General features: G+C 55.5%; 54 protein-coding genes and 1 pseudogene (1 of these 55 running past the window's edge). 19 read left to right on the top strand and 36 right to left on the bottom strand.

Going from position 1 to position 57,236, the window contains the following annotated elements; all coding sequences use genetic code 11:
* Window positions 1-694, top strand: the 3' end of a protein-coding gene (locus INF68_RS04435; RefSeq protein WP_126786944.1) for an NAD-dependent malic enzyme. The gene continues 992 nt to the left of window position 1, outside the view; 694 of the gene's 1,686 nt are visible here — the last part of the coding sequence; its start codon lies off the left edge, out of view; the stop codon is at window positions 692-694.
* A gap of 44 nt (window positions 695-738) precedes the next feature.
* Here the strand turns inward: INF68_RS04435 and INF68_RS04430 are convergent, their stop codons facing one another.
* From INF68_RS04430 to INF68_RS04375, 11 genes and pseudogenes are all read right to left on the bottom strand, one after another.
* The gene (locus tag INF68_RS04430) at window positions 739-1,740 is read right to left on the bottom strand and encodes a Kdo(2)-lipid IV(A) acyltransferase (protein WP_126786945.1); all 1,002 of its coding nucleotides are present in this window, start codon (window positions 1,738-1,740) and stop codon (window positions 739-741) included.
* 184 nt (window positions 1,741-1,924) lie between these two features.
* The gene (pptA, locus tag INF68_RS04425) at window positions 1,925-2,155 is read right to left on the bottom strand and encodes a tautomerase PptA (RefSeq protein ID WP_008501760.1); all 231 of its coding nucleotides are present in this window, start codon (window positions 2,153-2,155) and stop codon (window positions 1,925-1,927) included.
* A 37-nt stretch (window positions 2,156-2,192) separates the two neighbouring features.
* Entirely contained in the window at window positions 2,193-2,810 is a 618-nt protein-coding gene (locus tag INF68_RS04420) for a glutathione S-transferase family protein (RefSeq protein ID WP_126786946.1), read from the bottom strand.
* Window positions 2,811-3,043: 233 nt separating this feature from the next.
* Complete coding sequence (locus INF68_RS04415) at window positions 3,044-3,931, bottom strand: ABC transporter substrate-binding protein (protein WP_185874198.1); 888 nt, start codon at window positions 3,929-3,931, stop codon at window positions 3,044-3,046.
* A gap of 9 nt (window positions 3,932-3,940) precedes the next feature.
* Window positions 3,941-4,714 carry an amino acid ABC transporter ATP-binding protein gene (locus INF68_RS04410; RefSeq protein ID WP_024909602.1) on the bottom strand — a complete coding sequence of 258 codons (774 nt, stop codon included), beginning with the start codon at window positions 4,712-4,714 and terminating at the stop codon, window positions 3,941-3,943.
* Window positions 4,698-5,624 (bottom strand): amino acid ABC transporter permease, encoded by a 927-nt coding sequence (locus tag INF68_RS04405; protein WP_126786947.1) that lies wholly within the window; start codon window positions 5,622-5,624, stop codon window positions 4,698-4,700. The genes INF68_RS04410 and INF68_RS04405 overlap by 17 nt, the downstream gene beginning before the upstream one ends.
* A 9-nt stretch (window positions 5,625-5,633) precedes the next feature.
* Window positions 5,634-6,143 carry a GNAT family N-acetyltransferase gene (locus INF68_RS04400; protein ID WP_126786948.1) on the bottom strand — a complete coding sequence of 170 codons (510 nt, stop codon included), beginning with the start codon at window positions 6,141-6,143 and terminating at the stop codon, window positions 5,634-5,636.
* Window positions 6,144-6,152: 9 nt separating this feature from the next.
* Window positions 6,153-8,416 (bottom strand): annotated as a pseudogene (locus INF68_RS23185) (NtaA/DmoA family FMN-dependent monooxygenase).
* A gap of 16 nt (window positions 8,417-8,432) precedes the next feature.
* Window positions 8,433-9,554: an amidohydrolase gene (locus INF68_RS04385; protein ID WP_126786951.1), complete on the bottom strand. Its 1,122-nt coding sequence runs from the start codon at window positions 9,552-9,554 to the stop codon at window positions 8,433-8,435.
* Window positions 9,551-10,552: an LLM class flavin-dependent oxidoreductase gene (locus INF68_RS04380; RefSeq protein ID WP_126786952.1), complete on the bottom strand. Its 1,002-nt coding sequence runs from the start codon at window positions 10,550-10,552 to the stop codon at window positions 9,551-9,553. The genes INF68_RS04385 and INF68_RS04380 overlap by 4 nt, the downstream gene beginning before the upstream one ends.
* A 110-nt stretch (window positions 10,553-10,662) precedes the next feature.
* Complete coding sequence (locus INF68_RS04375) at window positions 10,663-11,202, bottom strand: AAA family ATPase (protein WP_126786953.1); 540 nt, start codon at window positions 11,200-11,202, stop codon at window positions 10,663-10,665.
* Window positions 11,203-11,543: 341 nt separating this feature from the next.
* Here INF68_RS04375 and INF68_RS04370 point away from each other — a divergent pair, with 341 nt between their 5' ends.
* On the top strand, window positions 11,544-13,079 hold the full coding sequence (locus tag INF68_RS04370; protein ID WP_193525268.1) for a methyl-accepting chemotaxis protein: 1,536 nt from the start codon (window positions 11,544-11,546) through the stop codon (window positions 13,077-13,079).
* On the opposite strand, the gene INF68_RS04365 is transcribed toward INF68_RS04370, so the two are convergent.
* The gene (locus INF68_RS04365) at window positions 13,076-13,474 is read right to left on the bottom strand and encodes a cupin domain-containing protein (RefSeq protein WP_023311976.1); all 399 of its coding nucleotides are present in this window, start codon (window positions 13,472-13,474) and stop codon (window positions 13,076-13,078) included. The genes INF68_RS04370 and INF68_RS04365 overlap by 4 nt on opposite strands.
* 112 nt (window positions 13,475-13,586) lie before the next feature.
* Here INF68_RS04365 and INF68_RS04360 point away from each other — a divergent pair, with 112 nt between their 5' ends.
* Both INF68_RS04360 and ansP read left to right on the top strand, forming a co-directional pair.
* Window positions 13,587-14,501 carry a LysR family transcriptional regulator gene (locus tag INF68_RS04360; RefSeq protein ID WP_126786955.1) on the top strand — a complete coding sequence of 305 codons (915 nt, stop codon included), beginning with the start codon at window positions 13,587-13,589 and terminating at the stop codon, window positions 14,499-14,501.
* Window positions 14,502-14,805: 304 nt separating this feature from the next.
* Complete coding sequence (ansP, locus tag INF68_RS04355; RefSeq protein WP_023311978.1) at window positions 14,806-16,302, top strand: L-asparagine permease; 1,497 nt, start codon at window positions 14,806-14,808, stop codon at window positions 16,300-16,302.
* A gap of 51 nt (window positions 16,303-16,353) precedes the next feature.
* On the opposite strand, the gene INF68_RS04350 is transcribed toward ansP, so the two are convergent.
* Window positions 16,354-17,415, bottom strand: coding sequence for a YncE family protein (locus tag INF68_RS04350; protein ID WP_023311979.1), 1,062 nt, complete (start codon window positions 17,413-17,415; stop codon window positions 16,354-16,356).
* A 242-nt stretch (window positions 17,416-17,657) separates the two neighbouring features.
* Between INF68_RS04350 and pqqU the strand changes: the two genes are divergently transcribed.
* The gene (pqqU, locus tag INF68_RS04345) at window positions 17,658-19,772 is read left to right on the top strand and encodes a TonB-dependent receptor PqqU (RefSeq protein WP_126786956.1); all 2,115 of its coding nucleotides are present in this window, start codon (window positions 17,658-17,660) and stop codon (window positions 19,770-19,772) included.
* Between the two features lie 119 nt (window positions 19,773-19,891).
* Here pqqU and INF68_RS04340 read toward each other — a convergent pair whose 3' ends face one another.
* From INF68_RS04340 to INF68_RS04330, 3 genes are all read right to left on the bottom strand, one after another.
* A complete protein-coding gene (locus tag INF68_RS04340) occupies window positions 19,892-20,560 on the bottom strand; it encodes a GntR family transcriptional regulator (protein WP_023311981.1) in 669 nt (222 codons plus the stop codon).
* A 254-nt stretch (window positions 20,561-20,814) separates the two neighbouring features.
* Window positions 20,815-21,855: an NADP-dependent oxidoreductase gene (locus INF68_RS04335; RefSeq protein WP_047741953.1), complete on the bottom strand. Its 1,041-nt coding sequence runs from the start codon at window positions 21,853-21,855 to the stop codon at window positions 20,815-20,817.
* Between the two features lie 65 nt (window positions 21,856-21,920).
* Window positions 21,921-22,496 carry a helix-turn-helix domain-containing protein gene (locus INF68_RS04330; RefSeq protein WP_023311983.1) on the bottom strand — a complete coding sequence of 192 codons (576 nt, stop codon included), beginning with the start codon at window positions 22,494-22,496 and terminating at the stop codon, window positions 21,921-21,923.
* Window positions 22,497-22,644: 148 nt separating this feature from the next.
* Between INF68_RS04330 and INF68_RS04325 the strand changes: the two genes are divergently transcribed.
* Both INF68_RS04325 and INF68_RS04320 read left to right on the top strand, forming a co-directional pair.
* Complete coding sequence (locus tag INF68_RS04325) at window positions 22,645-23,163, top strand: GNAT family N-acetyltransferase (RefSeq protein WP_045354167.1); 519 nt, start codon at window positions 22,645-22,647, stop codon at window positions 23,161-23,163.
* Complete coding sequence (locus tag INF68_RS04320) at window positions 23,160-23,609, top strand: DMT family transporter (RefSeq protein WP_109844070.1); 450 nt, start codon at window positions 23,160-23,162, stop codon at window positions 23,607-23,609. Before INF68_RS04325 ends, INF68_RS04320 begins: the two co-directional genes overlap by 4 nt.
* A gap of 3 nt (window positions 23,610-23,612) precedes the next feature.
* Here the strand turns inward: INF68_RS04320 and INF68_RS04315 are convergent, their stop codons facing one another.
* Both INF68_RS04315 and INF68_RS04310 read right to left on the bottom strand, forming a co-directional pair.
* Window positions 23,613-23,846 (bottom strand): YdcY family protein, encoded by a 234-nt coding sequence (locus INF68_RS04315; protein WP_047647612.1) that lies wholly within the window; start codon window positions 23,844-23,846, stop codon window positions 23,613-23,615.
* 95 nt (window positions 23,847-23,941) lie between these two features.
* On the bottom strand, window positions 23,942-25,540 hold the full coding sequence (locus INF68_RS04310; RefSeq protein WP_023311987.1) for an ABC transporter substrate-binding protein: 1,599 nt from the start codon (window positions 25,538-25,540) through the stop codon (window positions 23,942-23,944).
* Window positions 25,541-25,823: 283 nt separating this feature from the next.
* Between INF68_RS04310 and INF68_RS04305 the strand changes: the two genes are divergently transcribed.
* Genes INF68_RS04305 through INF68_RS04295 form a run of 3 tightly spaced genes read left to right on the top strand, consistent with a single transcriptional unit; the run spans window position 25,824 to window position 32,333 of the window.
* The gene (locus INF68_RS04305; RefSeq protein WP_126786957.1) at window positions 25,824-27,173 is read left to right on the top strand and encodes an SrfA family protein; all 1,350 of its coding nucleotides are present in this window, start codon (window positions 25,824-25,826) and stop codon (window positions 27,171-27,173) included.
* Between the two features lie 4 nt (window positions 27,174-27,177).
* Window positions 27,178-30,159 (top strand): virulence factor SrfB, encoded by a 2,982-nt coding sequence (locus tag INF68_RS04300; protein ID WP_193525267.1) that lies wholly within the window; start codon window positions 27,178-27,180, stop codon window positions 30,157-30,159.
* On the top strand, window positions 30,156-32,333 hold the full coding sequence (locus tag INF68_RS04295; protein ID WP_193525266.1) for a virulence factor SrfC family protein: 2,178 nt from the start codon (window positions 30,156-30,158) through the stop codon (window positions 32,331-32,333). The genes INF68_RS04300 and INF68_RS04295 overlap by 4 nt, the downstream gene beginning before the upstream one ends.
* 30 nt (window positions 32,334-32,363) lie before the next feature.
* On the opposite strand, the gene INF68_RS04290 is transcribed toward INF68_RS04295, so the two are convergent.
* The 9 genes from INF68_RS04290 to INF68_RS04250 form a co-directional block, all read right to left on the bottom strand.
* A complete protein-coding gene (locus tag INF68_RS04290) occupies window positions 32,364-33,119 on the bottom strand; it encodes an alpha/beta fold hydrolase (protein WP_126786960.1) in 756 nt (251 codons plus the stop codon).
* Window positions 33,120-33,205: 86 nt separating this feature from the next.
* Window positions 33,206-33,379: a GhoT/OrtT family toxin gene (locus tag INF68_RS04285; protein ID WP_013096478.1), complete on the bottom strand. Its 174-nt coding sequence runs from the start codon at window positions 33,377-33,379 to the stop codon at window positions 33,206-33,208.
* 183 nt (window positions 33,380-33,562) lie between these two features.
* Window positions 33,563-34,987: an aminobutyraldehyde dehydrogenase gene (gene patD / locus INF68_RS04280; RefSeq protein WP_126786961.1), complete on the bottom strand. Its 1,425-nt coding sequence runs from the start codon at window positions 34,985-34,987 to the stop codon at window positions 33,563-33,565.
* A 24-nt stretch (window positions 34,988-35,011) separates the two neighbouring features.
* Entirely contained in the window at window positions 35,012-35,818 is an 807-nt protein-coding gene (locus tag INF68_RS04275) for an ABC transporter permease (RefSeq protein WP_008501291.1), read from the bottom strand.
* Window positions 35,808-36,752 carry an ABC transporter permease gene (locus INF68_RS04270; RefSeq protein WP_126786962.1) on the bottom strand — a complete coding sequence of 315 codons (945 nt, stop codon included), beginning with the start codon at window positions 36,750-36,752 and terminating at the stop codon, window positions 35,808-35,810. The genes INF68_RS04275 and INF68_RS04270 overlap by 11 nt, the downstream gene beginning before the upstream one ends.
* A 1-nt stretch (window position 36,753) precedes the next feature.
* Window positions 36,754-37,767 carry an ABC transporter ATP-binding protein gene (locus INF68_RS04265; protein WP_045354186.1) on the bottom strand — a complete coding sequence of 338 codons (1,014 nt, stop codon included), beginning with the start codon at window positions 37,765-37,767 and terminating at the stop codon, window positions 36,754-36,756.
* A 17-nt stretch (window positions 37,768-37,784) separates the two neighbouring features.
* Window positions 37,785-38,930 (bottom strand): putative ABC transporter substrate-binding protein YdcS, encoded by a 1,146-nt coding sequence (gene ydcS / locus INF68_RS04260; protein ID WP_109844060.1) that lies wholly within the window; start codon window positions 38,928-38,930, stop codon window positions 37,785-37,787.
* Between the two features lie 270 nt (window positions 38,931-39,200).
* Complete coding sequence (locus INF68_RS04255) at window positions 39,201-40,610, bottom strand: PLP-dependent aminotransferase family protein (protein ID WP_033145692.1); 1,410 nt, start codon at window positions 40,608-40,610, stop codon at window positions 39,201-39,203.
* An 82-nt stretch (window positions 40,611-40,692) separates the two neighbouring features.
* Entirely contained in the window at window positions 40,693-40,881 is a 189-nt protein-coding gene (locus INF68_RS04250; protein ID WP_193525265.1) for a cold-shock protein, read from the bottom strand.
* Window positions 40,882-41,271: 390 nt separating this feature from the next.
* Between INF68_RS04250 and INF68_RS04245 the strand changes: the two genes are divergently transcribed.
* From INF68_RS04245 to hslJ, 4 genes are all read left to right on the top strand, one after another.
* A complete protein-coding gene (locus tag INF68_RS04245; protein ID WP_126786963.1) occupies window positions 41,272-42,672 on the top strand; it encodes a cytochrome ubiquinol oxidase subunit I in 1,401 nt (466 codons plus the stop codon).
* Window positions 42,672-43,682, top strand: a complete 1,011-nt coding sequence (gene cydB / locus INF68_RS04240) for a cytochrome d ubiquinol oxidase subunit II (RefSeq protein ID WP_033145694.1) — start codon at window positions 42,672-42,674, stop codon at window positions 43,680-43,682. Before INF68_RS04245 ends, cydB begins: the two co-directional genes overlap by 1 nt.
* On the top strand, window positions 43,682-43,810 hold the full coding sequence (locus INF68_RS04235) for a DUF2474 domain-containing protein (RefSeq protein WP_008501283.1): 129 nt from the start codon (window positions 43,682-43,684) through the stop codon (window positions 43,808-43,810). The genes cydB and INF68_RS04235 overlap by 1 nt, the downstream gene beginning before the upstream one ends.
* 126 nt (window positions 43,811-43,936) lie before the next feature.
* Window positions 43,937-44,374, top strand: coding sequence for a heat shock protein HslJ (hslJ, locus tag INF68_RS04230; RefSeq protein WP_109843997.1), 438 nt, complete (start codon window positions 43,937-43,939; stop codon window positions 44,372-44,374).
* Here hslJ and INF68_RS04225 read toward each other — a convergent pair whose 3' ends face one another.
* Complete coding sequence (locus INF68_RS04225; protein ID WP_023312003.1) at window positions 44,375-44,641, bottom strand: DUF333 domain-containing protein; 267 nt, start codon at window positions 44,639-44,641, stop codon at window positions 44,375-44,377.
* 271 nt (window positions 44,642-44,912) lie between these two features.
* On the opposite strand from INF68_RS04225, the gene nifJ reads away from it, so the two are divergent.
* From nifJ to INF68_RS23415, 3 genes are all read left to right on the top strand, one after another.
* On the top strand, window positions 44,913-48,437 hold the full coding sequence (gene nifJ, locus INF68_RS04220) for a pyruvate:ferredoxin (flavodoxin) oxidoreductase (RefSeq protein WP_126786964.1): 3,525 nt from the start codon (window positions 44,913-44,915) through the stop codon (window positions 48,435-48,437).
* 388 nt (window positions 48,438-48,825) lie between these two features.
* Window positions 48,826-49,935, top strand: a complete 1,110-nt coding sequence (ompC, locus tag INF68_RS04215) for a porin OmpC (protein ID WP_109843995.1) — start codon at window positions 48,826-48,828, stop codon at window positions 49,933-49,935.
* A 148-nt stretch (window positions 49,936-50,083) separates the two neighbouring features.
* On the top strand, window positions 50,084-50,209 hold the full coding sequence (locus INF68_RS23415; protein ID WP_255319991.1) for a hypothetical protein: 126 nt from the start codon (window positions 50,084-50,086) through the stop codon (window positions 50,207-50,209).
* A 210-nt stretch (window positions 50,210-50,419) separates the two neighbouring features.
* On the opposite strand, the gene INF68_RS04210 is transcribed toward INF68_RS23415, so the two are convergent.
* From INF68_RS04210 to INF68_RS04185, 7 genes are all read right to left on the bottom strand, one after another.
* Window positions 50,420-50,842, bottom strand: coding sequence for a GFA family protein (locus INF68_RS04210; protein WP_047651071.1), 423 nt, complete (start codon window positions 50,840-50,842; stop codon window positions 50,420-50,422).
* A 3-nt stretch (window positions 50,843-50,845) separates the two neighbouring features.
* Window positions 50,846-51,043 (bottom strand): hypothetical protein, encoded by a 198-nt coding sequence (locus INF68_RS04205; protein ID WP_023312007.1) that lies wholly within the window; start codon window positions 51,041-51,043, stop codon window positions 50,846-50,848.
* A gap of 90 nt (window positions 51,044-51,133) precedes the next feature.
* Window positions 51,134-51,682: a methyltransferase gene (locus INF68_RS23470; protein ID WP_320205346.1), complete on the bottom strand. Its 549-nt coding sequence runs from the start codon at window positions 51,680-51,682 to the stop codon at window positions 51,134-51,136.
* Entirely contained in the window at window positions 51,670-52,164 is a 495-nt protein-coding gene (locus INF68_RS23465; protein WP_320205347.1) for a hypothetical protein, read from the bottom strand. Before INF68_RS23465 ends, INF68_RS23470 begins: the two co-directional genes overlap by 13 nt.
* Before the next feature lie 261 nt (window positions 52,165-52,425).
* Window positions 52,426-52,875: a hypothetical protein gene (locus INF68_RS04195; RefSeq protein WP_023312009.1), complete on the bottom strand. Its 450-nt coding sequence runs from the start codon at window positions 52,873-52,875 to the stop codon at window positions 52,426-52,428.
* A gap of 143 nt (window positions 52,876-53,018) precedes the next feature.
* Window positions 53,019-53,363 (bottom strand): DUF1294 domain-containing protein, encoded by a 345-nt coding sequence (locus INF68_RS04190; RefSeq protein ID WP_126786965.1) that lies wholly within the window; start codon window positions 53,361-53,363, stop codon window positions 53,019-53,021.
* Window positions 53,364-53,858: 495 nt separating this feature from the next.
* The gene (locus INF68_RS04185) at window positions 53,859-55,382 is read right to left on the bottom strand and encodes a cyclic diguanylate phosphodiesterase (RefSeq protein WP_126786966.1); all 1,524 of its coding nucleotides are present in this window, start codon (window positions 55,380-55,382) and stop codon (window positions 53,859-53,861) included.
* 787 nt (window positions 55,383-56,169) lie between these two features.
* On the opposite strand from INF68_RS04185, the gene INF68_RS04180 reads away from it, so the two are divergent.
* Window positions 56,170-56,427 (top strand): cold shock domain-containing protein, encoded by a 258-nt coding sequence (locus INF68_RS04180; RefSeq protein WP_126786967.1) that lies wholly within the window; start codon window positions 56,170-56,172, stop codon window positions 56,425-56,427.
* Between the two features lie 147 nt (window positions 56,428-56,574).
* Here INF68_RS04180 and INF68_RS23180 read toward each other — a convergent pair whose 3' ends face one another.
* Window positions 56,575-56,739, bottom strand: a complete 165-nt coding sequence (locus tag INF68_RS23180; protein ID WP_216786936.1) for a YnfU family zinc-binding protein — start codon at window positions 56,737-56,739, stop codon at window positions 56,575-56,577.
* A 96-nt stretch (window positions 56,740-56,835) separates the two neighbouring features.
* Between INF68_RS23180 and INF68_RS04175 the strand changes: the two genes are divergently transcribed.
* Window positions 56,836-57,063: a hypothetical protein gene (locus tag INF68_RS04175; protein WP_126786968.1), complete on the top strand. Its 228-nt coding sequence runs from the start codon at window positions 56,836-56,838 to the stop codon at window positions 57,061-57,063.
* Window positions 57,064-57,236 lie beyond the last annotated feature (173 nt).

Genomic DNA, 57,236 nt, shown 5'->3' with positions numbered 1-57,236 from the left:
CGATCGCTTCGGCCTGCTGACCGACGACATGACCAATGTGCTCGATTTCCAGAAAAACCTGCTTACCGCGCGCGACGCCGTTTGCAGCTGGCAGGTAGACTCGCAAAATATTTCCCTGCTGGACGTGGTGAAGAACGCGCATCCCACGGTGATGATCGGCGTTTCAGGCCAGCCGGGGCTGTTCAGCGAAGAGATTGTCAAAGAGATGCATCGCCACTGTCCGCGCCCAATCATCATGCCGCTCTCGAACCCGACCTCGCGGGCGGAAGCCCAGCCGCAGGATCTTATCGCCTGGACCCAGGGTGCCGCCCTGGTGGCCACCGGCAGCCCGTTTGCCCCGGTATTCTGGGAGAATGAACACTACGAGATCGCCCAGTGTAACAACGCCTATATTTTCCCGGGCCTGGGGCTGGGCGTGCTGGCCTGCAACGCGCGCCGGGTGACGGAAGAGATGCTGATGGCAGCAAGCCGCAGCCTGGCCGCGCAGTCTCCGCTGGTCACCACGGAAAAAGGCGGATTGCTGCCGCCGGTAGATCAGATTGAAACGGTTTCACGCCAGATTGCCGTCGCCGTCGCCCGGGCCGCGATTGAACAGAGCGTGGCTCCGGCGATAGATGATGAGACGCTGATGGCGCGTATTGAGAAGACCTGGTGGCAGGCGGACTATGCGCCGTACCGCAGGTCTGCGCTGTAGCGCCAGTCATGCCCTCACCGCAGGGTGAGGGCATCGCTGTGGTTTTAATGCTGTATGCCTGAGCGGTCAGAAAAATCGCTGGCGGAGAGACTATCACCCCGAGTTGCCGCCTGTTTCAGACGGGCATACCGGTCAGGTACCCCTTCAGGACGCGTTTTGAAGCGACGATGCAGCCACATATACTGCTCTGGCGCCATGCGTACGGCCTGCTCAATTGCCCTGTTCATCTGCGTCGCTACAAATTCTTTATCTCCCCCCTGCAGTGCCTCGCTGATATCCTCCAGAATAATCAGCTCGTAACCGGTGCCATCCGCCCTGCGCCGCGGCACAAAGGGAATGACGGCAGGCTTAGCGCTTTTGACCAGCATATAGCTTCCAGCGGTCGTGGCGGCATCCGGAACCGCAAAGAACGGCACAAAGACGCTATTGGTTTTGCCGTAGTCATGATCCGGGGCGTACCACAAAATCTCATTCTGCTTCAGCGAGCGGATCATGCCCTTTAAATCATGACGATCGAGCATGGTTTTATTGGAGCGCAGGCGTCCGCGCGTCTGAAGCCAGTCCAGCAGCGCGTTATTATTCGGACGATACACCCCAATGCCGGGATTAAGCATGCCAAAGATCCGCGCGCCCAGCTCAAGGGTGAGAAAATGCATGCCAACGAGCACCACGCCATTGCCCTTTGCCCGCGCCTTTTCCATGTGCTCATACCCCTGCACGGTAAAGCATTTCTTCACCCGCCACGCAGGCCAGAACCATGCCATCCCGGTTTCGATTACCCCCATTCCTACCGATTCAAAATTACGCTGCAGCAGTGACTCGCGTTCATCCTTTTTCATCTCCGGAAAACAGAGCTCCAGGTTTCGGCGGGCAATCTCAACGCGGCGCGGAAGCAGGCGCATCGCCAGCCGACCAAGGCCATGACCGATTCTGAACAGAAGCGGATAAGGGAGCAGCATGATGAGCCACAGAGCCGCAATGCCGGCCCAGCTTAGCCAGTAACGGGGGTGAAGAAAGGCGAGTGAAAAACGGGGTAATTTTGTCATGAGAAAATTATCCTTTAACGTGTCTGTCCTTAATTGATTCTGTTGAAGATCTTTCCTAAGGATGAATAAAAAGTCAGCCAGAAACGTTAAGTGTAGCGGATAAGACAAAACGCATTTTTATCGATTTTTGCGAAAAACGGGAAAACAAGCCGGGGAGGATTTATTCGCTCCCCGGCAGAAGATATTACATCGAATACCCGGGCTTCTTAATAAGCTCCTCCAGCTTCGGTCCAATTTCGGTATCCCAGACCTGCGCCTTCCAGTCTTCAGGCGCGATCTGCTTCAACGCCACCGACACGGAACTGTCTTTGCTGTTGAAATGGCGAATAATCACGTCGGCAATATCTGCCGCCAGGGCAGCTTTTTGTTCGTCGTTCAAATCACGGGGAAAACATTTGATATCTACGTGTGGCATGTACAGGCTTCCGGTTGTGAATGAGGGTTCCACGTTATCAGATAATATTGTTTGCCTTTAACACCTTGTGCAGTTCCGGTCGCTGACATACGGCGTCCGCAATCGCCGTGAATTTAGGGGTATTTTCGGCAAACCAGGCGTGACGGGGCCCCCAGGTTCGCGCCACCGCGATATACGCATCCAGCAGCGTCAGCCGTTCACCCAGCGCAAACGGGGCGGCCTTGAGCTGAGTTTCGAACCACAAATAGAGGGACTTCCGGTATTCGATGCAGTTTTTCTGCAGCTGTTCAGGCGCATCCGGCGCCCAGCGTTCGGGATAGTCTGCATACGTAAACGTGGGATAGACGTTGGCCACAAACCAGATCAGCAGACGCTGAAACTGCTGGCGTTCGGCCTGCCCCACGGGCGGCGCGAGATCGGGGCATCTGTCGAGCACCATCAGGGCGATCGCCGCCGTTTCGGTCATAATGGCGCCATTTTCCAGCTCCAGCGTGGGCACCTGACACAGCGGGTTGAGCTTTTGCAGCAGCTCGCGCTGCGGGCCGGGCTGGTCAAACCCGTCCACGTTGATAAATTGATAGGGGATATCGGCCAGGGTTAGCATCACTTCACCGATCGCCGAGCCCCAGCCGGGTACGCCATAGAGTTTAATCATGTTGCCTCCTCAGGGATGAAAACCCTAAGTGTATACCCGTCATACTTCAAGTTGCAGGTGCGTTGGCTGCACTCACTCACCCCAGTCACGTACTAGTGTACGCTCCCGGGGATTCGTTCCCTTGCCGCGTTACTCGGCCTGTAGCCTCGCCCCTTCGGGGCCAGCGCAAGCGCTGTTCAAAACGGCAAGCCGTTTTGTCCTGCAACTCGAATTATTTTGGGTATCGAGCACCATTAGTAGGTTATCCCTGGCGGGTTGACCTCCGACTGCGCCACCGCTTCGCCCTGCTCGCCCCAGCGCGCCAGCACCTTCTGGTAATCACCTCGCTTAATCGCGCCGTCCAGCGCGGCCTGCAGCGCGTACACCAGCTCATTGCCCTTTTTGGTGGTGGTCGCGACATAGGCTTTTTTCGGCCCTAAACCGACCACGCGGGTTTTGCCCGTGAGCGCAGCCTTATAGGCCGATACCGACTGCGGACCAAAGAACACGTCCGCCCTGCCGGACTGAATATAGAGATTGCCCGAGGCATCGTCGTGGAGATAGACCGGCAGCGCAGGCGCCCTTCCCGCCTTTTTGTTCTCTTCGTTCCAGCCCAAAAGGATGCGTTCCTGATTGGTACCGGAGCCGACAATCACCTTCTTCCCGGCCAGATCTTCCGCGCTTTTGATTGACTGGATCTCGCTGGTGGATTTCACCGAAAACGCCAGCGAATCGACGCGGTAGCTCGCAAAATCAAATTTCTCTTTACGCTGTTCGGTCACCGCAATATTGACCAGCGCCACGTCGTAGCGCCCGGAGGCGATCCCCAGCGGCCAGTCCTCCCACGCCGTCGGCACCAGCTTTAGCTTCAGCCCCAGGCTGCCCGCCAGCAGGCGGGCGATATCCGGGTCGCTGCCGATCCGCGTGCGGTTATCGCTGGCCAGCAGCGCCAGCGGCGGAGAATTCAGCGCCGAAACGGCGACCGTGAGCGTACCCGGCTCAACGAATTTGTAATTGGCGGGGATCTTCGCCACGGCCTGGGGATCGACCGTCACCGGCAGAGGCTGCTCGTTGGCTTTCAAATTAATGCTGGCGTGGCTCACCGTCGTGAAGATCAGCCCCGCCAGAAGTCCATATTTCATTGGCGCTCCTTACAGCACTTTTGACAAGAACTGGCGCGTTCTGGCATGTGACGGACGGTTTAATACCTCGTCACTGCTTCCCTGCTCGACGATTTTTCCGTCGACCATAAACACCACCTGATCCGCTACCTCGCGGGCAAAGCCGATCTCGTGAGTGACCACCACCAGCGTAGTCCCGGACCGGGCCAGTTTTTTGATTACGTCCAGCACCTCTCCCACCAACTCCGGATCCAGCGCCGAGGTGGGCTCATCAAACAGCATCACGCGGGGACGCAGCGCCAGCGCGCGGGCAATCGCGATACGCTGCTGCTGACCGCCGGAAAGATGGCGCGACCAGGCATCGGCTTTATCACGCAGCCCGACCACGTCCAGCAGGCTGTACGCCCTTTCCACCGCCTCTTTTTTGCTGAGCTTTTTATGCGCGATTGGCGCCTCAATCAGATTTTCCAGCACCGTGAGGTGCGGAAAGAGATTGAAGTTCTGGAACACGTAGCCCACGTTGACGCGCTGTTTGAGGATTTCCTTCTCCTTCAGCTCATAGAGCCTGTCGCCCTGACGGCGATAGCCAATGTAGTCCCCGTCGATCTGAATAAAGCCTTCATCGACGCGCTCCAGGTGGTTAATAGTGCGCAGCAGCGTCGATTTACCGGAGCCGGATGGCCCGAGGATCACCGTCACGGACCCGGGCGGGATCTCCAGCGAAACGTTGTCGAGCGCCTTATGGCGACCAAAAAACTTGCTGACGCCGGTAATCGAAATGTGCCCTTCAGGAGAGGCTTGCATGGACGGGCTCCTGTGCTGGCGTGGAGGTGACAGAACGGGTGCGACGGGCGGCACGGTTCTGATTAACGGCAGAGCGGCGTTCGCTGCGGGCAAGCGCGCGTTCGACGCCATACTGGATAGCGGACAGGACGGTGGTGATCGCCAGGTACCACGCGGCACCGACCATCAGCAGCGGGATCACCTCCTGCGTGCGGTTGTAGATCATCTGGATGGTATAAAACAGCTCCGGCATCGCCAGGACGTACACCATCGCCGTGCCCTTGGCGAGGCTGATGATTTCATTGAACCCCGACGGCAGAATGGTGCGCAGCGCCTGAGGCAAAATGATGCGCACCGTGCGTCTCCAGGCCGGCAGGCCGAGCGCGGCGGCGGCCTCATACTGGCCGTGATCGACCCCGAGGAATCCGCCGCGAACGATCTCGGCGGTATAGGCGCTCTGCACCAGGGTGAGCCCCACCACGGCGGTAGAAAACTGCCCCAGCACGTTGATGGTTTCAAAGCTGCCCCATGTGATGCCGGTGAACGGCACGCCGAGCGAGAGCGTGTCGTAGAGATAGGAAAAGTTGTAGAGAATGATCAGCACCACGATCAGCGGCAGCGACCGAAACAGCCAGATATAGGCCCACGCCAGGCTGCTCAGCAGCCAGGATGAAGAGAGTCTCGCCAGCGCCAGCATGCCGCCAAACACCACGCTCAGCGCGGTGCCGATCAGCGTCAGCAGCAGGGTCTGCCCGACACCTTCAAGGATCACCGGGTCAAAGAACCAGCGGGCAAACACCGCCCACTCCCAGCGCGGGTTAAAGGCCACGGACTGAATCACGACCGCCAGGACAAACAGCGCCACCGCGGCGCCGACGGCCCGCAGCGGATAACGCGCCGGGACCACCTTAATGGTTTCAACGTTGCTCATCGTCGTTCCTCATGCGGTTTTACTGAACGCTTCGCGTACCAGCGTTTTGGTGAAGCGCAGCCGACCGTCAAACGGCGGCTGGCTGTACTCTTCCGGATCGCGGTTCAGATCGAACTGCGCCTGATAGCCCTGGCTGAGATAGAGCCGTACCGCTTCCGGCTGGCGAAAGCCGGTTGTCAGATAAATTTGGCTGTATCCTGCCAGCACCGCCCTGCGCTCGAGCTCCTGCACCACGCGCCCGGCAAGCCCCTGCTGACGCAGGGTTTTGTCCGTCCAGATGCGTTTGATTTCCGCGGTGCGTTCTTCGAAAGGTTTGTACGCGCCGGTGGCGATAATCTTCCCGTCGCGCTCCAGAACGATAAACAGCCCCTGCGGCGCTAAATACCATTCGGTGAGCTCAACCTCCGCGTCTTTGGAGAAGTAGTCCCCGTAGCGGGCGGCATATTCACCGAACAGCCCTTCGATAATGGGCTGAAGCTCGGCGTCTTCCGGTGAAACATCACGAAATCGTTCGCTCATCACGCCTCCTTAATCGCCCAGGCCAGCCGGGTTCACTTCTGACTGAGGAATACGCTCAACGCCTTCCCCCCAGCGGTTTAGCACTTTGTCGTAGTCGCCGTTTTTGATGACGCCGTTCAGCGCGGTTTGCACCGGCTCAACCAGCCCGCTGCCTTTCTTCAGCGTGACCGCGATGTGCGCCGCCTTCGGCCAGCCGCCGTCGACGCTACCCACCAGTTTGGTTTTCCCGTTCAGCGCCGCTTTCCAGGCGCCAATCACGTTCGGACCAAAGTAGGCATCCGCGCGCCCGGACTGCAGCGCCAGCGTTTGTGCCGCATCGTCTTTGGTGTAGATCGGGGTAAAGGGCTTCAGGCCTTTCTTCAGGTTTTCGGCATTCCAGGCCAGCAGGATGGCCTCCTGGTTGGTGCCGGAGCCGACGATAATCCGCAGCCCGGCGATGTCTTCCGCCTTCTGCAGCGACTTGATCGGGCTGGTTGATTTCACGTAGAACCCGAGGGAATCTTTGCGGTATGTGGCAAAGTCAAATTTCTCTTTACGCTCTTTGGTGACGGTAATGTTGCTGATGGCGGCATCATATTTCCCGGAGGCCACGCCCAGCGGCCAGTCTTCCCAGGAGGTCGGCACCACGTTTAGCTCCAGCCCCAGGCTGTCAGCGACCAGACGGGCGACGTCAACCTCGCTTCCCAGCAGCGTTTTGTTGTCGTCGGAGAAAACCGTCAGCGGCGGTTGATTGAGGCCCGCCACCGCCACGGTAAATTTCCCCGGCACGGCAAAGCGATAGTCTTTCGGCAGCTGTGCCACCGCATCGTTGTTTTTAGCGGTATTAACCGGCGTTTTATTGGCCTCGATGCTCACGCCGGTGCCGTTAATATTCACATTCTCTGCCCAGACGGCAGGGATAAAGGCCAGCGCGAGCGCCAGAATAAGCGTTGTTTTCTGCATAGCGGGGTTCTCTTTTATTGTTGTGTGTATTGGTTTTTAGGTTCGTCTAAACCCAGACTTTCGCGCAGCGTGGTGCCCGGGTAGTCGGTACGGAACAGGCCGCGTGCCTGTAAAACAGGCACCACCTGGTCAACAAAGCGCGGGAAGGTGTCCGGCGTGCCGCCCTGAATGATGAAGCCGTCTGCGGCATAGCCTTCAAACCAGGCCTGCAGGCCGTCGGCCACCTCTTCTGGCGTACCGGAAAAGCGCGGGCGAGGCGAAGCGGCCTCAAGCGCCACCTGACGCAGGGTTAAGCTGCGCTCGCGGGCGTTACGCTTGATTTCATCGGTGGTGCTGCGGAAGCTGTTTTTGCCTAAGTCGCCGATATCCGGGAACGGCTCGTCGAGCGGATACTGGCTGAAATCGTGATGCTCGAAATAGCGTCCGAGGTAGTTGAGGGCATCGTTAATCGACACCAGCGCCGCCGTGGTTTGATACTGGTTTTCCACGTCATCGGCGTCTTTACCCACAATCACGCTGACGCCCTGGAAAATATGTAAATCCGACGCGCGGCGTCCGTTACTTTCCAGCTGCTGCTTCACGTCGCGGTAAAAGGCTTTCGCTTCGTCGAGCGTTTCGTGATGGGTAAAAATGGCGTCGGCATGTTTCGCCGCCAGCTTTTTCCCGTCGTCCGACGCGCCTGCCTGAAAGACAATCGGCCGCCCCTGTGGCGTTCGCCCAATATTCAGCGGACCGGCGACCTGGAAGAAATCACCGTGGTGGTCCAGGGTATGCAATTTTGCCGGGTCAAAAAACTGACCGCTCTCTTTATTGCGCACAAAGGCGTCGCCTTCCCAGGAATCCCACAGCCCTTTCACCACGTCGAGATACTCATCCGCAATGCGATAGCGCAGCGCGTGCTCGGGGTGTTTTTCCCGAGAGAAGTTCTTTGCTGATCCTTCCAGCGGGGAAGTCACCACGTTCCAGCCCGCGCGCCCGTTGCTCAGGTGATCGAGGCTGGCGAACTGGCGCGCCGTAGTGAAAGGCTCGCTGTAGGAGGTGGATAAGGTTCCCACCAGCCCCAGGCGCGAGGTGATGCTGGCGAGAGCGGATAACACCGTCAGCGGTTCAAAGCGATTTAAAAAATGCGGGATCGATTTCTCGTTGATATAGAGACCGTCGGCAACGAATAATAAATCGAGTTTGCCCTCCTCCGCCTTTAACGCCGTCGCTTTGACGAAATCAAAATTGATGCTGGCATCGGCGACGGCCTCAGGGTGACGCCAGGCGGACATATTTCCGGATGCACCATGCAAAATGGTCCCCAGCCGCAGTTGACGATGTGCAGACATATTCACCTCTTAAGAATTAAACGTGTTGCAGGGCTTTTTCCGCAAGCTGTGCAAAATAGCGGGCAGCGGGCTCAATTAATGCTTCATCCGGATTGAATGCCGGATGGTGTAAACCGTAAGGGCTGTTGCTGCCGATGCTGACAAATGCCCCCGGGATCTGCTGCAGATAGACCGCGAAATCTTCCCCGCCCATATGCAGCTCGGCGTGCCGGGTTTCGTAGCCTGCTTCTCTGGCGACCGAGGTGGCGAAATCGGCCCAGCGCTCGTCGTTCACCAGCGCGGTGGGCCCGGCATACCAGGTGATGTCAATCTGCGCGCTAAAGGCGCTGGCAAACCCGGCGGCGATTTCGCCCACGCGGGCCTTCACATTCTGCTGCACTTCCGTGCGGTGGGTGCGCAGCGTGCCTTCCAGCTCGACGCTTTCCGGCAGCACGTTCCAGGTGTTACCGCCTGCAATGCGCGTCACGCTCAGCACCACCGAATCCAGCGTATTGACGTTGCGGCTGGCGACGCTTTGCAGCGCCGTTACCAGCTGGCTCGCCAGCACAATCGCGTCGTTGCCTTCGTGCGGACGTGCGGCGTGCGCGCCCTTACCGGTAATGCGGATCACGAAGCGATCGACGTTGGCATAAAACGGCCCGCCGCGGGTAGCGAACTCACCGACCGGCAGGCCGGGCTCGTTGTGCATGCCGAAGATAGCGCTGACGTCACGCAGGGCACCGGCCCGCACCATGCTCTTCGCACCGCCAAAGTTCTCTTCGGCAGGCTGAAACAGGATCCGCACCCGGCCGTTTAGCGAGGCTTCCCGCTCTTTCAGCTTTAACGCGGCGCCGAGGATGACGCTGGTGTGGATATCGTGTCCGCAGGCGTGCATCACCCCTGCACGCTGCGAGCTGAACGGCACGCCGCTGCGCTCTTCTATCGGCAGGGCGTCGATATCTGCCCGCAGCGCAACCAGCCTGCTGCCCGTCCCGATTTCCGCCACCAGCCCGGTCGACAGGTCGTAAGGCTGCGGGGTAATCCCGGCGTTCGTCAGCCACTGGCGCAGACGCGCGGTGGTATCGACCTCCTGGCCGGACAGCTCAGGGTTCTGGTGCAGTTCGCGACGCCAGGCAATCAGCTGTTCGCCAAAGCTCATACGGTGACCTCCTTGTTAAGACGCGCCTCGGCAAGCAGGCGCAGCGACGCGACGCGCGTTGCCCCCTCCGCTACCGGCGTGTCGATGATAAATTCGTCAATGCCCCACTTTTCATGCAGGGCATTAAGCTGTTCGAGCACCGACTCAGCCGTACCCGCCAGCAGCGACTGCGCCCGACGTGCAATGCGCACCGGCTCGCTGCCCGCCTGGCGCGCAAAGGCGTAGGCCTGCTCTTCGCTGGCCACGGTGACACGCTGGCCGTTTGCCAGCTCAACGCCCCACACTTCGACCTTCTGCGCCAGGGCTTCCGCCTCTGCCTGCGTCGGCGCGACAATCGCCTGTACCGCCACAATCACGTCCCGCGCGCTGTTCTTACGCCAGGTCGAGACCACCTCGCGCAGCAGCTCAGGGTCACCGTTCAGATGCGCGGCAAACACAAAGTGCCAGCCGAGCCCGGCGGCCAGCAGCGCGCTATCGATACTCGCGCCCAGCAGGAAACCCTCTGCAGGCAGCGGCGGCAGCGGCGTGGCGCGAACGGCCTCATCATTAGACTGATGCTCAGGACGGATCCAGCGATCGAGCTGGGCCAGCTGTTCGGCGAAGCTGCCCTTTTCCAGTTGATTCAGACCCTGCTGAAGCGCGCGGGTTGAGAGCGGCAGCCCGCCGGGGGCTTTTCCGACGCCGAGATCCACGCGGCCGGGCGCCAGCGCGGCCAGCACGTTGAAATTCTCGGCAACTTTATAAGGGCTGTAGTGCTGGAGCATCACGCCGCCGGATCCGACGCGGAGGCGCGTGGTTTGCCCGAGGATCCAGGCAATCAGCAGCTCCGGCGAGGGGCTGGCAAGGTGGGGTGTGTTGTGATGTTCGGCAATCCAGAAGCGGTGATAGCCCAGATTTTCTGCCTGCTGCGCCAGCGCCAGGGTACGCGCCAGCGCATCGGCAGCCGTTTCGTTTTCAGCGATGGGGCTTTTATCCAGAATGCTGATTCGCCATGACATGTTGCGTTCTCGTTTGACTTAACATGTCGACATTATTAAAGGCGCATTTCACCACTGAGAAACAATTAATTTACATTTAGTTTGCCGGAAATCAGATATATAAAACCATGCTAAGGATAAGACTTTAGGGTGGCGATCAGCGTTTCCACCTGCTCCCGACGGGTAATACGGACGAAGCGAATATGGCTGTATTGAGGGTTTTGCAGATCGGCTTCATAGCGCGTGCGGTTATTACGCCATGTTTTGATCGTCCAGATGATAATAGATTCTCTGCTGAAGAACGCGCGCCGGAAACTCTCTTTATTCCCCGTTCCCGGCCAGAGCTCGTGCTTATGCCAGGCCCGCTTCATTGCTCGCGTGACGGCCTGCCAGAGGGTGCGGGTAAACCCGTAATCCACCCACACCACCACATCGACATCGCGCCATTTCACAGGCCGCGTGCGGTTGTAGTTACCGTCCAGCACCCAGTCTGGCGAAGCCTGGAGCGCCTGCTCCAGCTTTTCCTGAAACACATCGTCCGACGTTCCCTGCCAGTCAGGCCGCCAGTAGAGTCTGTCCATCTCGATATAGGGAATAGCCAGTTCGGTCGCAATCTGCTTCGCCAGCGTGCTTTTTCCGCTCCCGCTGGTCCCGATGACGTTAATTTTCACCTCAGCCTCACTGTAATAACGAAAAGTGGCCAAATCATAGCGTTTTCATCCTGTTAACGAAACGCTATTTCAGCATGACAATTTTTCCAGGGAGACGATCTCCCTCTTGCAGTTTGGCTTATGTCATTTATTTAAATCGATTCAAAATAACACCCACCAAAATATTTTCAATTTTATTACATTCGAAAAGATTAACACATTAAAAATAATGAATGCCGGGTGTTTCGGAGAATCTCAATTTCAGCGAGAATATGCGCAGACCGTTATTAAAATAATCACTCTTATCTTGCCGGAGCGCTTTCCGGACTTTTTTATTCTTGCACATCATCATGGAGTTACTCATGAGGCGTAACAGTCCCGTTACACAAAACGAGTATTTACTTAACGATGGTTCGACGTTAATGTCGACCACCGATACCAAAAGCCATATTACCTATGCTAATTCCGCTTTTATTGAAGCCAGCGGATATAAAGAAGAACATCTTCTGGGTGAGCCGCATAACCTCATCCGCCATCCCGACATGCCTGCCGAAGCGTTTGGCGACATGTGGTATACCCTGCAGCAAGGTGAGACCTGGACGGGGCTGGTGAAGAACCGTCGTCATAATGGCGACCACTACTGGGTGCGGGCTAACGAGACACCGGTCTGGCAGAGTGGATCCCTGACGGGCTATATTTCCGTGCGAAATATACCCGCACGGGAAGAGATTGCGGCCAGTGAAAAACTGTATGCAAAAGTGCGTAATAACGAATTAAAACATTACCGCTTTTATAAAGGGTTACTGGTTCGGCGCGGTTTATTTTCGTTTATGTCGCTCTTTAAATGTCTCAGCACCAGTAAACGCATCCATCTGGGTATTGCGACGACGGCGTTACTCTCCTGCCTGGCGGTGTATTTATTCCCTGATAAACTTGTGCAGTCGGGAAGTCTGGCGCTGCTGTTTATCGCCCTGAGCTATTATCTTCATGTGCAGATCGTCCGTCCGGTAAAATCTATTGTGCAACAGATGCAGCGCATAGTTTCAGGACGTAAAACGGACTATTACCATTTTGACAGGATCGACGACATCGGGCTGATGATGCGCCTGGTGAATCAATCAGGCTTGAACCTGAATTCGCTGGTTGACGATGTCGGGGCGCAAATCAGCGGGATTGGCACCATCAGCCAGCAGGTCGCGAAAGAAGGCGCGGCGCTGCAAACGCGTTCAGAAGAGACCGCAGACTTTCTGCAGCAAACCGCGTCAGCGGTGGAAGAGATCGCCAGCGCGGTGGAGCAGACGGCAGAAACGGCTAAAGAAGCCTCGGAGATGGCGGATCGCACCCGCGACAGCGCCCACCGCGGTGAAGCGATGATGAAAGAGACCATCGGTATGATGCAATCCGTGTCGCAGGATAACAGCCAGATCGTCGATATTATCAGCGTTATCGATCGTATCGCCTTCCAGACCAACATTCTTGCGCTGAATGCGGCCGTGGAAGCGGCGCGTGCGGGTGAAGCCGGGCGCGGTTTTGCCGTGGTGGCGGCTGAGGTGCGCAATCTTGCGCAGCACTCCGCGACGGCGGCGAAAGAGATCAAAGCGCTGATTGAGAAAAACGTCGCCAGCGTCAACGCAGGCGTAGAGAAGGTAGAACAAACAGAAACGCAGCTGACGGTCATGATCGACAACGTGCTGCGGGTCTCCTCCCTGATTAAGGAGATCGGCCACGCCACGCAGGAGCAAACCCAGGCGCTGACGCTCATCAACGCATCCATCTCCCGTATCGGCGCAATGACCCACAACAATACGGGGATGGTGGATAACGTCACTCACGCCGCGAATCACCTGACACAGCGCACCACGCGCCTGCAGCAGGCGATTGCCGTTTTTGGCGGTTAGCCGTTCGGATACTGCTCGTCGGTGACTTTTTCCAGCCATGCAACCGGGCTGCCGTTAACGGATTCGGCGATGGCAATATGCGTCATCGCCGTTTGCGCGCTTGCGCCGTGCCAGTGCTTTACGCCGGGTGGGATCCAGGCGATATCGCCCTGATTCAATATTTCCGCCGCTTTGCCCCACTCCTGTAACCAGCCGCGACCCTGCGTCACAATCAGCGTTTGCCCAAGGGGATGCGTATGCCACGCGGTGCGCGCGCCCGGCTCAAAGGTCACGGTTGCCCCGCCGACGCTGGCAGGTTCGCTCGCCTGAAATGGCGCGTCAATGCGGACGGTGCCGGTGAACCAGGCTTCCGGCCCTTTTGCTGAAGGTAGTGATCCGCTGCGGATAATTTTCATCTTATGCTCCTCGTTTACTGTTGCGTTAACAGTAGCGCAAAGCAATCCGGAGCATTAGCGTGCATAATCAGATAGGAAATATGATTGAAATTCATAAATAGAGGCAATCGCGATGCTAAAAGATAATTTCAACGACCTCCTCTCTTTTATGGTAGTGGCCCGCGAGCGCAGCTTTACGGGCGCGGCGGCGCAGCTGGGCGTCTCGCAATCGGCGCTGAGTCATGCCATGCGCAAGCTTGAAGCGCGGCTCGACGTTCGCCTGTTAACCCGCACAACCCGCAGCGTGGTTCCGACACCCGCGGGTGAGCAGCTTTTTACGCGCTTAAGCCCGCATTTAATGGAGATTGAGCAGGAGCTCGCGACGCTTCGCAGCACCCGCGTCAAACCCGCAGGCGATATCCGCATCGTCGCCGGCGAACACGCGATGGACGCCGTGCTCTGGCCGGTCCTGAAGGCGTTTATGGTGCAGTATCCTGAGATTAACGTCGAAGTGACGGTCGACACTGGCCTGACGGATATCGTCGATGGCCGTTTCGACGCGGGAGTACGCCTGGGTGAACAGGTGGCAAAAGATATGATTGCGGTACGGATAGCGCCGGATATGCGCATGGCCGTGGTCGGTTCCAGGGATTATCTGGCTCGCTTTGGCGTGCCGCAGACGCCGGAGCAGCTCGCTGACCACCGCTGCATCAACATGCGCCTGCCCACGCGCGGCGGACTGTATCACTGGGAATTTAAACGCGACGGGCGCGAGCTTCGCGTGCGGGTTGAGGGGCAGCTTACGCTGAGCAGCCTGCCGCAGCGCATCGACGCCGCTGAGAATGGACTCGGATTAGCCTACGTGCCAGAGGCGTCGGTTCTGGAGGCGCTTAATCACGGACGGCTGGTCAGGGTCCTTGAATCGTGGTGCCCTACCTTCGAGGGATATCACCTTTATTATCCGAGCCGTCGCCAGCACACTACCGCTTTCAGGTTACTGTTAGATGCTCTGCAGCAGTCAAAATCTTTACCACCTGGTAATAATTAAGAGATTCTGATGATTAAATAATCAACCCGCCGCATGTTTTGTCTAAAAACTCACCACGATTCAGCGTGTTGTGATCGCCGTCTGCTCTGACCACACAATTTCCTTCGACGTGCATCACTTTCGGCACGGTTATATTTTGCGTCGCTTATGAATTGCAGGTAGGATGCCTCGCCATGTTTCGCCTTATCCATACGCAGAATGACTGGGAAGGCGACATGTGTTTGCGCAGAAGCAATCGTTTGTATTGCGCTCTGCCAGGCAGGACTATCACGATAATGGTTCAGACAGGCAAACAGGTAACTCAATGAAAACAAGCAATAAAAGCGCAGCCGATCATCATGCTGCTAAACGTCGCTGGTTGAACTCCCACGAAGAGGGCTACCACAAAGCGATGGGCAACCGTCAGGTTCAAATGATCGCCATCGGCGGCGCTATCGGAACGGGTCTGTTTTTAGGTGCGGGTGCGCGTCTGCAGATGGCTGGCCCTGCTCTCGCCCTGGTCTATCTGGTGTGCGGGATCTTCTCTTTCTTTATTCTTCGTGCGCTGGGCGAACTGGTACTGCATCGCCCTTCCAGCGGAAGCTTCGTCTCTTACGCCCGTGAATTCCTCGGTGAAAAAGCGGCCTACGTTGCGGGCTGGATGTACTTCGTCAACTGGGCGATGACCGGTATTGTCGATATCACCGCCGTTGCGCTGTATATGCACTACTGGGGCGCGTTTGGCGATGTGCCGCAGTGGGTCTTTGCGCTTGGCGCGCTGGCGATTGTCGGCACCATGAACATGATCGGCGTGAAGTGGTTCGCGGAGATGGAGTTCTGGTTTGCGCTGGTTAAAGTGCTGGCCATCGTGGTGTTCCTGGTCGTGGGTACCGTCTTCCTCGGCAGCGGCAAGCCGCTGGACGGCAATGCCACCGGCTTCCACCTGATAACCGATAACGGCGGATTCTTCCCGCACGGTCTGCTGCCTGCGCTGGTCCTGGTTCAGGGCGTGGTGTTCGCCTTCGCCTCCATCGAACTGGTGGGTACCGCAGCAGGTGAATGTAAAGATCCGCAGACTATGGTCCCAAAAGCCATTAACAGCGTGATCTGGCGTATCGGTCTGTTCTACGTCGGTTCCGTGGTGCTGCTGGTTCTGCTGCTCCCGTGGACTGCCTATCAGGCCGGTCAGAGTCCGTTTGTGACCTTCTTCTCTAAGCTGGGCGTGCCTTACGTTGGCAGTATCATGAACATCGTGGTTCTGACGGCAGCGCTCTCCAGCCTGAACTCAGGCCTTTACTCTACCGGCCGTATCCTGCGCTCTATGTCGATGGGCGGTTCTGCGCCGAAGTTCATGTCGAAAATGAGCAAGCAGCAGGTTCCCTATGCGGGGATTCTGGCAACGCTGGTGGTTTACGTCTTTGGCGTGTTCCTGAACTATCTGGTGCCGTCCCGCGTATTTGAGATCGTTCTGAACGTGGCTGCACTGGGGATTATCGCCTCCTGGGCTTTCATTGTGGTCTGCCAGATGCGTCTGCGCAAAGCGATCAAAGAAGGCAAAGCGGCTGATGTGAGCTTCAAGATGCCGGGCGCACCGGTGACCTCCTGGCTCACCCTGCTGTTCCTGTTCAGCGTGCTGGTGCTGATGGCGTTCGACTACCCGAACGGTACCTACACCATCGCGACCATTCCGCTGCTGGCGGTACTGCTGATTGCCGGCTGGTTCGGCGTGCGTAAGCGCGTTCACGAAATTCACAGCACCGCGCCGGTTCATCACGACGATGAAAAACACGACGCACCGCTGGTAGAAGAAACCTCGCGTTAAGCATCCGGTAAGCATTAAAAAGGGAAGGCAAATGCCTTCCCTTTTTTTATCTTACAGCGCGATACGAATAACGTCGTCAGGCTGAGTGGCTTCCTGCTGGCGAGTGGATTTTTGTTTCACCGTCACGTACAGGGTTTTGCCATCCGCAGAGAGCGCCAGGCTGTTCGGGTAAACCGGCGTGTCGAAGGTTTTTGTGACCTTATACGTTTTCGCGTCAATCACGCTCACCTTACCGGCTTCACGGTGCGTCACGTAAACCTCATTGCGCGTTGGGTTAAACAGGACGGCCAGTGATTCAGGCGCGGCGATCTTCTCCATCACGCTGCCGTCTTTCAGGCTCACCACCAGCACTTCCGGCTGTTTTGAATCGGTCAGGAACGCGCGCTGGCCGGCGGTATCGAGGCTGATGTTCAGGTAGAAGTGCTCTTTGCCGTCATCCTGCACTTTTTTGCGGCTCAGGATTTTATTGGTCGCCGTATCAATGGTTACCAGCTCGCCGTCCGCATTCGTGGTGTACAGACGTTTTGCCTGAGCATCCAGCGCCAGGCCGGTGCTGTACGTACCGGTATTGGCAATGGTCTCTTTTAGCTTCAGCGTTGCGCCATCCACCACCCAAATCACGCTCTCTTTGCCGACACCGGTGATGTAAATCGTGTTGCTCGCGTCATCCGCCACCAGCTGGCGCGGCTGCAGCGGTTTGACGGTTTCACTGCGCTGGCGATTATCGAGCACCAGTCGCCCTTTCACGTCGCCCGTTTTCGCATCGATGGCCGTCACCGCGCCGTTGAGGGTGTTGCCAAACCACAGGGTTTGCGTCGCGCCGTCGAGCGTGGCGCCAAAGGGTTTGAGATCGCTGTGAATCGCCTGCGTCACGTCCAGCGTAACCGGATCAAGGCGATAGATAACTCCGCCCTTATCGGTTTTGCGGCTTTGCGAGGTCGCCACCCACAGCGCATTCTCCTGCTGGCTGACCGCCATTTCATACGCCCCTTTGCCCACCGCTTTACGCAGCACCTCTTCGGCGGCATGCACCTGGAACGTCCCGGCAAGCAGTAAAGTGGCAGACAGCAGTGACAGGCTCAGACGCGGCGAGCACAGATGACGTAAAGACATAACAATTCCTTTTCTGAAAAGAGGGGTTTGGGCTGACATCACTTCCGGCAGACAACGTCATGGCATTGCCTTTTGATAATGAGAATAGTAATCATTAATGAAGTGAATGTGGAGTTTTTCTTTCGCGCTTCGCCTTTCATTAACGCAATGTGCGGTTATAGTTTTCAAAACATTTACAAAACCTTTAACATGTATGGACATGTTCCATTTGGTTCGTTTATACACCACAACCGGTTTTATTCATGAAAATCATTTCTGCCCGTAAGGCTTCTCTCCCGCTGCTGCTGGTTCCCGTTATTTTCGCGCCGCTAACCGCAATGAGCGCGGAGGAACAGACCATGATCGTCAGCGCCACGCCGCAAACCGTATCGGAACTGGATACCCCGGCCGCGGTCAGCGTCGTCAATGGCGATGACATGCGCCACGCCGCGCCGCGCATCAACCTGTCTGAATCTCTGGGCAGCGTCCCGGGACTGCAAATTCAGAACCGCCAGAACTATGCCCAGGATCTCCAGCTTTCAATGCGTGGGTTTGGTGCCCGCTCAACGTTTGGCGTGCGCGGTATCCGCATGTATGTCGACGGTATCCCTGCCACCATGCCGGACGGACAGGGCCAGACGTCCAACATCGATCTCTCTAGCGTGGAGAGCGTTGAAGTGCTGCGCGGCCCCTTCTCGGCCCTGTACGGGAACGCCTCCGGCGGCGTGATTAACATCAACACCCAGACCGGGCAGCAGCCGCCGACCATTGAAGCCAGCAGCTATTACGGCAGCTACGGTACCTGGCGCTACGGCATGAAAGCCACCGGCGCGATGGGTGACGGCACCCACGCGGGCGATGTGGATTACACCGTTTCCACCACCCGTTTCACCACCAAAGGCTACCGCGACCACAGCGGCGCGCGGAAGAACCTCGCTAACGCCAAACTGGGCGTGCGCATTGACGACGTCAGCAAGCTGACGCTGATTTTCAACAGCGTGGACATGAAGGCCAACGATCCGGGCGGGCTGAGCTATCAGGAGTGGCAAAATAACCCGCGTCAATCTCCACGCGGCGATCAGTACAACACCCGCAAGACCATCAAGCAGACCCAGGCCGGCCTGCGCTACGACCGCCAGCTCAGCGCTCAGGACGACCTCAGCGTAATGATGTACGCCGGCGAACGTGAAATGACGCAGTACCAGTCGATTCCGTATCAGCCGCAGCTGAAAGCCTCCCACTCCGGCGGCGTGATTGATATGCAGCGTCATTATCAGGGTATCGATACCCGCTGGACGCACCGCGGCGAGCTGCTGGTGCCGGTGACCTTTACTACCGGCCTGAACTACGAAAACCTGAGCGAAGATCGTCGCGGATACGAGAACTTCGTGATGAACAACGGCGTGCCGGATTACGGCGTGAAGGGTGACAAGCGTCGAAACGAACGTAACCTGATGTGGAACGTTGACCCTTACCTGCAAACCAGCTGGCAGCTGACGCAGAAACTGTCGGTGGATGCGGGGGTGCGCTACAGCTCGGTGTGGTTTGATTCCAACGACCATTACGTTACGCCGGGCAACGGTGACGACAGCGGTGACGCGAGCTATCACAAGTGGCTCCCGGCCGGTTCCGTGAAGTATGCGGTGACGGACGGATGGAACCTCTACGCTGCCGCAGGACGTGGATTCGAAACGCCAACCATCAACGAGCTTTCCTATCGCGCCGATAACCAGGGCGGCCTGAACATCGGCCTGCAGCCGTCCACCAACAACACGTATGAAGTGGGCAGCAAAACCCGCATCGGCAATGGCCTGCTGACCGCGGCGCTGTTCCGCACAGATACGGATGATGAGATCGTGGTGGATGCCAGCTCTGGCGGGCGTACCAGCTATAAAAATGCCGGTAAAACCCGTCGTCAGGGGGTGGAAGTCTCCCTCGACCAGCAGTTTGCTGACAACTGGAAGCTGAAGATGGCGTGGACGTATCTGGATGCCACCTACCGGACTAACGTCTGCAGCGACGCAGACTGTAACGGTAACCGGATGCCGGGCATTGCCCGCAACATGGGTTACGCCTCGTTTGGCTGGCAGCCGGAGGAAGGCTGGTACGCGGGCTCTGACGTGCGCTACATGAGCGATATCATGGCCGACGACGAGAATACGGCGAAAGCGCCGTCCTATACTGTGGTCGGGCTGAACACCGGGTACAAATTCAACTACGGCAGCTGGGGCATGGATGTCTTTGGCCGCGTCGATAACCTGTTCGATAAAGAGTACGCGGGCTCGGTTATTGTCAACGAGTCTAACGGTCGTTATTACGAGCCTGCACCGGGCCGTAACTACGGGGTCGGGCTGTCGGTCTCTTATCGCTTCGAGTAAGCGAAAAGAAAAGTTTATCTTATTAATGAAATAACGCTCCTGATGGCAATAAACCATCAGGAGTTATTCACCAGATAAATAATTAGGGGCGGAATATAGTCGCTCTGCTAAATAATCTCTTAGTTAAAATATTGTCGCTGTAAAAGCAAATTCGCTTCATCAATCACCTTATCAATCGCCTTCTGGCAGGCAACAACATCTCTTCGCTCAAGGGCGGAAAGCAGTTCGTCATAGTGATATGTCGAGGCTTTGATGTCGTTAAGCTCCTGATGCAGATAGTTCATACAGGGCCCGATGCGCACCCAGAGCTGCTCAATTAAGGCATTAAGCGTTGGCATTTCTGCATACTGATAAAGCGTAAACCTGAAGACGCGATTCGCATGCAATGCCTGCTGGACGTTCCCGTTGCGCATGGCCTCATGAAAGGCATCCGACAATTTGCGCAACGCCTCCAGTTTGCTGTCAGACATATTCTGACAGGCTGCGGCGACCGCCATCGGCTCAAGCTGCTTGCGGATGGCGTTAATCTCGTTATAGCGCTCCAGCGTGACCTCCGGAACCAGAAATGCCTGCGCCGGCGTGGCGTGTAACGCCCCTGATGACACTAGGCGCAACAGCGCCTCGCGAACAGGGGTAATACTGGTTCCTAATTTATCGGCGATCTCTTTCGTAATCAGTCGTGCCCCAGGTTTGAGTGAGCCTGTAATTAACGCTCCTTTCAAACTGTGTTCAACTTGCATGGTAAGACTGACCCTTTGGGCTTTTTCTAAGTGGTCCAAATCAAGCATGTTCAATTCCTGTAGCTAAAACTTAATGCTATTTTTAAACGCCAGTTTTAATAAAACGACGCCGGTCCGATATATCCTGTATCGTCATGCCTGGTGGTGGGAAGTACGTAAAAACATCAAAAAAGCAAAATTTGTTTTTTTATTGGTTTCGGGCCCATCCGGGATGCGGACGCGAAATGCCATGTCCGTTAATTAAAGACAATATATCGTATCTTCACAAATAAATATGGCGGGAAACCCCGCCATAGTGCCGTTTATTTATTGTCACTCGCGACGCGAATCACGACTTTGCCGAAGTTACGCCCTTCAAGCAGGCCAATCAGCGCCTCGGGCGCGTTCTCCAGCCCGTCCGTTATCTGTTCGCGATAGTGAATTTTGCCCTCCTGCACCCAGCGTCCCATCGCTTCCTGGAACTCCTTAATGCGGTGACCGTAATCCTGGCCGATGATAAAGCCCTGCATACGAATGCGTTTCTTCAGGATGGTCGCCATCAGTAGCGGCAGGCGATCCGGCCCCTCGGGCAGGCCCGTCGCATTGTAGCCGCTCACCAGACCGCACACCGGGACGCGCGCGGAGGTATTCAGTAACGGCAGCACGGCGTCAAATACTTTCCCGCCGACGTTTTCATAATAGACGTCAATCCCGTTCGGGCAGGCGCGTTTCAGCTGTTCGGCAAAGTCGGCCGCGTGGTGATCCAGACAGAGGTCAAACCCGAGGACCTCAACGGCATGGCGGCATTTTTCAGCCCCACCGGCGACCCCGACCACCCGGCAACCTTTGATTTTACCGATCTGCCCGACGGTCGCGCCAACCGGGCCTGTCGCCGCGGCGACCACCAGCGTTTCGCCCGCTTTTGGCTGCCCGATATCCAGCAATCCCATATAGGCGGTAAAGCCCGGCATGCCCAGAATACCCAGCGCCCAGGAAGGATGTGACGGATTTTCGCCCAGCTTCACCAGGCCGCTGCCGTCCGAGAGTTCATACTCCTGCCAGCCGCTGTAGCCCAGCACCCACTCACCGGCTTTGAAGTCGGGATGATTTGACTGCTCAACGCGGCTAACCGTTCCCCCCACCATCACCGCGCCCAGCTCAACCGGTGGTGAATAGGATGGCGCATCGCTCATGCGCCCCCGCATATAAGGGTCCAGCGACAGCCAGACGGTGCGCAGCAAAAGCTGCCCTTCAGCCGGGGCGGGAACAGGCTGCGTTTCGAGACGAAAATTTTCCGCGACCGGCGCACCCTGCGGACGAGAGGCCAGTACCCAGCGGCGATTTTGCGAAACAGGTTGATTCATCGGGATCTCCTTCTGGTACAAATGTCATTACAGCCTGGCTCACGATCGGCGTTATCGCATTAGCATTACGAGGCAGACTGGTTAAGCCGTACAACCAGATAGATGCAGGTTTCATTCGTTTCGTTGATGAACCTGCAGTCATTTGGCGGCCCCAGCTCGAGACAGTCTCCGGCGTGCATTTCGTGGCGCGTATCGCCCTCCTGAAACACCAGCTCGCCGGACTGGAGCCAGATAAGCTGACGTGCCAGCGCGTAAGAAGATGCAGGCATCGGAACATCGCTGCCCGCGGGCAGTTCAACCTGAACAAGGTCGATGGGCAGATCGGTGCGGGGAGAAACATGGCGGCGGAGGTAGTGCGTCTGCGGATCTCGCCAGACGGGCTGGTTTGCAAGGCGCAGCAGCTTGCCCTCCTGCATTTCGGCCCGGGCAATAAGCGTTGACATGCTGATGCCAAACGCGCCGGACAGGCGGGCCAGCAAGGTGGCCGTCGGGCTGCTGTCTCCGCGTTCAATCTTGTGGATCATCGCGCGCGAGACCCCTGCCCGGTCAGCAAGCTCGCTCAGGGACCATCCGCGAGACTCGCGTTCAAGGCGAATTCTTGCGCTAATCCGTTGATTCATTGTGTCTGTTATGGTGTTCATGACGTCATACTATAGTGTATGAAAGGCATTTCAATGGGCTTTTGATAACAAAAAAATATGGCTTATGCCGTAGCGTTCGGGCTATACGGTTGTGTAATATCGTAGGAATAACGTAATACTATAGTGAACAACACACAGAGGGTTAATCATGATCGTTCGTCATGCCTGCAAGGAAGACTGCGCTGCGATAGGCGAAATCTACAACCACGCGGTGCTGCATACTGCCGCGATCTGGAACGATAAAACCGTCGATACCGATAACCGAATCGCCTGGTTTGAGGCGCGCACGCTCGCGGGTTACCCGGTTCTTGTGAGCGAGGAAAACGGCGTTATCACCGGTTACGCCTCTTTCGGCGACTGGCGCGCCTTCGACGGTTTCCGTCATACGGTTGAGCATTCGGTCTACGTCCACCCGGATCATCAGGGACAAGGCATTGGCCGCACGCTGATGGTCGCGCTGATTAACGAGGCCCGCGCCATCGGTAAACACGTAATGGTGGCCGGTATTGAAGCGCAAAACCATGCCTCGATTCACCTCCACGAAACGCTTGGTTTTGTCACCACGGGGCAGATGCCGCAGGTGGGAACCAAGTTTGGCCGCTGGCTGGACTTGACCTTTATGCAGCTGCAGCTGGACGAGCGCAGCGATCCGGACGCTATCCCATGAATCAGTCACTGACGCTGGCGTTTCTGGTGGCGGCGGGAATTGGTCTGGTGGTGCAAAACACTTTAATGGTGCGTATCACCCAGTCCTCCTCCACCATTCTTATCGCGATGCTGCTGAACTCCCTGGTCGGCATTGTGCTGTTTGTCAGCATTCTGCTGCTGAAACAGGGCGTCGCCGGATTCAGCGAGCTGGCCGCAACGGTGCGCTGGTGGACGCTTATCCCGGGGCTGCTGGGGTCGTTTTTTGTGTTTGCCAGTATCAGCGGGTATCAGAACGTTGGCGCGGCGACGACTATCGCCGTGCTGGTAGCAAGCCAGCTGATTGGCGGGCTGGTGATGGACGTGCTAAGGAGCAACGGCGTTCCGCTGCGCGCCCTGATTGGCCCGGCGTGCGGCGCGGTGATGCTGGTCGTCGGGGCCTGGCTGGTGGCGCGGCGACAGTTTTGATCGCTACAGTATGGTGCCGCCTTTGGTCAGCTGTTCCTCACGCGCGTCCAACTCCTCTTTATGCTGCTTACCGTGGTGCGAAATCGCGGTACGCAGACGCTGCTGCTGGGTGTAGCGTTCTTCACGGCTGAGCTCTGCGTCATCGCTTAATTCGATCAGCAGTTCATTCATATGGGTGATGACGCTCTCTTCAATAGCGGCATCCACACGGGCGGTAACTTCGTTTAAATGTGACATTGTCACTCCTTGTGAATCGCCGGGTGGCGGCTGCGCCTTACCCGGCCTACAGGGGAACCGTAGGCCCGGTAAGCGCAGCGCCACCGGGCAACATATTAGTTAAGCTTCGCCTTAGAGAAATCGCTGCCCATCAGGCTCACGCTGTATCCGGTCACGTTGCTGCGGGTTGCATAGAACGTTTTCCCGTTTGCCAGTGCGATCCACGGCGCCTGCTGGTAGAAGATCTCCTGCGCCTGGCCGTAAAGTTTCGCGCGCTCGGCCGGGCTGCTGGTCAGCTTCGCTTTTTGCACCAGAGCATCATAACCCTTATCGCACCAGCGCGCGGCGTTTGATCCGGTTTTAATACTGTTGCAGCCCAGCAGCACGTCGGCAAAGTTATCAGGGTCACCGTTATCGGACATCCAGCCAAACAGCGCGGAGTCATGTTCGCCTTTACGCATTCCGGAGAGATATTCACCCCACTCGTAAGAGACAATTTTGGCCTTCACGCCGACTTTCGCCCAGTCGCTCTGGATCATCTCTGCGATACGGCGCGAGTTCGGGTTATAAGGACGCTGAACCGGCATTGACCACAGCGTGACTTCCGCCCCCTTCTCCAGCCCCGCCTGCTTCAGCAGCGCTTTCGCTTTTTCAGGATCGTAGCTGTAGTCCTTCAGGTCTTTATTAAAGCCCAGCATATTTGGCGGGATCGGCGATTTTGCCACCGTACCGGATCCCATAAAGACCGCGTTAACAATGGCCTTCTTGTCGGTCGCGTAGTTAAGCGCCTGACGGACCAGCACGTTATCAAACGGTTTTTTCTCGGTGTTGAACGCCAGATAGCCGACGTTCAGCGCATCGACCGAGTGCAGCGTCAGGTCTTTGTTGTTCTTGATGGCGTCAAACTGAACCGGGGACGGTGCAGGAATGATCTGGCACTCGTTGGTCTGCAGCTTCGCCAGGCGGGTTTCTACATTTGGCGTGATGGAGAAGATGAGATGCTTCGTCGGCACTTCGCCTTCCCAGTAGTTCGGGTTCGCGACGTAGCGGATCAGCGAATCTACCTTATACTGCTGCAGGACGTACGGCCCGGTACCAATCGGCCAGGTGTCTACGTTTTCAGGCGTGCCTTTTTTCAGCATCGCGTCGGCGTATTCGGCGGAGAGAATGGAGGCGAAATCCATCCCCCAGTCGGCCAGAAACGCGGCGTTAGGCTCGCTGAGGGTGAACTGGACGTGATAGTCGTCGACCTTTTTCACGTCCTGAATCAGCTTATCAAGCCCGACATCGTTAAAGTATTCGTAGTTGCCCTGCGACACGTTGTGATAAGGGTGTTTAGGGTCTTTCTGACGCAGAACCGAGAAAATAACGTCATCGGCGTTAAAGTCGCGCGTCGGTTTGAAGTATTTATTGCTGTTGAACTTCACCCCTTTGCGCAGGGCAAAGGTATACGTCTTACCGTCCGGCGAAATCGTCCAGGACTCCGCCAGCGACGGAACCGGTGTGTTTTTCACCGGGTCGAAATTGATCAGGCGGTTGTACAGTACCTGAGAGCTGGCCACAAAAGACGGGCCAGAGCTGGCGATTTGCGGGTTGAAGGACTCGGGAGACGCTTCAGAACAGTAAATAAGGGTGTCGTTGTTTGCCGCCCATGCGGCACCGGCTGGTAACAGCGCGCTCAGCGCAAGGGCGAGCAGTGTTTTCCCTGTAGACATGGTTATAACCCTGACAGTTTTATTATATAAGACAGTAATAACAGCACAGGCGATATGACCTGGCAAATAACGAAACACTATCAGGTTATTCTAAAGCCGCGTTTTTTGCTGTTTTAACAGCCAGCGCCCAAAAAGGTGATTTGCCTTAAGGGCCATTATTCGTCAAGCACAACCGTCACTTTCTATGCCGCAAGAAATCGGTCCTTTTAGCGTCTCTTCCCCCGTTTGGTTGCTTCCTCGTTTCGTTAAAGTAACGGTGTGAAGAAGTATATGGGATCAAATCGTGGCAAAAACTCTTTTACGCAGCGGTAACCTGGATGACTTTCAGGCCGTTGGCGGCGGCGGACAAGCCGTTTTTGAATCAGCGTTACAAATCCGGGAAGCGCTCCGGTTGCGCAAACAACAGGCCATCGTCGACTGTCTGGCTATTCCTCAGGTCAACGACAGCGGTGACCGCGTGGACTGGTATTCCCCCGTCGAAGGGAGCGTAACCAGCTGGAAAGCGGCCGATGAAGATGACCGTTATCGCGCCCTGCGCTATCTGGAAAACACGCTCGCCAGCGTTGAGTCGTTAAGCAAGAAATGCCTCCAGTCGCCCAAAACCGCACAGCAGCTTTTTGGCTCTCTGCTGTCAAAGGCGTTTCAGTTCCCGGGTGAAAACTTCCTCTTCCTGGTGGACGGAAAGCCGGTCATCAGCTTCTGGGGGTTCGTCAACCTGAACGAGAATGCGCGCGACGATGTTCTCGACTGCCTGCGTGAATCGCTGGTCCCTGAGCCCGCCCCCGTTGTGATTGAAGTTCCTGATCCCGAGCCTGAGCCAGAACCTGTGGTGGCCTTTGAACACGCCGACGAGCCGCTGATCGCCCCTTCCACAGTGGTGCGTATCACGCCGGAAGATCTGTATGAGCCTGAGCCGGCACCGGCCGTTGCGCAACCCGTTCAGGAACCGGCTGTACCGATCGTCGCGAAAAAGCGCCGCGTTCCCCTGTGGACGCTGCCGGTTGCCGTCGCGATCGTTGCCGCCATTGCCGCACCGCTGCTGTGGCCAAAACAGTCGCCTTCCGCTGAGCCCGCCCCGGTGCCCGCCCCTCAGCCCGTAGAGATTGCGCCAAAGCCGATCAAAGCGGTTGAGCCGCTGGCCCTGAAATTACCGCTGCATCAGGCAGAGGTCGTGGCCAGCAAAGAAAAAGAAGCGGCTCCGGCCGCTCCTGCGCCACAGCCTGCTCCGGTGGTGATTGTCGCCATCCCGAAAGACGCCATGGTGATGGAGGCGAATCAGGTGAAAGCGGGATCGACGCGTTTCCTGAACGGTACCTGGCGTGCGGTTCTGGACGTGAAAGATCCGGTCACCGGCAAGCCGCCGTCAATGCGCTATCAGATCCAGAACAATAAAGGCTTCGCCCGGGTTGTCCATGGCGACAACGTTGTCTGCCGCGCGGAGGTCTTCTCCGGCCTGCACAGCAACGGCGAGCTGATGATTAAAAGTCGCGGTACTGCCCGCTGTACCGACGGCTCCCGCTACCCGATGCCGGAGGTTGCCTGTAAAGCAGGCGCCAGCGATATCGCAGAATGTCGCGCCCGTTATGATGCCAATACCGTCGTTCCCCTGACGTTCAAGAAAGCAGGTGCCTGATCCTATGCTGGTTAATCTTTGCGACTATAAACAAAGCGTCACGCTTATTGCCAACAGCGGCGTGCAGTTCCTCGATTTCGGTCTGACGCCGCAGGACACCGCCAGCAACGGGCGCTTCGTACGTAAAACCGCGAACGGCCCGCTGCTGCGGCTCGATTTCGACCTGGTTAACGGGCGCTATACCGTGCCGGGCACGAACGGCGGGCAGCCTGAAGTGGTTAAGCCGGAAACCACCATCCCGCTGCATCAGTCCCTGGCGGTGCTGGACGGCGTCTGGCTTCCGGTTCCGTTCCTGCGCTTCAACCCGCCGCGAACCTTCGTTGATGGGCCGGATAACTGGGCGCGCGTTCAGGTGCGCAAGCTTGACACCCCGGACACGGCAGGAAATACGCACCGCGTCACGCTCGCCCTTGACAGTCAGATTGCCGAACACGCCACGTCCGCCCTGTCCCCGGTTGAAAACGATATTCTCAACGGGACCCGATTCGCGCTGGCCTGGCGAGACAACGAAGTTGAAAGTTTCCTCGACCAGACCTGGATTGACGGCTGGCTGCGCGAGGCGTTTACCCAGTATGCCGACGGCGTTGAGAACCGCTCTGAACGCGACCTGCAGCAGGCGATGCGCAGTTTTGAATATCAGGCCCACTGGCTTAACCTGCTGACCATGCTCGGTGAACAGCTCACCGTACCGGAAGTGAAATTTGTCACCCATACGCTCAGCACGCCAGCCATTCCGGTCGACCTGATCCTCGACGTGGGCAATACCCACACCTGCGGCGTCATTATTGAAGACCACGGCGACGCCAACGATGGCCTGCGCCAGACCGCCGAGCTGCAGGTCCGCTCGCTAAGCGAGCCGCAGTTCCTGAATGCGCCCCTGTTCACCAGCCGTCTTGAGTTTTCGGAAGCGCGCTTTGGCAAGCAGCACTTCTCGGTTGAAAGCGGTCGCGAAGACGCCTTTGTCTGGCCGTCGATTGTTCGCGTGGGCGATGAAGCGCGCAAGCTGGCGATGCAGCGTCTGGGGACTGAAGGCAACAGCGGCATCTCCAGCCCGCGTCGCTACCTGTGGGATGAAACGCCGGTCGTGCAGGACTGGCGCTTTAGCCAGATGAACAGCAAAACCCAGCGTGAGCCGCTTGCCACCGCGTTTCCGCTGATGAACCTGATGAACGATGACGGCGAGCCGCTCTTCACGCTGCCGCAGGACGAGCGCCTGCCGGTCTTCTCGCCGCAGTACAGCCGCAGCACGCTGATGACGCACATGCTGTGCGAGCTGCTGGCGCAGGCGCTGGGGCAGATCAACAGCGTCGCCACGCGCCTGCGTCTTGGCTTCCCGGCGTCGCCGCGCCAGCTGCGCACCCTCATCCTGACCCTGCCCTCGGCCATGCCCAAGCAGGAGCGCGAGATTTTCCGTCGCCGCATGTTCGAAGCCATCGCCATCGTCTGGAAAGCGATGGGCTGGCACCCGCAGGATGAGGATTTTGTCACCCGCAAACAGCAGGATAAAAGCGTGGTGCCGGTGCCTGAAATCCAGATGGAGTGGGATGAAGCCAGCTGCGGTCAGCTGGTCTGGCTGTATAACGAAGCGATCTCCCGCTTTGGCGGTCAGACCGAAGCCTTCTTCGCCTCCCTGGCCCGCCCGGACCGTGAGCCTGAGCCCGGTAGCCAGCCGGGCCGCGCGCTGCGCGTCGCGTCCATCGACATCGGCGGCGGCACAACGGATATGGCGATCACTCATTATCAGCTGGATGACGGCTCCGGCAATAACGTCAAAATCACCCCGCAGCTGCTGTTCCGTGAAGGCTTTAAGGTCGCGGGCGACGATACGCTTCTGGACGTGATTCAGCGCTACGTGTTGCCCGCGCTGCAAACGCAGCTGCAGAAATCCGGTATCGCGGACGCCTCGCTGCTGATGGCGTCGCTGTTCGGCGACTCCGGGCGCGTCGATACCCAGGCCGTGCTCCGTCAGCAAACGGCGCTTCAGCTGTTTATGCCGATTGGCCACGCCATTCTTGCCGCGTGGGAATCGAGCGACGTTGACGATCCGCTGTCCGGTCTGCATGCCACCTTTGGCGATCTCCTGCCGCAGAAACCAACCCGCAACGTTATGAATTACCTGCAGCAGGCGATCGACCATGCCCTGCCCGGGGGTTCAGACGCGTTTGACCTGTTCGCGGTGCCGCTGCATGTGAATTTCCGCGAAATGCAGGATGCGATGCTGGCCGGGCAGTTTACGCTGGCCTCGCCGCTTCACGCGGTGTGCGAGGCGATATCGCATTACAGCTGCGATATTCTGCTGATCACCGGACGCCCCGGCTGCCTGCCTGGCGTTCAGGCGCTGATTCGTCATCTGCAGCCGGTGCCGGTCAACCGCATCGTCTGGCTGGATAAATACCAGGTGCACGAGTGGTATCCGTTCAGCCAGCAGGGGCGCATTGGCAACCCGAAATCGACGGCCGCCGTGGGGGCCATGCTCTGCAGCCTGGCGCTGGACCTGCGTCTGCCGCGCTTCAACTTTAAAGCCGCGGACATTGGCGCGTATTCAACCGTGCGGTATCTCGGCGTGCTGGATAACACCGTTAATACCCTGCGCGAGGAAAACGTCTGGTATCAGGATATCGACCTCGATAAGCCGGGCGCGAAGCTCGACGCGCGTGTGCACTTCCCGCTGCGCGGTAACGTCACCCTCGGCTTCCGCCAGCTGGCGAACGCGCGCTGGCCCGCCACGCCGCTCTACACGCTCAGCATCAACTCGGCTGAACTGGCGAAAGCCATTGCCGGTGACGGCGTGCTGAACGTGCGGCTGAAGCTCTGCGGCGGCAGCAAGCAGGAAGGCCCTGAGGCCTTCGAGCTGAGCGATGCCTGGCTGCAGGACGGCACGCCGGTTGCACCTGACGCATTAACCTTCAAACTGAATACCCTGGCCGATCGCCGACACAGCGGTAGCCACTATTGGATCGACAGCGGGAGCGTATACCTGAAATGACAGCGACGACGACCACCACTCAGGCCTTAATCGGATGGATTAATGAGACGCGCCTGAACGCCCCTGTGCTGGATAACGATGCTGACGCCCTGCTTGCTCGCATCAACGCGGCGCAGGCGCGGGAGCAGGCCATTGAACGCGCCATGACGCGCCAGAGTAGCATTGGGCTTTACGGTCATTCGCAGAGCGCGAAAGCCCATCTGCTGTTATCCCTGTGCGGCAGCGGTAATGGACGCCTGAACGTGACGCCGGGCCAGCGCACCTTTGACTATTTTTCGCATATCAATCCGGGACATGCCCTGACCAACATGGCCGTCCGCTTCACACGGGAAAGCCCGGAGGTGGCGGATGAGGCGTTCCCGCTGCGTCTAAGCCTGGTCACCGAGGCCGAGCTGGTACAGCTGTTTATTGCCCGCTCGACGCTGCATCCGCAGATGCGCGCGGTAGATAAGGCGGTCATTGAGACACGTCTGGAGAAATGGCGCGGGCTGCGCCAGCCGCAGGGCGTGCCCGGTATCACGGCTCAGGAAGTGGGTGCGATAGCCCGCTTCTGGCAAAGCACCGTACCCGCCGCTAAACAACAAATTGATGATGCCCTGTGGCATGAGTTCGCCAGGCTGGTGCCTTCTCTCGATCTCAGCACGCGGGCCAGCGTCTGGTCGCTGCTGTGGGGCGAGCAGCAGGAGTTGACCCAGCAGTGGTTAAAACTGGCCCATGTGCTGCACCAGACCAGTCATGCCGGCGAGCTTGCTGCCCCGCTTAGCCTGCTGGTGGACAGCTTTGGCCTGCCGGGTGAAGGATTCCTGACGCACGACGGCACGTTAGATCTTCAGGACGCGCAGGAGACGCTGCTTCATCCGCTGAATAGCGGTGAAATGCTAAACGCCATCAGCATCCCCGTCGACGTGCTGGCCTTCCTGACCCGCGAGCTGGTGCTGCCGGTTGAGAACGGCGCGCTGGATAACGTCGATATTATTGATATTCCGGTTTTTGAAGATAACCGTGCCGACCCGCTACGCCAGGCGAAGTCCCAGTGGCTGCTCGAGCATTACCGTCAACAGCTTCAGCCGGATGTGCTGGTGATTTGCAACGCGACGGCGCAGCACGAACACACGGCAAAAAAAGCAAAAGTGTTGATGAACTGGGTCAAGGAGACGCAGCCTGCTGAAGAATCGGCCCTGCCGGGGCTGGTGTGGGCGATTACCCCTCACGACGCCCGCTTTACCACCCGACAGAATCTCGATGAAGCCGTACAGCATCTGCTTGGAAAGCCGGGTTTACGCTGGGGCACGCTGCAGGCGCTGGACAGCCACAGCATGCAGCGCGTCATTGAGTGGCTGTCTCAGGCCACGCTGCCCGCGCAGCGACAGAAGCGTCTCGGCACGCTGAAAGGCTTGCTGCGACAGGAGCTCTCATCGCTTATGCAGAGCTATCTGGCACCGCTGGTTGAAGAGCCGGGGACAAGACGCGCTCAGGCCGAAAACATGGTGCGCACGCTGCAAAGCAGCGCCGCCCGCCACGGCGAACTGCTTGAAGGCCTGCTGCCGCCGCTGAAAGCCTTTGAAACGCTGCTCGCCGTTCAGCAGCCTCGCGAGGAGCAGGTGAACGGGCTGTTTACGGACACTATTGACCTGTTTGCCGAGAATACCCAGGAAAGCAGCGGCCTGTTCCAGACAAAAGACAAAGCGCGTCTGGCGCACAGAGTCTGGATAAATCATCTGCGTCAGTGGAGCCGCAATGAGGCCACGGCCGCGCGCCTTGGGCTGGAGCCTTCGGTATTACAGCAAATCGCGGATGTGCTGGTGGTCACCAGCTACCGGCTTGATCTGCCTCAACAGCTTCAGCGTATCGTCGAAGCGGATAAAAGCAGCGCGGCACAGCTGCATACCGTGATGGGCAATTTCATTGGCTGGCTGGGTTACGACCAGACGCCTGTGGCAACACGTCCGGCAAGCCGCATCCGCAAGGGGCAGGCCATCTTCGTTACGCCAGTGGTCAGCAGCGCCGAGCCTCGCTTGACGCGACTGGGAGAACAGCCTGTGCATGCGGCCACCGCGTACGTATACGACTGGCTGGTCGCACTCTATAGCCGCGCGATAGAGAACATTGATTACCAGCATCCGCATGATGTTCCGCCCGGTGCTCGCCGGGCTTTACAGGCGTTATTGCGCTGAGATGTCGGCCCGCAGCCATGCGGGCCATTTTCACCGCGCCATACAGCCAACGATCGTCTGCGCCAGCGCAGAAGGGTTTTCCCACGACATTGAATGCCCTGCCGCAGGAATGATTTTCACCTCGACGCCCTTTTGCTTCAGAGTTTCCACATCGTCATCCGGCAGAGACAGCTCGCCGAAAATCAACGTTACCGGGCAAGGAAGTGACAGAAACTGCGCTTCCCATTCGGGCTCTACGCCCGCCACCAGGCTCGATGCGCCCCGCCAGACGGCATACGGCGCATTGCTCTGCAGGCACCCGGCCCACGCCGTTTTTTCCGCGCTGAGCATGGCGTCATAGCCCTGCGTCAGAAACTGCTGCTCGGTTTGCGCCGCAATAGACCGGCTGAACATGCCCCCGCCCGCGTGAAAATTAGGCTCTGACACCATCAGCCCCTTCACGCGCGACGCCAGCAGCCCCGCCGTTTCGATAGCAATGCTGCCGCCCATGCTGTGGCCGTATAACCAGAAGGCATCCAGCTTCAGGTGGTCAATCAGCTCCGCCACAACGTGGGCCTGGTCGGTGGTTTTATAGCTGTAGCGTTCAGGCTTGTCGCTGTAGCCGCTGCCGGGCAAATCGATGAGGATCGCTCTGCGCACGCCAAACAGCGGGTCATGAACGACACGGGGATATTCATAGGAAGAGGCGCAGCCCAGCCCGTGAATGAACACCACGGGATCGCCGGTGCCGGGCAGGTCATGCCAGCGCACGGAACAGCCGGCCTGCTGCGAGTAAAAACTGTTCATAAGCACTCCTTTTACGATGCACTGTGTATTTATACAGTTACCGTGTCGGGAATGCCATATTCATCTTTTAAAAATGGAAGCGTGCTTCAGAAAAGCGAGACCAGCAGCGCAACGGGAAAGCTCATTGGCCAGGTTGACCCCACCAGAAAAGCGCTGAGCAGGCGGATACGTTTGCGGTCTTTAGAGAGGAACCAGGTAATTAATGCGCAGATGGAAGCCATGATTGCGTAAAAAACCAACATCTTTTGATACAACGTCATTCTGTATACCAGAGCCGAAAAAATAACCGCACGCAATATGCGTCATATGTTGATACAGATCAAGTTTTTTCGTTACAGAATAACCACTTAAATATTACGGATAATTACAATTGAGTATCTTGCGTAACACTCATGGCGGGCGCGGGAAACGCCTGGCCGCGCATACGGCCAGGCATGGCGGGCTTAGTGTTTGATCATGACATGCCGCACGACCGTATAATCCTCAAGCCCGTAGACCGACATATCTTTGCCGTAGCCGGATAACTTCATGCCGCCGTGCGGCATTTCGCTCACCAGCATAAAATGGGTATTCACCCAGGTGCAGCCGTACTGCAGGCGCGCGCTCAGGCGATGGGCGCGGCCCACGTCTTTGGTCCAGACCGATGACGCCAGTCCATACTGCGAATCGTTCGCCCAGGCCAGCACCTGCGCCTCGTCGTCAAACTCGGTGACGCTCACCACCGGGCCAAACACCTCCCGCTGAACGATGGCGTCGTCCTGTTTTGCCCCCGCCAGCAGGGTTGGCTGGAAGTAGTAGCCCGCCCCCTCTTTTTTGCTCCCGCCGGTGACAACGCGGATGTGGCCGAGCGCTTTCGCCGCATCGACCGCCTGACAGACGCGTGAAAGATGGTCGGCCGAGCTGAGCGGTCCCAGTTCGGTAGAGGCATCCTCCGGCGCACCCATTTTGAGGCTGGCGACCGCTGCGCCCAGCTTTTCCACCAGCGCGGCATAGATGCCCTTCTGGGCATAAATCCGGCAGGCCGCCGTACAGTCCTGCCCGGCATTGTAGAAACCAAACGTCCGCACCCCTTCGACAACCGCATCCAGGTCGGCATCATCAAAGACGATAACCGGCGCTTTACCGCCCAGCTCCATGTGGGTGCGTTTAATGGATGACGCGGTATGGCCGATGATATGTTCCCCGGTAGCAATCGAACCGGTCAGCGAGACCATACGGACTTTTTCATGCCCGGTAAGCGGATCGCCAACCGTTTTCCCCCGGCCAAACAGGACGTTCAGAACGCCTGCCGGGAAGATATCTTTTGCCAGCTCTCCCAGCTTCAGCGCGGTCAGCGGCGTGATCTCTGAGGGCTTAATCACCACGCAGTTCCCTGCCGCCAGCGCGGGGGCCAGCTTCCAGGCCGCCATCATCAGCGGATAGTTCCATGGGGCAATAGAGGCAACCACGCCCACCGGATCGCGGCGGATCATCGACGTGTGGCCGTCAAGGTACTCCCCGGCGGCCAGCCCGTTCAGACAGCGGGCGGCCCCGGCAAAGAAACGGAAAACGTCGACCACCGCCGGAATTTCATCACCCAGAGCACAGTGCAGCGGCTTCCCGCAGTTGAGGGATTCGAGCCGGGCAAAGTCCTCCCCATGCGCTTCAATCGCATCCGCCAGCTTCAGCAGGCACTCGGCACGGGTTTTCGGCGTGGTTTGCCCCCACTCCGCAAAGGCACGGTCGGCCGCCTGAACCGCCGCGTCGACCTGAGCCGCTGACGCCTCGGCAATCTCCAGCAGGAGTTTTCCAGTGGCCGGGTTATAGACCGGCTGTTTTTCTCCCTCTCCGGTTACCAGTTTTCCCTCTATCAGCAGTTGTGTTTGCATAGCATTTTCCTGTTGAATTCACTGTTATTTCCCGCTGCCGGCGATGTTCTCACCGTCGCGGGTTAGCCACCAGGCTCCCAGAATGGGGATAGTTGTCACCAGCATCACCAGCAGTGCTACGACGTTGGTGACCGGAACGTCGCGCGGACGACCGAGCTGATTGAGCAACCACAGCGGTAACGTGCGCTCGTGTCCCGCCGTAAACGTTGTGACGATTATCTCGTCAAACGACAGGGCAAACGCCAGCATACCCCCGGCCAGCAGAGCGGAACCCAGATTGGGCAGCACCACATAGCGGAAGGTTTGCCATCCGTCGGCCCCGAGATCCATCGACGCTTCCACCAGGCTCCAGGAGGTGCGTCTGAACCGGGCAATCACGTTGTTAAACACCACCACCACGCAGAAGGTGGCGTGTCCGACAACGATGGTGAAAAACCCCGGCTCAAGATTGATCGTTTTGAATGCCGTCAGCAGCGCCAGACCGGTGATGATCCCCGGCAACGCAATCGGCAACAGCAGCAGCAGCGAGATCGCATTCTTGCCAAAAAACTCGCTTCGCCACAGCGCCGCTGCAGCAAGCGTGCCAAGCACAAGGGCAATCGCGGTGGAGAGCGCGGCAATCTGAAGTGACAACGTCACTGATTCAATAATATCGCCGCGCCCCGCCGCCACGCTGAACCACTTCAGCGTCAGGCCCTGCGGCGGAAAGCTGAAGGCAGCGTCTTCGGTATTAAAGGCATAGGTTGCGATAATCAGCAGCGGAAAGTGCAGGAAGATAACGCCTCCCCACGCTGCCACTTTCAGGAACAGCGGTGCGCGTTCAGAGTGCATCGAATGCTCCCAGACGTTTCACGAACGCCAGATAGAGTGAAATCAGTACGATGGGCACCAGCGTGAACGCGGCGGCCATGGGCATATTGCCAATGGCGCCCTGCTGCGAGTAGACCATGTTACCGATGAAGTAGCCCGGCGGCCCCACCAGCTGCGGAACGATGAAATCCCCCAGCGTCAGGGAAAAGGTGAATATTGAGCCTGCCGCAATACCCGGGATCGCCAGCGGCAGAACGACGTAGCGAAAGGTCTGGCGAGGGCGCGCGCCGAGGTCGGCTGAGGCCTGCAGTAGCGAGGCAGGCAGGCGTTCCAGCGCCGCTTGGACGGGCAGGATCATAAACGGCAGCCAGATATAGACGAAGACCAGAAACCGTCCCAGTCCGGAGGTGGACAAGGTGTTGCCGCCAATCGCCGGGAGCGTAAGGAGGGAGGTCAGGATCGGCTCCAGCCCCAGATGGTTGAGAAACCACTGCGCCACCCCATCCTTCGCCAGCAGCAGCGTCCAGGCGTAGGCTTTGACGATGTAGCTCGCCCACATTGGCAGCATCACAGCGATATAGAAAAACGCTTTCCACTTGCCGCGGGTGTATCGCGCCATGTACCAGGCCATCGGGAAGGCCAGGATGGCGCTGGCAATTGTCACCGCAATCGCCATGGTTAACGTGCGCAGGATAATGTCGTAGTTTGCCGGGTTGAAAAGCGCCTGAATGTTCGCCAGGGTCAGATCCGGCGTGACGGCCATGGTGAAATCGTCAAAGGTGTAAAATCCTTGCCACAGCAGGGTCAAAAGCGATCCTAAATAGACGATGCCAAACCACATGAGCGGCGCGAGCAGAAGCAGGAACAGGCCGAGCGACGGTTTACGCCAGAACAGCGCCGTCATGCGGCTTAAGCGGCCGTGCGAGGCGGGAGGATGCGCGACACTCATAGCCATTTCACCTCTCCTCGTGCAGGCGAATCATCGCCTCGCGTGACCACGACGCCATCACCGCCTGCCCCGGCGCAATGCCGCTCAGCGACGAGGTTTCACTGAGATTGGCCTGGCTCACCAGCAGTTTGGCGCCATCGGCAAGTTTCAGCTCCAGCCGCGTGGCCGCCCCCTGATACTGAACGGCCTGCACGATGCCCTGAACCTGAACGTCTCCGCCCTCGTTAAGGCGAATATGTTCCGGGCGCAGGGAATAGCTGCCTTCCATGCCGCATATTTTCTGCGCAAGGCCCGCATCAAAGACGTTGGACGTGCCGACAAAACCGGCGACAAACGGCGTGCGCGGACGCATGTAGAGATCGCGCGGGGTATCCACCTGCTCGATGCGCCCGTTATTGAACACCGCCACCCGGTCTGACATGGAAAGGGCTTCGCCCTGATCGTGGGTGACAAAAATAAAGGTGATGCCGAGTTCCTGCTGAAGCTTCTTTAGCTCGAACTGCATCTGTTCACGCAGTTTGAGATCGAGCGCACCTAAGGGTTCATCCAGCAGCAGGACGCGCGGCTCATTGACCAGCGCCCGGGCGATGGCAACACGCTGCCGCTGGCCGCCGGAAAGTTGTGAAGGTTTGCGGGCAATGGCAAAGCTCAGGCCCACTTTTTCCAGGGCATCACGGGCCTGCGCATGACGTTTTTTCTTGTCGATGCCTTTGACCATCAGCCCGTAGGCAACATTGTCGAGGATCGACATATGCGGGAACAGCGCGTAGTCCTGAAAGACGGTATTCACATCCCGCTCCCAGGGAGGCAGTTCGCTCGCCTCTTTGCCGAAGATAGAAATCGTGCCGCCTGACAGCTGCTCAAAACCCGCTATCAGACGCAGGCAGGTGGTTTTGCCGGAGCCCGAAGGCCCCAGCATGGAGAAAAATTCTCCGTCACGAATAGCAATGGTGACCCCATCCACCGCCCGTACGTCGCCGTACAGACGGGAAACATTGTTAAACTCTACCGCGTACGTCATGTTCTGCTCCCGGGCAATTAACGACCGCCCATGATGGCGATGTAATCCTGCGTCCAGCGGCTGTAAGGGACAAATTTGCCGCCTTCGGCGATAGGGGTTTTCCAGAACATGATTTTGTCGAACTCGTTATAACCGTTTGTTTCGCAGCCTTTATCACCCAGCAGCGTGCTGGCCTTACACCCTTCAGCAACCACGGGCAGGGAGCCAAACCAGGCCGCCAGATCGCCCTGCACTTTCGGCGTCAGCGACCAGTTCATCCACTTATAGGCGCACATCGGGTGTTTTGCCTGCGCGTGCAGCATGGTGGTATCCGCCCAGCCGGTCACCCCCTCTTTCGGGAAGACGGTGGCAACGGGCTGGTTCTCAGCCTTCAGGGCATTCGCCTGATACGGCCAGGCGCTGGAGGCCACGACGCCTTCATTTTTGAAATCGCTCATTTGAACGGTGGTGTCATGCCAGTAGCGATGGATCAGCGCGTGCTGGTCGCGCAGCACTTTCAGCACGGCGGCATACTGTGCTTCGGTGAGCTGGTAAGGGTCTTTGATACCCAGCTGCGGCTGAGTGGCTTTGACGAAGAGCGCCGCATCGGCGATATAAATCGGGCCGTCGTACGCCTGCACGCGTCCCTGATTGGTTTTACCGTCCGGCAGATCCTGTTTGGTAAAGACCACACTCCAGCTATCAGGCGGAGTCGGGAAGGTTTTGGTGTTGTACATCAGCAGGTTTGGCCCCCACTGATACGGCGTGCCGTAGACTTTCCCGCCGACGTTAAACCATTCCCCTTTCACAATCCGCGCGTCGAGCGTTTTCCAGTTGGGGATGAGGTCTGGGTTAATGGGCTGAACGCGTTTACCCATTATCAGGCGCAGGGAGGCGTCACCCGAGGCGGTGACCAGGTCATATCCCCCTTTCGCCATCAGGCTGACCATTTCATCCGACGTGGCCGCCGTCTTGACGTTGACCGCACACCCGGTCTCTTTTTCAAACTGGGTGACCCAGTCATAATTTTTATCCGTCTGTCCGCGTTCGATGTATCCCGGCCAGGCGATAATATCCAGTCGACCTTCCCCGTCGCCGATGGCCTTTGGTGGTTCTGCGGCTTGCGCTGTCATGATAGTCATGCCGAGCGCGCACAGGCTGCTGCGGGCAAAATGTTTGCTCATAAGAGTTACTCCTGTCGCAATGAATTTAGCGGCAGCCGTGCCGTAAAAATATCTCCCTTATTAAACGTAGACCGCGCAAATGCGCCGCACCGTACGGCTTCAGGAAATTTCATCAAGGTGTGACCGAGGGCGCATTCCCCGTTAACTGGATTATAGACAAGGAGTTAGCCGCGAGAGACGGTATGCAGATTTCCTATGACAGGGCACCACGAAATATTCGCAGCGCCGTCATCTGGATAAGAATTGATTATTTAAATAACGGAGAAAAGTTTATTCCAGCATCGTACTAATTAATTTCCCTAACTGAATGACCGCCTGCTCTTCTCGCTCTCCCCAGGCCCAGGAGGTATTAAACCGGAAGAACGGTGTCCACGCGTCGGAGGTGGAAAACATCTTTCCGGGCGCAATGCTGATGTGGTGCGTTAAGGCTTTTTCGCTGAGCAGACCCGCATCCAGCTGCGCCGGAAGCTCCAGCCATAAAAAGTAGCCGCTGTCGTTATGGTGGATTTTGACGCCGGCAGGCATATGGCGCAAAAGAGACTGCCAGGCCTGCTGTTTTCGCTCGGCGAGCGTACGCCGCAGCCGGCGCAGATGGGCGTCGTAGCGTTTCGTCGCCAGGTAATCCACCAGCGCTAGCTGCACGGGTGAGCTGGTGGAGAGCGTGCTCATCAGCTGCAACTGCTGAATGCGTCTCGCGTGTTTTCCTGCCGCAACCCAGCCGATGCGAAAACCGGCTACCAGGCATTTTGAAAAGGACGAGCAGTGCAGCGTCATATCCTGGCGATCCCATGCTTTCGCCGGGAGCGGCTTTTCACGGCCAAAATAGAGCTCGCTGTAGACATCGTCTTCAATCAAGGGGACGTTGTGCTGCGTTAACAGCGCGACAAGCTGCGCTTTTTTCTCCGCGCTCAGCGTGAAGCCAAGCGGGTTCTGACTGTTGGTCATGATCCAGCAGGCTTTAACCGGGTACTCCTTCAGCGCCTGTTCAAGGGCATTCAGGTCAATCCCCTCGCGGACATCCGTCGCAATCGACAACGCTTTGAGCTTCAGGCGTTCCAGCGCCTGCAGCGCGCCGTAAAAACACGGGTTTTCGACTATCACCCAGTCGCCCGGCTCGGTTACCGCCTGCAGGCTGAGATTGAGCGCTTCAAGCGCGCCTGCGGTGATCACGATCTCTTCCGGGGAGATGTTCATCCCCTGCTGCGCGTAGCGACGGGCAATGGCGTGGCGGAGATCGACGTTACCCGGCGGCAGGTTCTCAATCACGCTCATCGCCGTCGCGGTTTTGCTGACGTTCGCCAGCGAACGGTTGAGCTGCTGCAGCGGGAAAAGTCGGGGATCGGGAAACGCGGAGGCAAAAGGAACAACGGACGGGTCGCGGCTGGCCTGTAAGACGTCGAAGATGTAGGTGTTAATATCCACCACTTCGTCACGCATCACCTGGGCAGGTGGAGCAGGCTGATGTGCGGTCGGGCGCGAGGCAACGTAATAGCCCGACTGCGGTCTGGCGACAATGCGCCCCTGACTTTCCAGCATCTGATACGCGTGGCCAACGGTCATAAAACTCATGCCGCTGCTCGCCACCTGCTCTCGCAGCGAAGGCAGCTTATCGCCCGGCAGCCATACGCCAAGCTCAATCTGCGAGATAATTTGTTGCGCCAGACGCTGGTATTTTTTCATCAAATTCTCCTTGTGACCGACAGTGTATATCAGCAGGAGAAAAAGAGAAGATTTAGCTAACTGTTATAGTTCGTGAAACAAATTACTTACGGTACTCGGTAACGTGGCTTTGCGCCTGGCGCGCAGCGGCCAGGTGATCGAGGGTGATCATCGCCGATTTGCAAAAGATGCATTTCGCGCCGAGTGGGTTTTTCTCAGACATATCAAAAACTGAGGTACGGTACTGCGAGCCATGACAGCATGGGCAGCGGAAATGAATATATGAAGTCATAGGATTCTCCTGACACGTAAAAACGTAAATTACTAATGGGCCGATTGGGCAATAATGGTTTTAAACAAAACGAATCGGAAAGTAGATAAAGACCCAAGAGAGGCTGCGGAGAGGCACAACGTGATGAGAACTGCTTTATAAAACTACGTCAGATATTTATTTGGACTCAAAACCAGATGACCATTAACGCACGCCGCAGACGACAAGGCAAGCAGTTTTATGCCTAAAATTCATAAAAATACAGTTTTTATTCCTCACGCGAGGTATATCAGATACCTAAAGCATGAGCTTTAAGCCAACTGTTATGGTTAAAAATCACTTTTCTGCGTCTGACAGTCCGAACTTTGCCCCTATACCATAACAGCACACCGTTTGACATTGAGGCTGTGCATGTTTGGTTTAGATGCTTTTCACCTTGCACGGATACAGTTTGCCTTTACCGTATCCTTTCACATTATTTTCCCGGCGATCACCATCGGCCTGGCAAGCTATCTTGCCGTACTCGAAGGGCTGTGGCTGAAAACCAAAAATCCGGTCTGGCGCTCGCTATACCATTTCTGGTCAAAGATTTTTGCCGTCAACTTTGGCATGGGCGTGGTCTCCGGGCTGGTGATGGCCTACCAGTTCGGCACTAACTGGAGCGGATTTTCACAGTTTGCGGGCAGCATTACCGGCCCGCTTCTGACCTATGAAGTGCTGACCGCCTTCTTCCTCGAAGCCGGGTTCCTCGGCGTGATGCTGTTCGGCTGGAACAAAGTCGGGCCGGGTCTGCACTTCTTCTCCACCTGCATGGTGGCGTTGGGTACTATTATTTCTACCTTCTGGATCCTCTCATCGAACAGCTGGATGCAGACCCCGCAGGGCTATGAGATCGTCAACGGTCAGGTCGTGCCGGTGGACTGGTTCGCCGTGGTGTTTAACCCCTCCTTCCCTTACCGCCTGCTGCATATGTCGATAGCCGCATTCCTGAGCAGCGCCCTGTTTGTGGGCGCATCCGCGGCATGGCATCTGCTGCGCGGGAATAATACTCCTGCCATCCGGGCGATGTTTTCGATGGCGCTGTGGATGACGCTGATTGTCGCCCCCATCCAGGCCATGGTTGGCGATATGCACGGGTTGAACACCTTAAAGCACCAGCCAGCCAAGATTGCCGCCATTGAAGGCCACTGGGAAAATCCGCCGGGTGAGTCTACCCCGCTGCTGCTGTTTGGCTGGCCGGATATGGAACAGGAGCGCACCCGCTTTGGGCTGGAGATCCCGGCGCTGGGGAGTCTTATCCTGACGCACAGCCTGGATAAACAGGTTCCGGCCCTCAAAGAGTTTCCGAAGGAAGACCGTCCGAATTCCACCATCGTCTTCTGGTCATTCCGCATTATGGCGGGCCTGGGCATGCTGATGCTGCTGCTCGGGGTGATGGCACTCTGGCTGCGCTACAAAAAACGCGTGTATTCGTCGCGCCCCTTCCTGTGGTTCGCGCTGCTGATGGGGCCAACCGGACTGATTGCCATCCTGGCCGGGTGGATCACCACCGAAGTGGGCCGCCAGCCGTGGGTGGTCTACGGACTCCAGCGAACGAAGGATGCGGTATCTGCCCACGGTTACCTGCATATGAGCGTGAGCCTGCTGGCCTTCTTCGTCGTCTATACCTCGGTATTCGGCGTGGGTTACAGCTATATGGTTCGCCTCATCCGAAAAGGCCCGCAGCCGCATGAAACTTTCGCTACCGAGTCCGACGGACGTCCGGCGCGCCCGCTTTCTGCCGTCACAACTGAACATAAGGAGCAGCCATAATGGGGATCGATCTTTCCATTATCTGGTTTGTCATAATCGTCTTCGCCACGCTGATGTATATCGTGATGGACGGTTTTGATCTGGGAATCGGTATTCTTTTCCCGGCCACGCAGAACGCCGACGATCGCGACGTGATGGTCAACAGCGTCGCGCCGGTCTGGGACGGGAATGAAACCTGGCTGGTGCTGGGCGGTGCCGCCCTGTTCGGCGCATTCCCGCTGGCCTATGCGGTGATCGTTGATGCCCTCACCATTCCGCTAACGTTAATGCTGATCGGACTTATTTTCCGCGGGGTGGCATTTGAGTTTCGCTTTAAAGCCACGCCGGCCCACCGCCCCTTCTGGGATAAGGCGTTTATTGGCGGTTCCATTCTGGCAACGTTCACCCAGGGCGTGACGGTAGGCGCCGTTATTAACGGATTTACCGTCACCGGCCGGGCCTATACCGGCGGCCCCTTTGACTGGTTTACCGCGTTTAACCTGTTTTGCGGCGCGGGGCTGGTGGTGGCTTATGCGCTGTTAGGCTCTACCTGGCTGGTGATGAAAAGCGAAAACGCGCTGCAGGAGCGGATGCGTGAGGTGTCGAAAACGCTGTTAATCGTGCTGCTGGCGTTTATTGCGGCGATCAGCCTCTGGACGCCGCTGGCGCAACCGGCCATCGCTGCGCGCTGGTTTACGCTACCGAATCTGTTTTATCTGCTGCCGGTCCCTGCCCTGGTGGTGATTTTTAGCCTGTACCAGTGGCGCTGCCTGAATAATCCCGCCAGCCATAGCCGTCCGTTTATCCTGACGCTGGGGCTGATATTCCTCGGCTTTAGCGGGCTTGGGATCAGCATCTGGCCGCATATTATTCCACCGTCGATCACCCTGTGGCAGGCCGCCGCCCCGACGCAAAGCCAGGGCTTTATGCTGGTGGGCGCGCTGTTGATCATTCCCGTTATTCTGGTCTACACCTTCTGGAGCTACTACGTGTTTCGCGGCAAAGTTCAGCATGGGGAGGGTTATCACTGATGCAACAACCGGTCTGGAAAAGATTACTGTGGCTGGCCATTATCTGGGGCGGCAGCGTACTGGCGCTGGCTGCTGTCAGTATGCTCTTCCGTATGCTGATGACGGCGGCAGGATTTAAATCGCATTAGCGTCATTCCGGGCAACCGCTGCGTTGCCCGGCTCCTCCCAGCACTTTCAGATAAACCCCATTAACGCACGGCAGAGTATCGTTACACTGGAAAAAGATTCACGGTATTTATAGTTTGAGAAGAAAAATGAAAAAGCTCATTGCTTTAAGCGTTATTAGTCTTGTCCTTTCCGGCTGCGTTAATCCGGGCAAAGCCTCCGTACAGCCGGAGCAACTTAAAAACCATCGCTTTGTGCTGGAAAACGTCAACGGTAAGACCGTGAAGACCGCGACAACGCAACCTGAGATCGGTTTTAGCGCGCTGCCAGATATCAGCCTGGTGAATAACATCAGCGTTTCTGGTCAGATGTGTAACAGCTTCAACGGTCAGGGGAAATTGTCCGAAGGCGAGCTGAAGGTTAAAACGCTGGCCATGACGCGCAAGCTCTGTACCGAGCCGCAGCTGAATGAGCTGGATCAGGCCATCGGCGACATGCTGCGCAAAGGGGCGCAGGTCGACCTGACTGAGGACCAGTTAACGCTGGCGACAGCCGATAAAACGCTGATGTTTAAGCGTGTAGAATAATCAGTAGTTACCGCAGCTTCCAACGGCAAGCGACTGTTCGCTACAGCGTTTGCCGTTTGGCAAGGCGCACATCCCAATAGCAGAACCATCAAGCTGGCGGGCGACAGACAGCGAACCGCCAATCATCGCGCAGTTGGCCTGACCTGAACTGGACATTGCCGCTTTCATTCCCGGCGCCACGTGGGCTGCCGTTGCCTGCTGGACTGGCTCACTGCTACATGCCGACAACAATAACGCGGCACACCCTACCCAAAATGCTGAGCGCATGCTCTCTCCCCCATGAATAATGCGAAACCTATGCATAATAGGCATCACATCCCGTGTCGTCGAGAGCGGAAGTGCGTATTTATGCGCTCCGGAAACAATTTCTCGCAATTTTTTCGCCAAAAGTTTGATCTACTCATTGATGGCAGGAATACCAAGGACACAAAAGCGAAAATCGTAAAATCCCTCGTTTGCTAGAATACACAGATAATATTCAGGGTTTGTTGCCGTAATACAGACCCCTATTTTTTGCGCAATGTAAGGGTGTTGTCCTATGCAAACTATTGACGGTAATGGTGCAGTTGCCTCAGTCGCGTTTCGCACCAGTGAAGTTATCGCCATCTACCCGATTACGCCAAGTTCTACCATGGCCGAGCAGGCGGATGCCTGGGCGGGTAACGGGTTAAAAAACGTCTGGGGCGATGTCCCGAGAGTGGTTGAGATGCAGTCCGAAGCCGGTGCGATTGCCACGGTACACGGCGCCCTTCAGACCGGCGCGCTTTCCACGTCGTTTACCTCTTCACAGGGATTGCTGTTAATGATCCCTACGCTTTACAAACTCGCCGGTCAGCTGACCCCCTTCGTTCTGCACGTTGCCGCGCGTACCGTTGCCACCCACGCGCTCTCTATCTTTGGCGATCACTCTGACGTGATGGCCGTGCGCCAGACCGGCTGCGCGATGCTGTGCGCCAGCAGCGTTCAGGAAGCCCAGGACTTTGCCTTAATTTCGCATATCGCCACGCTCAAAAGCCGCGTGCCGTTTATTCACTTCTTTGATGGTTTCCGCACCTCTCACGAAATCAACAAAATCGTCCCGCTGGCCGACGACACTATCCTGAATCTGTTGCCGCAGGCGGAAATCGACGCGCATCGCGCCCGGGCACTTAATCCTGAACACCCGGTTATTCGCGGGACATCGGCGAACCCGGATACCTATTTCCAGTCCCGCGAGGCCACGAACCCCTGGTACAACGCGGTTTACGATCATGTTGAACAGGCAATGAATGACTTTGCCGCCGCAACCGGCCGAGAGTACAAACCGTTTGAGTACTACGGACATCCGCAGGCGGAACGGGTGATTGTGCTGATGGGGTCAGCCATTGGTACCTGTGAAGAGGTGGTTGACGAGCTGCTGACGCGCGGCGAAAAAGTTGGCGTGCTTAAGGTGCGTCTCTATCGTCCGTTCTCGGCCAAACATCTGCTTTCGGCTCTCCCTGAAAGCGCCCGCGCTGTGGCGGTGCTCGATCGTACCAAAGAGCCTGGCGCGCAGGCGGAACCCCTCTATCTGGATGTGATGACCGCCCTGGCAGAAGCCTTTAATCAGGGCGAACGTGAAACGCTGCCGCGCGTAATCGGGGGTCGCTATGGTTTGTCCTCCAAAGAGTTTGGGCCGGACTGCGTGCTGGCGGTATTCAACGAGTTAAGCGAAGCGAAACCCAAACCGCGCTTTACCGTCGGCATTTATGATGATGTGACTAACCTGTCCCTGTCGCTGCCGGAAAATACCCTGCCCCCGACCGCCAAACTTGAGGCGCTGTTCTATGGTCTGGGCAGCGACGGCAGCGTCTCCGCGACCAAAAACAACATCAAAATCATCGGCAACTCAACGCCATGGTACGCCCAGGGGTACTTCGTTTACGACTCCAAAAAAGCAGGCGGCTTGACCGTTTCTCACCTGCGCGTGAGCGAACAGCCCATCCGCTCCGCGTATCTTATTTCTCAGGCTGATTTTGTTGGCTGTCACCAGCTGCAGTTTATTGATAAATACCAGATGGCCGAGCGCCTGAAGCCCGGCGGCATTTTCCTCCTGAATACGCCGTACGGCGCGGACGAAGTCTGGGGGCGCCTGCCGCAGGAAGTTCAGGCGGTGCTGAACCAGAAAAAAGCCCGTTTCTACGTGGTCAACGCCGCAAAAATTGCCCGCGAATGTGGACTGGCTGCGCGTATTAATACCGTTATGCAGATGGCCTTCTTCCATCTGACCAATATTCTGCCGGGCGACAGCGCGCTGGTGGAGCTGCAGGGTGCGATTGCCAAAAGCTACAGCAGCAAAGGCCAGGAGCTGGTCGAGCGAAACTGGCAGGCGCTGGCGCTGGCGCGCGAATTGCTGTTTGAGGTACCGCTGCAGCCGGTGAATGCCACAAGCCCGAACCGCCCTCCGGTGGTGTCCGATGCGGCGCCCGATTTCGTGAAGACCGTGACGGCGGCGATGCTGGCCGGCCTGGGCGATGCCCTGCCCGTCTCTGCGCTACCGCCGGATGGCACCTGGCCGATGGGCACCACGCGCTGGGAAAAACGTAACATTGCCGAAGCGATCCCTATCTGGAAAGAAGAGCTGTGTACCCAGTGCAACCACTGCGTTGCGGCCTGCCCGCACTCTGCTATTCGAGCCAAAGTGGTTTCACCGGAAGAGATGGAAGCCGCGCCGGCCAGCCTGCATTCGCTGGATGTCAAATCTCGCGATATGCGCGGACAGAAATACGTTCTGCAGGTCGCGCCGGAAGATTGCACCGGCTGTAACCTGTGCGTCGAGGTCTGTCCGGCGAAAGACAGGCAGGATCCGGAGATCAAAGCCATCAATATGATGTCGCGTCTGGAGCACGTTGAAGAGGAGAAGGTCAATTATGACTTCTTCCTGAATCTGCCGGAAATCGATCGCAGCAAACTGGAACGTATTGATATTCGTACCTCACAGCTGATTACGCCGCTGTTTGAGTACTCTGGAGCCTGCTCCGGCTGCGGTGAGACGCCATATATCAAGCTGCTTACCCAGCTATACGGTGACAGGATGCTGATTGCCAACGCTACCGGCTGCTCATCTATCTATGGCGGTAACCTGCCCTCCACGCCGTACACCACTGACGCCAACGGTCGCGGTCCTGCGTGGGCAAACTCGCTGTTCGAGGACAACGCCGAATTCGGCCTGGGCTTCCGCCTGACCGTCGACCAGCACCGCGCGCGCGTGATGCGCCTGCTGGAACAGTTTGCCGGGCAGATCCCCGCTGAGCTCAATGACGCGCTTCACGCGGACGCGACGCCAGAAGAACGCCGTGAGCAGGTTGCCGAGCTGCGCCGCGCGCTGCAGGGCTTGACGGGGGCTGAACAGCTGCTGACCGACGCTGACGCCCTGGTCGAAAAATCAATCTGGCTGATTGGCGGCGACGGCTGGGCTTACGATATCGGCTTTGGCGGGCTGGATCACGTGCTGAGCCTGACCGAAAACGTCAACATCCTGGTTCTGGATACGCAGTGTTATTCCAACACCGGTGGTCAGGCATCGAAAGCTACGCCGTTAGGCGCGGTAACGAAATTCGGCGAACACGGCAAACGCAAGGCGCGCAAAGATCTCGGTGTAAGCATGATGATGTATGGTCATGTTTACGTCGCGCAAATTTCGCTGGGTGCCCAGCTTAACCAGACGGTAAAAGCGATTCAGGAAGCGGAAGCGTATCCTGGCCCATCGCTGATCATTGCATATAGCCCTTGCGAAGAGCATGGCTACGATCTGGCGCTCAGCCACGACCAGATGCGTCAGCTGACAGCGACCGGCTTCTGGCCGCTCTACCGGTTCGACCCGCGTCGTGCTGACGAGGGTAAATTACCGCTGGCGCTGGATTCGCGTCCGCCTTCGGATGCACTGGCCGAGACGTTAATGCAGGAACAGCGCTTCCGTCGCCTTAACGCCCAGCAGCCAGAAGTGGCCGGGCAGCTCTGGAAAGATGCCGCTGCTGACCTGCAAAAACGCTATGACTTCCTGGCGCAGATGGCGGGTAAAGCCGAAAAACCGACCAGCGACTAGTTCCCCTGCCCGGCTTGTCCGGGCATTTTTTTGCCATAAAAAAAGCCCGGCGTATTCACACCGGGCGAATCCAGATAATCAGTGAATATCTATTTAGTTTCCTTAATAGCATTCACGTTAATTATGGATGAATCATCTTACAGGCATATAACGCCGGCTAGATTAGCTTAATTAACGCCTGATTAATAATTCCAATTTAATATAGTTACTTTTAAATCATTCATCAAACCAATGACCATTTCCGCCGATTTATTCGGTTTAGATTTTACTTAGTTCGTAACAATTATATTTTATTACTCTTACACGGGAGTGATTTAGCATGAGACAACTTTCTCATTCTGAAAGTTCAACAGGTAATTGAATAAAAAAACTGCAAAGGAATATCACAATGCAAAGAAAAGTACTGGCCCTGATGATTCCGGCTCTGTTAATGGCTGGCGCAACTCATGCAGCAGAGATTTATAATAAAGACGGTAACAAATTAGATCTGTACGGAAAAGTAGATGGTCTGCACTATTTCTCCGACGATAAAGGTGCTGACGGCGATCAAACCTACCTGCGTCTGGGTTTCAAGGGTGAAACACAGATCAACGATATGATGACCGGCTACGCGCAGTGGGAATACAACATTCAGGCTAATAATACTGAAGGGTCTGATAATCAGTCCTGGACGCGTCTGGCCTTCGCTGGTGTAAAGGTGGGTGACTACGGCTCCTTCGATTACGGTCGTAACTACGGCGTGCTGTACGACGTGGAAGGCTGGACCGATATGCTGCCTGAGTTCGGTGGCGACTCCTACACCAAAGCCGACAACTTTATGACCAGCCGCGCCAACGGCGTGGCAACCTACCGTAACACCGACTTCTATGGTCTGGTGCAGGGCCTGAACTTTGCGCTGCAGTATCAGGGCAAAAATGAAGATGCCAGCAACAACCAGGAAGGCACCAACAACGGTCGCGACACGCGTCACGAGAACGGTGATGGCTTTGGTATCTCTACCACCTATGACTTCGGCATGGGGATTACTGCAGGGGCCGCGTATACCTCTTCTGACCGCACCAACGAGCAGGTCATGAATACCACTGCGGGTGGAGACAAGGCGGATGCCTGGACGGCGGGCCTGAAGTATGACGCCAATAACATCTATCTGGCGGCAATGTATTCTGAAACCCGCAATATGACACCGTATGGTGATAATACCGACGCCGTGGCGAACAAAACCCAGAACTTCGAAGTGACCGCGCAGTACCAGTTCGACTTCGGCCTGCGTCCGTCCGTTTCCTACCTGCAGTCGAAAGGTAAGGACCTGGGCAACGGCCAGGGTGACCAGGATCTGGTTAAATATGCTGACGTAGGGGTCACCTATTACTTCAATAAAAACATGTCCACCTACGTTGATTACAAAATCAACCTGCTGGATGAAGATGACAGCTTCTACAAAGACAACGGCATCAGCACCGATGATGTTGTAGCGTTAGGCCTGGTTTACCAGTTCTGATGGTCAGAGCCCGCATAATCATGCGGGCTCGCTTATTTTTTGAAGTTCGTCTCAAAAGACAGTTTAAGAAAAGGATTTGTTGAGGGAAAGTTGAAAGAAAGCTGGTTAAACTGCGGTGATAGCCCTTTTATCACTAAGGATAACAACGTTGTTTGGTCGTGTATCCCTTGCCGTACTTACCCTTTTAGCATTGCTGTGGATGGCGTTAATTTTTGATTTTGGTGATATCGTCGGGCATCTCGGCGCGCTGTTAAACCATCTGGATGGCAGTTAACAGGGTTGCCTGGGAAATAAAAAGCCACCAGCAGTGCCGGTGGCGGGTAAACGCGTATGTCGCGTTATTTTTTTACAGGTTGAGGCTTTTTATCACCTGATTCAGGGGCCTCACGCGGACCGTCTTTTTCAACACAGAGCATAGTTTCTCCTGTTTCAGTTACTCACTACCTACTATAGCCGGAGGAGTAAAAGAGTGGCCAGGCGGCAATCATGCCTGCTCTTCCCCTTTCTCGCGAAAAGAAAGATAACCAAATACCCCACTTTCCCCATCCATCGGATGGTTAACGCCGTCCATCACCTTCACCTCTGGAAAATCAAAAGGTGATACGTTTTCAAAACAGGCGACATTAACGCCATATTCGTTTGGGTTAGAACGCCGCTGATGGAACGTGTAGATCCCGCACACCGAGCAGAAGAAATGCCGTGCCGTTCCCGTGTTAAAGCGGTACTCGGTGAGCTTATCTTCACCTTTGGTCACCTTAATCCCTGACAACGGCGCAGAGACGACGACCGCGCCTCGCATACGACAAAAGGAACAGCTGCAGCGCCGCGCGGTGTTCAGGCCATCGGTAAGCTCAACGGTGAACGCCACCGCGCCGCAATGGCACTTCGCATTACGTCTTTCAGCCATGGGCTATACCCCTTTTCTCACCAGCTCGGCAGCCTTAACGAAAACCTCATCTTCTACGCCATCGCCTTTTTGCCTGCCGAGCCTGACCAGTTCATCGACAATGCTGTTGCGATGGATCGGTTTCTGCGCTGAAACCAGCCCAATAACGGCGGCCCCAATCGCCAGCCCCACTAATCCGGTTTGTTCATCTTTGTTTTTCATATTCATGCTCCTGGTACAACAAACAAGCGTAGCAGGAATATGGTAAAACGAAATGCCGGACAGATGCTCTGCGAATGTTATTTAAACAGTTCAGAGAGGTACGACTTCCAGAATCGACAGATACGAACGGGTGTCTATTATTTTGTTCAGCTTCAGATTGGTCTGTTCAAACAAGGCCTGATACTCAGACTCTGTTCGTGCTCGTCCTCCATCAAAGCTTGTTAACAGAAGAAGGTCAATTTCAAATCGTCCCTGTTCATTATTTTCTTTTTTAATAAGCGGTTCAAAAATTAATAAGCGGGAGTTATCTTTCATTGCATTTCTGCAGCACTGAAGTATCTGTACCGCCTTCTCATCAGGCCAGTCCATGAGGATATACTTAAGCAGATAAATGTCCGCTGCAGGACAGGCTTTAAAAAAGCTCCCATTAACGGTTTCCCATCGACGATTATCATTTAACAGGTGCAGTCGATTTCGCTCAAGCACATCTTTTTGATCAAAAAGGATCCCCGTCAGGGTCGGATTTCGACGTAAAACAGCCAGCAATAAGTTACCCAGCCCGCCGGCGATATCGGCAACCACGGCGTTTTGCGGGAACGAATAGCTATCTGCGATGACTTCATTTTCTACGGATGACATAGAGGCCATACCCGCATGAAAACGTTGCTGTCAGTCATCGTGTCGTCATGCTGCCAGTATTCGTAAAAAGGCTTGCCAAACAAATCATTAAAAACAGGTTTGCCGTACAATATCTCATCCATTTTAGCCGCTGGCTGCCAGAATGTTGGGTCTGTCAGCATGAGCACCGCCGCACGCAAGGAAAATTCATGCTCAGAACAGAGGAATTGCGCTGAATGGCTAAGACTGTATTCAGCTTCAGATAATTCGTTGAAAACGCCACGAGAGGACAATAAGCGCATGATTCGATGAAGATAGTTAACGTCTACATTCAACTCCTTCGCCAGTTGCTTGACGGATTTTTTTCCTTCAACCAGACGATCTGCGACGCCTAATACCGCGACGGCTCGAAGTGCTGCCTGCCAGACAAAACCCATGCTTTGCTCTAACAGGCACATTCCTTCTTTACGGCTTAGTAAATCCAGACTATTACGTTGCGACATTTTCTGCTCCTTACCAGTAAAGATGTGTTGGACAACTAAAACGCCGCTAGCAAGCGTAAGTCTGGTAATGAGCTTTATCCATAACGTCAGAAAGGATTATTTATGCGGTTTTGTACCGTTTAGCATACAGTCCGTTTAAATACGTAAAAAACCAAGGCCACTTACCTTTAATATTTAATAGTAATGCATTACTACTATTAACTTAAAAATGATTGCGTTACATCCTAAAAAAATGCCTGTCGTAATACAGGCATTTCATAGTTAGAATCTCGGCGCCAGTCCATATTTTGGCGTTTTGATATTTGCCGCCCAAATTTTGATATCGTTTTGCAGGAGAATAGTGAAATCAGATCTCAGGTGCATCACCATGCCATTGACGCTTTCCGCGTCCACCACTGAAAAATGTTCAATTCTGTTTTTCCCTATCTGGACACAATTATATTTTGCGGGCAGCACTTTACCGTTCACATTAAGCGGCAGATTATTCTCACCACAGCGGCCTTCAGTAATATAGGATACCAGTAAATTAGCGGATTTTCTCCCAGGCTGGGAGACGCTCACCATGACTGGGAAACCTTCCGATGTCTGTGTCATATCATAAAGGACCGCATTTTTTATATACCAGGTATTATATTCCCGCTCCTGAAAAGCAGACCAGGAAGGCGCAGAAAAGAGCACCAGCACTGCCAGGATAAGTGATTCTATTTTCATGGGATGTTGTCGTCCGTGTTGTTGCACGTATTATTCAGATTGTGCAAAAAACAGCAACCACTTAAGAATAGTCCTACTACTATTGGCAGTGATGAAGGAATGAATTAAAGATATGCCTTACCGTCAACGGTCCTTGCCAACGCTCATAAAAGAGAATAAGAAGAAAAATGATAAACGGCCGCCATCATGGCGATGCTGACGACGACGCTGATGAAAAAGTAGCTTTTGAAGGGCTGCTTTTGGGTTTTATGGCGAAAGAGCTGTTGGCCGACAATGGCACCAGGCCAGCCACCTGTCACGCCAAATACCTGCAATGTCGCTTCCGGAACCCTGCGCATCCCCTTCCGCGCCGCCATTTTATCGGCGCCATACATGACCAACGTCATCACGTTGATCGCCAGAAACCACATGAACAGAGGATGGGTGGTAAGAAGGCTGCCGATCGCAGCGAAAATCAGGAGTAAATAACAAAAGCGATTAAGGGTCATAGCACCAGTCACGGGGTGTTTACAGTTTGGATAACGCATTATACGCTAGCTGACGAAAATCTCAGAGTGAGACGGCTATTCTAAAAGCAAACTACGCCCTGGGCCTTTACTGGTTAACATTTAAACAGCGGTAATAAGTAAGCATTATTTCATTTTGCTTTAGCAGCCAGCATTTTTTTCTTAAAAAATTAACCTGAAACATCTTACGTCGAAAACACAGCGTAAGCGCATTGTTTTAACAAAACAACAAGTATTGCATCCATTAATCTAAAGAGGGGTGCGACAATATTGATTAGAATCAAATTAAACGTTAGGCAGCTAATATTCAAGTTCGCCCATCCGCTTCATATTTTCAAAAACAATGTTGAAAACAATTAATTTGACCATTCGGTCAATGCATAACAAAATATTGCCGTGGTTAAAGCAATAATGGTCTGCATTTTTTGGGGGATGATGTCCCCCCTTTTTACTTTCTCAGAAATGACTGAATAAGGATTATTCAACTCGTACTTTAACTTTTGGCTTCGACAAGAGAACTTTGACCAGTTCCTTGAAAGAAAGTGGTTTGTAAAAGAAATACCCCTGTAAAAACCGGATATGATTGCGTGTGAGGTAATCGAGCTGCTCTTCTGTTTCAACGCCTTCCGCCACGATGCTAATTGACAGTTTTTTGGCCAACTCAAGTACCGAATCAAGGATTAGCGTTGAGTCCTCATTCGCGTTAACCCTGGCAACAAAGCTCTGGTCGATTTTAATGTAATCAATATGCAGATCCTGCAGATAGGACAGGCCGGAATAACCCGTACCAAAGTCATCCAGCGCAATGGCAAATCCATTGTTATGTAACTCATTCAATGTATTAACGAGATGTTCATCAATGTCGAGTGGTTCACGCTCCGTCACTTCAACGACAAGGTTAAGATCCTGTTGAGTAAAGCTGCGCTTGTAGTGGAGACACTCTTCAACAAAGGTGGACGCTACGATATGAGAAGCGCTGAAGTTAATCCCTACGTGAAACCCTTCTGGCAGCAATGTCGCAATAGCATTCATGTGTATTGCAACCTGCCTCATTAAGCTCTGAGTCAAAGGAATAATTAAACCGGATTTCTCCGCAAGAGGAATGAAGGACGCGGGAGAAATAAACCCTGATCGAGGATGCTTCCATCTGGCCAACACTTCCACACCCCGTAAGGTTCCCTCTTTGCCGCTCACAACGGGTTGGTAATACGGAATAATTTCATTTCTGTAAATGGCGATGCGCAGTGACTCTTCGGGTGAAACATCCTTAGAAATATAGCGTTGAAGAATATAAGCAGAGAGAGACGATATTATCAGCAGGAATAACACCACGCCTCCGGCTCGATTGAATAATCTCTTAAGGCTAAAAAGAGGTGGAGAGTTAAATTGTACCGAGAAAGGATAACCAGAGGCTTTTACCGTTAATACCTGTTTGTTCGTAAGGTCTGCCGTCGTAACATCCCCTGTCAGACCTAAAAGGGTATTGCCCACTCTCAGTGAATATTCAACGCCATTTAATGGCATATCCAGCGCATCCCGAATATGGCTATCGCTGATGCTAACGATGATTCGGCTTCCGGCGTGAATTGTCTGGTATAAGAGAACCGGAAGACCGTTGACGGTACTGGCCGAAGGGACGAGGAGCAGTGATGACTCAGGCAGGATTGAGCTGTTGACCAACAATACGCGGTTTCCCGGTAACGAGGAGCACCAGACAGCATCATTTTTCAAAATAACGATCGTTCTCAGGTGAGGCTGTAATGCCGCCTCGGTGCCCAGCCGATATTGCCCTTCAGCATCACACTCATTCTCGGCAAGCTGCATTGCCATTTCAGTCGCATGACGAGCTTCTTTAAGAATAACATTCATGTTCCGCACGACGTAGTGCGCCTCTGCCAGGCTATCAGCCCGTGCAGAATACCAGACCTGTAAATTGATGATAAAAACGCCGAGCAAGAACATTGTTGTGGCTGCAGCTACGGGGATAGATCCATGGCGCATTTAGGGTTCTCGATTTAAGTGAAGTAGCCGCTTCAACGATGGTGAAGTGATTGAATTGTTATTGTCTTAAGCATGGTCGATAACGTAATAATTACCATGCCAGGCGTCAGAAATGTTCTTGCCAGCCAGAGTGAGGGGAAACAAAAGGCCGCCGAACGGCAGCCCTGGTGGATAAATGTCTGTTAATATCGCTTTATTGTATTGATCGGGGTTCTTTCTGACCAGTCTGGTCTTTCGCCGGCCATGATTGCACGCTGTTGCGTTGGCGTCACAGACTGGGTTATTTCAGGCATTGACTTGTATTCGGGTTGTTTAGGTGGACTGAGAACCAGATCGGAGCTACAGCCTGACAGCAGGAAAATAGCCAGTAGAGATGAACTAAGCTTGAACACGTTAAACCCTTCCAATGGGATAAAATTTTAAGAAAAAGCGTGGTGCTGAACATACATAGCCTAATCAAAATATATTCACAAGGTCAATGCGCACAACCCTTTTTCCTGCCCCGGACTCGCAGAGGCGAACATCAAGCCGACGACTTTTTATCGAAAATTGACAGCAGATTCAACGTGACCGGAAACGCGCCACGAAAGCCATCCGGATGGCTAAAATAACGTTTGCTTATCAACTCAGTCCGTGCCTTAATGATTTAGTTGGTTCGATGCAATACCGAATACAATATTTTACCACGCAGTCCTCATAACCAGGCGCTATCGCTGATATCCCCTCCTTTTGAGTCCATACGTTTTAGTCATTTCTTATCATTTAAAGAGTCTTTAAAGGAGTATTTATGTCTTCACGAATTCAAGGTCTGGTTAAGTGGTTTAATGAAGATAAAGGCTTTGGCTTTATCTCTCCCCTTGATGGCAGTAAAGATGTTCTTGTTCGTTTCTCTGCCCTGCAGGGAGAAAGTTTTAATACACTATTTGAAGGTCAGAAAGTCGAATTTGCGATTCTAAGCGGCGATAAAGGCCCTTCTGCTGCAAATGTCATTCTTCTCGATAGAGAATATTATCAATGGCCCGTGATTACCAACAAGGTTTTCTGAGTAAGCGGGCCCTGGATTATATGACTGTTATTCATATCAACAGCCGACATATTTTCTTAACGAGTGCGCTAACTAATGTGATGAAGTGCAGAACTGGTCCACAAGTAATCTAAACTCAAAGCCAACTCATTTTTCCACTACTTTGATTTATAATCGTTGAGTGGTTTTAAACAAAGCGTGGCAGTACGGGCAGACAAGTTGAGCGCCCTTTTGCACGCGATTAAAGCTATGCTCTGAATCTTTAGAGCAATTTGGGCATGGACATTTGACTAAATGATTTCGACGGGATTGTGTATTTTTACGTCCAGACATAGGCATCTCCTAATTTTACGGACTGCCACCATACACTTTAAAGCTAAAAAATGCTTGCTTTAGTTTTGGAAAGATCTCAAAAACACAGGGTGATTTATGAAGAATGTAATCGTTTTTTTCAATGGTAAACCAAGTAAAGTTGTCACAGTGCAACAAGCAACTACGTCCGTAAGACAAGAATATCCGGACGGTGAAGAAATACACTTTCAGATTATGTCTGCCGGTTTCCCATCTTTAACAGGAGATCGCAGCTTTGTTTATGTTTACTCTGATAGAGAACTTACTTCTCAGAAGATACTTGATGCCGCAAAAATCCATTTGTGATGTGCGTTTGCGGAAAAATCTCAGCCACTTCACAAATGGAAAGATAAAACCTCAGTAAAATCGCCGATATTTGCAGCGAGCGCTTTTAGGTTTTATTTTTTGAATTAAAATAATAAAAACGCCTAACAATTAAAGCCTGCTAAATGCAGGCTTTTTTATAGAACCTGTAATAC

The organism is Enterobacter cloacae complex sp. P16RS2, assembly GCF_014982155.1.
GTDB classification, from domain to species: Bacteria; Pseudomonadota; Gammaproteobacteria; order Enterobacterales; family Enterobacteriaceae; genus Enterobacter; species Enterobacter cloacae_M.
The sequence above is the reverse complement of the archived record's forward strand: the minus strand, read 5'-3'. Positions and strand labels throughout refer to the sequence as shown.

Coding starts and splice junctions, on each gene's coding strand:
- INF68_RS04315 (WP_047647612.1), bottom strand. CDS start 23,846: ATGTCACATTTAAACGAAGTTACCGCCCGTGTGGATGCCGCTATTGAA.
- INF68_RS04310 (WP_023311987.1), bottom strand. CDS start 25,540: ATGTCTACAGGGAAAACACTGCTCGCCCTTGCGCTGAGCGCGCTGTTA.
- INF68_RS04290 (WP_126786960.1), bottom strand. CDS start 33,119: ATGAACAGTTTTTACTCGCAGCAGGCCGGCTGTTCCGTGCGCTGGCAT.
- INF68_RS04180 (WP_126786967.1), top strand. CDS start 56,170: ATGTCTTCACGAATTCAAGGTCTGGTTAAGTGGTTTAATGAAGATAAA.
- INF68_RS04190 (WP_126786965.1), bottom strand. CDS start 53,363: ATGACCCTTAATCGCTTTTGTTATTTACTCCTGATTTTCGCTGCGATC.
- INF68_RS04295 (WP_193525266.1), top strand. CDS start 30,156: ATGACAGCGACGACGACCACCACTCAGGCCTTAATCGGATGGATTAAT.
- INF68_RS04410 (WP_024909602.1), bottom strand. CDS start 4,714: ATGCAAGCCTCTCCTGAAGGGCACATTTCGATTACCGGCGTCAGCAAG.
- ydcS (WP_109844060.1), bottom strand. CDS start 38,930: ATGAGCAAACATTTTGCCCGCAGCAGCCTGTGCGCGCTCGGCATGACT.
- INF68_RS04225 (WP_023312003.1), bottom strand. CDS start 44,641: ATGCGCTCAGCATTTTGGGTAGGGTGTGCCGCGTTATTGTTGTCGGCA.
- INF68_RS04255 (WP_033145692.1), bottom strand. CDS start 40,610: ATGAAAAAATACCAGCGTCTGGCGCAACAAATTATCTCGCAGATTGAG.
- INF68_RS04335 (WP_047741953.1), bottom strand. CDS start 21,855: ATGAATCAACCTGTTTCGCAAAATCGCCGCTGGGTACTGGCCTCTCGT.
- INF68_RS23470 (WP_320205346.1), bottom strand. CDS start 51,682: ATGTCATCCGTAGAAAATGAAGTCATCGCAGATAGCTATTCGTTCCCG.
- INF68_RS04430 (WP_126786945.1), bottom strand. CDS start 1,740: ATGACAAAATTACCCCGTTTTTCACTCGCCTTTCTTCACCCCCGTTAC.
- INF68_RS04245 (WP_126786963.1), top strand. CDS start 41,272: ATGTTTGGTTTAGATGCTTTTCACCTTGCACGGATACAGTTTGCCTTT.
- INF68_RS04420 (WP_126786946.1), bottom strand. CDS start 2,810: ATGATTAAACTCTATGGCGTACCCGGCTGGGGCTCGGCGATCGGTGAA.
- INF68_RS04300 (WP_193525267.1), top strand. CDS start 27,178: ATGCTGGTTAATCTTTGCGACTATAAACAAAGCGTCACGCTTATTGCC.
- INF68_RS04380 (WP_126786952.1), bottom strand. CDS start 10,552: ATGTCATGGCGAATCAGCATTCTGGATAAAAGCCCCATCGCTGAAAAC.
- INF68_RS04250 (WP_193525265.1), bottom strand. CDS start 40,881: ATGACTTCATATATTCATTTCCGCTGCCCATGCTGTCATGGCTCGCAG.
- pptA (WP_008501760.1), bottom strand. CDS start 2,155: ATGCCACACGTAGATATCAAATGTTTTCCCCGTGATTTGAACGACGAA.
- INF68_RS04270 (WP_126786962.1), bottom strand. CDS start 36,752: ATGGCTATGAGTGTCGCGCATCCTCCCGCCTCGCACGGCCGCTTAAGC.
- INF68_RS04235 (WP_008501283.1), top strand. CDS start 43,682: ATGCAACAACCGGTCTGGAAAAGATTACTGTGGCTGGCCATTATCTGG.
- INF68_RS04385 (WP_126786951.1), bottom strand. CDS start 9,554: ATGAGCTTTGGCGAACAGCTGATTGCCTGGCGTCGCGAACTGCACCAG.
- INF68_RS04370 (WP_193525268.1), top strand. CDS start 11,544: ATGAGGCGTAACAGTCCCGTTACACAAAACGAGTATTTACTTAACGAT.
- INF68_RS04405 (WP_126786947.1), bottom strand. CDS start 5,624: ATGAGCAACGTTGAAACCATTAAGGTGGTCCCGGCGCGTTATCCGCTG.
- INF68_RS04330 (WP_023311983.1), bottom strand. CDS start 22,496: ATGAACACCATAACAGACACAATGAATCAACGGATTAGCGCAAGAATT.
- pqqU (WP_126786956.1), top strand. CDS start 17,658: ATGAAAATCATTTCTGCCCGTAAGGCTTCTCTCCCGCTGCTGCTGGTT.
- cydB (WP_033145694.1), top strand. CDS start 42,672: ATGGGGATCGATCTTTCCATTATCTGGTTTGTCATAATCGTCTTCGCC.
- INF68_RS04350 (WP_023311979.1), bottom strand. CDS start 17,415: ATGTCTTTACGTCATCTGTGCTCGCCGCGTCTGAGCCTGTCACTGCTG.
- INF68_RS04365 (WP_023311976.1), bottom strand. CDS start 13,474: ATGAAAATTATCCGCAGCGGATCACTACCTTCAGCAAAAGGGCCGGAA.
- INF68_RS04275 (WP_008501291.1), bottom strand. CDS start 35,818: ATGCACTCTGAACGCGCACCGCTGTTCCTGAAAGTGGCAGCGTGGGGA.
- nifJ (WP_126786964.1), top strand. CDS start 44,913: ATGCAAACTATTGACGGTAATGGTGCAGTTGCCTCAGTCGCGTTTCGC.
- INF68_RS04210 (WP_047651071.1), bottom strand. CDS start 50,842: ATGGCTGAAAGACGTAATGCGAAGTGCCATTGCGGCGCGGTGGCGTTC.
- INF68_RS04265 (WP_045354186.1), bottom strand. CDS start 37,767: ATGACGTACGCGGTAGAGTTTAACAATGTTTCCCGTCTGTACGGCGAC.
- INF68_RS04325 (WP_045354167.1), top strand. CDS start 22,645: ATGATCGTTCGTCATGCCTGCAAGGAAGACTGCGCTGCGATAGGCGAA.
- ansP (WP_023311978.1), top strand. CDS start 14,806: ATGAAAACAAGCAATAAAAGCGCAGCCGATCATCATGCTGCTAAACGT.
- INF68_RS23180 (WP_216786936.1), bottom strand. CDS start 56,739: ATGTCTGGACGTAAAAATACACAATCCCGTCGAAATCATTTAGTCAAA.
- patD (WP_126786961.1), bottom strand. CDS start 34,987: ATGCAAACACAACTGCTGATAGAGGGAAAACTGGTAACCGGAGAGGGA.
- INF68_RS04320 (WP_109844070.1), top strand. CDS start 23,160: ATGAATCAGTCACTGACGCTGGCGTTTCTGGTGGCGGCGGGAATTGGT.
- ompC (WP_109843995.1), top strand. CDS start 48,826: ATGCAAAGAAAAGTACTGGCCCTGATGATTCCGGCTCTGTTAATGGCT.
- INF68_RS04415 (WP_185874198.1), bottom strand. CDS start 3,931: ATGAAATATGGACTTCTGGCGGGGCTGATCTTCACGACGGTGAGCCAC.
- INF68_RS04175 (WP_126786968.1), top strand. CDS start 56,836: ATGAAGAATGTAATCGTTTTTTTCAATGGTAAACCAAGTAAAGTTGTC.
- INF68_RS04205 (WP_023312007.1), bottom strand. CDS start 51,043: ATGAAAAACAAAGATGAACAAACCGGATTAGTGGGGCTGGCGATTGGG.
- INF68_RS04195 (WP_023312009.1), bottom strand. CDS start 52,875: ATGAAAATAGAATCACTTATCCTGGCAGTGCTGGTGCTCTTTTCTGCG.
- INF68_RS04340 (WP_023311981.1), bottom strand. CDS start 20,560: ATGCTTGATTTGGACCACTTAGAAAAAGCCCAAAGGGTCAGTCTTACC.
- INF68_RS04360 (WP_126786955.1), top strand. CDS start 13,587: ATGCTAAAAGATAATTTCAACGACCTCCTCTCTTTTATGGTAGTGGCC.
- hslJ (WP_109843997.1), top strand. CDS start 43,937: ATGAAAAAGCTCATTGCTTTAAGCGTTATTAGTCTTGTCCTTTCCGGC.
- INF68_RS04185 (WP_126786966.1), bottom strand. CDS start 55,382: ATGCGCCATGGATCTATCCCCGTAGCTGCAGCCACAACAATGTTCTTG.
- INF68_RS04285 (WP_013096478.1), bottom strand. CDS start 33,379: ATGACGTTGTATCAAAAGATGTTGGTTTTTTACGCAATCATGGCTTCC.
- INF68_RS04400 (WP_126786948.1), bottom strand. CDS start 6,143: ATGAGCGAACGATTTCGTGATGTTTCACCGGAAGACGCCGAGCTTCAG.
- INF68_RS23465 (WP_320205347.1), bottom strand. CDS start 52,164: ATGTCGCAACGTAATAGTCTGGATTTACTAAGCCGTAAAGAAGGAATG.